Annotated in this window: 63 protein-coding genes, 4 tRNA genes and 1 pseudogene (1 of these 68 running past the window's edge); 18 read left to right on the top strand and 50 right to left on the bottom strand. The window is 39.8% G+C overall.

The window, feature by feature from the left end; genetic code table 11:
* Positions 1-192: 192 nt before the first annotated feature.
* The 3 genes from AC1M9B_RS12735 to AC1M9B_RS12725 are packed head-to-tail and all read right to left on the bottom strand — an operon-like array spanning position 193 to position 3,000.
* Positions 193-1,260, bottom strand: a complete 1,068-nt coding sequence (locus AC1M9B_RS12735; RefSeq protein ID WP_481609217.1) for a DUF6670 family protein — start codon at positions 1,258-1,260, stop codon at positions 193-195.
* A gap of 18 nt (positions 1,261-1,278) precedes the next feature.
* Entirely contained in the window at positions 1,279-2,103 is an 825-nt protein-coding gene (gene pssA, locus AC1M9B_RS12730) for a CDP-diacylglycerol--serine O-phosphatidyltransferase (protein WP_481609216.1), read from the bottom strand.
* 39 nt (positions 2,104-2,142) lie between these two features.
* A complete protein-coding gene (locus AC1M9B_RS12725; protein ID WP_035269897.1) occupies positions 2,143-3,000 on the bottom strand; it encodes a 23S rRNA (adenine(2030)-N(6))-methyltransferase RlmJ in 858 nt (285 codons plus the stop codon).
* Between the two features lie 117 nt (positions 3,001-3,117).
* Between AC1M9B_RS12725 and AC1M9B_RS12720 the strand changes: the two genes are divergently transcribed.
* Complete coding sequence (locus AC1M9B_RS12720) at positions 3,118-3,720, top strand: 2OG-Fe(II) oxygenase (protein ID WP_092768036.1); 603 nt, start codon at positions 3,118-3,120, stop codon at positions 3,718-3,720.
* 58 nt (positions 3,721-3,778) lie between these two features.
* Positions 3,779-4,306, top strand: coding sequence for a hypothetical protein (locus AC1M9B_RS12715; protein ID WP_035269895.1), 528 nt, complete (start codon positions 3,779-3,781; stop codon positions 4,304-4,306).
* 25 nt (positions 4,307-4,331) lie between these two features.
* Here the strand turns inward: AC1M9B_RS12715 and AC1M9B_RS12710 are convergent, their stop codons facing one another.
* From AC1M9B_RS12710 to AC1M9B_RS12690, 5 genes are all read right to left on the bottom strand, one after another.
* Complete coding sequence (locus tag AC1M9B_RS12710; RefSeq protein ID WP_035269894.1) at positions 4,332-4,583, bottom strand: DUF2789 family protein; 252 nt, start codon at positions 4,581-4,583, stop codon at positions 4,332-4,334.
* 119 nt (positions 4,584-4,702) lie between these two features.
* A complete protein-coding gene (locus tag AC1M9B_RS12705) occupies positions 4,703-4,942 on the bottom strand; it encodes a DUF2789 family protein (RefSeq protein WP_179999322.1) in 240 nt (79 codons plus the stop codon).
* 148 nt (positions 4,943-5,090) lie between these two features.
* Positions 5,091-6,077, bottom strand: coding sequence for a malate dehydrogenase (locus AC1M9B_RS12700; RefSeq protein ID WP_035269892.1), 987 nt, complete (start codon positions 6,075-6,077; stop codon positions 5,091-5,093).
* A gap of 173 nt (positions 6,078-6,250) precedes the next feature.
* A complete protein-coding gene (locus AC1M9B_RS12695) occupies positions 6,251-6,913 on the bottom strand; it encodes a ribonuclease T2 family protein (protein WP_481596487.1) in 663 nt (220 codons plus the stop codon).
* A 26-nt stretch (positions 6,914-6,939) separates the two neighbouring features.
* Positions 6,940-8,853, bottom strand: coding sequence for a lytic transglycosylase domain-containing protein (locus tag AC1M9B_RS12690; RefSeq protein ID WP_481609223.1), 1,914 nt, complete (start codon positions 8,851-8,853; stop codon positions 6,940-6,942).
* A gap of 360 nt (positions 8,854-9,213) precedes the next feature.
* On the opposite strand from AC1M9B_RS12690, the gene miaB reads away from it, so the two are divergent.
* The 7 genes from miaB to AC1M9B_RS12655 all read left to right on the top strand — a co-directional run bounded on the left by miaB (position 9,214) and on the right by AC1M9B_RS12655 (position 15,134).
* Positions 9,214-10,671: a tRNA (N6-isopentenyl adenosine(37)-C2)-methylthiotransferase MiaB gene (gene miaB / locus AC1M9B_RS12685; RefSeq protein WP_179999317.1), complete on the top strand. Its 1,458-nt coding sequence runs from the start codon at positions 9,214-9,216 to the stop codon at positions 10,669-10,671.
* A 38-nt stretch (positions 10,672-10,709) separates the two neighbouring features.
* Positions 10,710-11,795 carry a PhoH family protein gene (locus tag AC1M9B_RS12680; RefSeq protein ID WP_092768044.1) on the top strand — a complete coding sequence of 362 codons (1,086 nt, stop codon included), beginning with the start codon at positions 10,710-10,712 and terminating at the stop codon, positions 11,793-11,795.
* A 30-nt stretch (positions 11,796-11,825) separates the two neighbouring features.
* Entirely contained in the window at positions 11,826-12,314 is a 489-nt protein-coding gene (gene ybeY / locus AC1M9B_RS12675; protein ID WP_035269880.1) for an rRNA maturation RNase YbeY, read from the top strand.
* Positions 12,315-12,388: 74 nt separating this feature from the next.
* Positions 12,389-12,682, top strand: a complete 294-nt coding sequence (locus AC1M9B_RS12670; RefSeq protein WP_481596488.1) for an antibiotic biosynthesis monooxygenase family protein — start codon at positions 12,389-12,391, stop codon at positions 12,680-12,682.
* A gap of 258 nt (positions 12,683-12,940) precedes the next feature.
* On the top strand, positions 12,941-13,621 hold the full coding sequence (locus AC1M9B_RS12665) for a hypothetical protein (RefSeq protein WP_179999309.1): 681 nt from the start codon (positions 12,941-12,943) through the stop codon (positions 13,619-13,621).
* A 141-nt stretch (positions 13,622-13,762) separates the two neighbouring features.
* Positions 13,763-14,476: a DUF3108 domain-containing protein gene (locus AC1M9B_RS12660; RefSeq protein WP_035265223.1), complete on the top strand. Its 714-nt coding sequence runs from the start codon at positions 13,763-13,765 to the stop codon at positions 14,474-14,476.
* An 82-nt stretch (positions 14,477-14,558) separates the two neighbouring features.
* Positions 14,559-15,134: a xanthine phosphoribosyltransferase gene (locus AC1M9B_RS12655; protein WP_035265221.1), complete on the top strand. Its 576-nt coding sequence runs from the start codon at positions 14,559-14,561 to the stop codon at positions 15,132-15,134.
* Positions 15,135-15,170: 36 nt separating this feature from the next.
* Here the strand turns inward: AC1M9B_RS12655 and AC1M9B_RS12650 are convergent, their stop codons facing one another.
* The 3 genes from AC1M9B_RS12650 to AC1M9B_RS12640 all read right to left on the bottom strand — a co-directional run bounded on the left by AC1M9B_RS12650 (position 15,171) and on the right by AC1M9B_RS12640 (position 18,167).
* Positions 15,171-16,025 carry a MetQ/NlpA family ABC transporter substrate-binding protein gene (locus tag AC1M9B_RS12650; protein WP_481609215.1) on the bottom strand — a complete coding sequence of 285 codons (855 nt, stop codon included), beginning with the start codon at positions 16,023-16,025 and terminating at the stop codon, positions 15,171-15,173.
* Positions 16,022-17,071: an isopenicillin N synthase family dioxygenase gene (locus AC1M9B_RS12645; RefSeq protein ID WP_481586802.1), complete on the bottom strand. Its 1,050-nt coding sequence runs from the start codon at positions 17,069-17,071 to the stop codon at positions 16,022-16,024. The genes AC1M9B_RS12650 and AC1M9B_RS12645 overlap by 4 nt, the downstream gene beginning before the upstream one ends.
* 115 nt (positions 17,072-17,186) lie before the next feature.
* A complete protein-coding gene (locus tag AC1M9B_RS12640) occupies positions 17,187-18,167 on the bottom strand; it encodes an aliphatic sulfonate ABC transporter substrate-binding protein (protein WP_481609214.1) in 981 nt (326 codons plus the stop codon).
* Positions 18,168-18,437: 270 nt separating this feature from the next.
* Here AC1M9B_RS12640 and AC1M9B_RS12635 point away from each other — a divergent pair, with 270 nt between their 5' ends.
* Complete coding sequence (locus AC1M9B_RS12635; protein ID WP_035265212.1) at positions 18,438-18,812, top strand: hypothetical protein; 375 nt, start codon at positions 18,438-18,440, stop codon at positions 18,810-18,812.
* Positions 18,813-18,863: 51 nt separating this feature from the next.
* Here the strand turns inward: AC1M9B_RS12635 and wrbA are convergent, their stop codons facing one another.
* Entirely contained in the window at positions 18,864-19,460 is a 597-nt protein-coding gene (gene wrbA, locus AC1M9B_RS12630; protein ID WP_035265209.1) for an NAD(P)H:quinone oxidoreductase, read from the bottom strand.
* Between the two features lie 114 nt (positions 19,461-19,574).
* Here wrbA and AC1M9B_RS12625 point away from each other — a divergent pair, with 114 nt between their 5' ends.
* Positions 19,575-20,819 carry a YihY family inner membrane protein gene (locus tag AC1M9B_RS12625; RefSeq protein WP_481592029.1) on the top strand — a complete coding sequence of 415 codons (1,245 nt, stop codon included), beginning with the start codon at positions 19,575-19,577 and terminating at the stop codon, positions 20,817-20,819.
* 37 nt (positions 20,820-20,856) lie between these two features.
* On the opposite strand, the gene yddG is transcribed toward AC1M9B_RS12625, so the two are convergent.
* Together yddG and AC1M9B_RS12615 are read right to left on the bottom strand one after the other, a co-directional pair.
* A complete protein-coding gene (gene yddG / locus AC1M9B_RS12620; RefSeq protein ID WP_481609213.1) occupies positions 20,857-21,744 on the bottom strand; it encodes an aromatic amino acid DMT transporter YddG in 888 nt (295 codons plus the stop codon).
* Complete coding sequence (locus tag AC1M9B_RS12615; RefSeq protein ID WP_481592031.1) at positions 21,741-22,682, bottom strand: DMT family transporter; 942 nt, start codon at positions 22,680-22,682, stop codon at positions 21,741-21,743. The genes yddG and AC1M9B_RS12615 overlap by 4 nt, the downstream gene beginning before the upstream one ends.
* A gap of 102 nt (positions 22,683-22,784) precedes the next feature.
* Between AC1M9B_RS12615 and AC1M9B_RS12610 the strand changes: the two genes are divergently transcribed.
* The gene (locus AC1M9B_RS12610) at positions 22,785-23,588 is read left to right on the top strand and encodes an AraC family transcriptional regulator (RefSeq protein WP_481592032.1); all 804 of its coding nucleotides are present in this window, start codon (positions 22,785-22,787) and stop codon (positions 23,586-23,588) included.
* A 51-nt stretch (positions 23,589-23,639) separates the two neighbouring features.
* Here the strand turns inward: AC1M9B_RS12610 and AC1M9B_RS12605 are convergent, their stop codons facing one another.
* Both AC1M9B_RS12605 and AC1M9B_RS12600 read right to left on the bottom strand, forming a co-directional pair.
* Positions 23,640-24,278 (bottom strand): fumarylacetoacetate hydrolase family protein, encoded by a 639-nt coding sequence (locus tag AC1M9B_RS12605; RefSeq protein ID WP_481609212.1) that lies wholly within the window; start codon positions 24,276-24,278, stop codon positions 23,640-23,642.
* 45 nt (positions 24,279-24,323) lie between these two features.
* The gene (locus AC1M9B_RS12600) at positions 24,324-24,827 is read right to left on the bottom strand and encodes a YcxB family protein (protein ID WP_035265193.1); all 504 of its coding nucleotides are present in this window, start codon (positions 24,825-24,827) and stop codon (positions 24,324-24,326) included.
* Positions 24,828-24,998: 171 nt separating this feature from the next.
* On the opposite strand from AC1M9B_RS12600, the gene AC1M9B_RS12595 reads away from it, so the two are divergent.
* Positions 24,999-26,306, top strand: a complete 1,308-nt coding sequence (locus AC1M9B_RS12595) for an SRPBCC family protein (protein WP_481609211.1) — start codon at positions 24,999-25,001, stop codon at positions 26,304-26,306.
* Positions 26,307-26,381: 75 nt separating this feature from the next.
* Here the strand turns inward: AC1M9B_RS12595 and AC1M9B_RS12590 are convergent.
* From AC1M9B_RS12590 to AC1M9B_RS12575, 4 genes are all read right to left on the bottom strand, one after another.
* Positions 26,382-26,458: transfer RNA gene (locus tag AC1M9B_RS12590), tRNA-Arg, on the bottom strand.
* Between the two features lie 360 nt (positions 26,459-26,818).
* A tRNA-Arg gene (locus tag AC1M9B_RS12585) sits at positions 26,819-26,895 on the bottom strand.
* Positions 26,896-26,938: 43 nt separating this feature from the next.
* Positions 26,939-27,015: transfer RNA gene (locus tag AC1M9B_RS12580), tRNA-Arg, on the bottom strand.
* 16 nt (positions 27,016-27,031) lie between these two features.
* Positions 27,032-27,122, bottom strand: a tRNA-Ser gene (locus AC1M9B_RS12575).
* Positions 27,123-27,384: 262 nt separating this feature from the next.
* On the opposite strand from AC1M9B_RS12575, the gene rnr reads away from it, so the two are divergent.
* The 4 genes from rnr to AC1M9B_RS12555 all read left to right on the top strand — a co-directional run bounded on the left by rnr (position 27,385) and on the right by AC1M9B_RS12555 (position 32,806).
* A complete protein-coding gene (gene rnr / locus AC1M9B_RS12570) occupies positions 27,385-29,823 on the top strand; it encodes a ribonuclease R (RefSeq protein ID WP_481609222.1) in 2,439 nt (812 codons plus the stop codon).
* Between the two features lie 69 nt (positions 29,824-29,892).
* On the top strand, positions 29,893-30,450 hold the full coding sequence (locus AC1M9B_RS12565; protein WP_179999281.1) for a hypothetical protein: 558 nt from the start codon (positions 29,893-29,895) through the stop codon (positions 30,448-30,450).
* 66 nt (positions 30,451-30,516) lie between these two features.
* Positions 30,517-32,556: a M3 family metallopeptidase gene (locus tag AC1M9B_RS12560; RefSeq protein ID WP_481609210.1), complete on the top strand. Its 2,040-nt coding sequence runs from the start codon at positions 30,517-30,519 to the stop codon at positions 32,554-32,556.
* Between the two features lie 40 nt (positions 32,557-32,596).
* Positions 32,597-32,806 (top strand): YheV family putative zinc ribbon protein, encoded by a 210-nt coding sequence (locus AC1M9B_RS12555; protein WP_481609221.1) that lies wholly within the window; start codon positions 32,597-32,599, stop codon positions 32,804-32,806.
* 94 nt (positions 32,807-32,900) lie between these two features.
* On the opposite strand, the gene AC1M9B_RS12550 is transcribed toward AC1M9B_RS12555, so the two are convergent.
* The 5 genes from AC1M9B_RS12550 to AC1M9B_RS12530 form a co-directional block, all read right to left on the bottom strand.
* Entirely contained in the window at positions 32,901-34,286 is a 1,386-nt protein-coding gene (locus tag AC1M9B_RS12550; protein ID WP_481609220.1) for a TRAP transporter large permease subunit, read from the bottom strand.
* 1,173 nt (positions 34,287-35,459) lie between these two features.
* Positions 35,460-36,047 (bottom strand): rhombosortase, encoded by a 588-nt coding sequence (gene rrtA / locus AC1M9B_RS12545; protein WP_481586792.1) that lies wholly within the window; start codon positions 36,045-36,047, stop codon positions 35,460-35,462.
* A gap of 84 nt (positions 36,048-36,131) precedes the next feature.
* Positions 36,132-37,175 (bottom strand): hypothetical protein, encoded by a 1,044-nt coding sequence (locus tag AC1M9B_RS12540; protein WP_035265182.1) that lies wholly within the window; start codon positions 37,173-37,175, stop codon positions 36,132-36,134.
* A 537-nt stretch (positions 37,176-37,712) separates the two neighbouring features.
* On the bottom strand, positions 37,713-38,027 hold the full coding sequence (locus AC1M9B_RS12535; RefSeq protein WP_481596500.1) for a hypothetical protein: 315 nt from the start codon (positions 38,025-38,027) through the stop codon (positions 37,713-37,715).
* 61 nt (positions 38,028-38,088) lie between these two features.
* The gene (locus AC1M9B_RS12530) at positions 38,089-38,349 is read right to left on the bottom strand and encodes an FAD assembly factor SdhE (RefSeq protein ID WP_035265169.1); all 261 of its coding nucleotides are present in this window, start codon (positions 38,347-38,349) and stop codon (positions 38,089-38,091) included.
* 179 nt (positions 38,350-38,528) lie between these two features.
* Here AC1M9B_RS12530 and AC1M9B_RS12525 point away from each other — a divergent pair, with 179 nt between their 5' ends.
* Positions 38,529-39,701, top strand: a complete 1,173-nt coding sequence (locus AC1M9B_RS12525) for an acyl-CoA dehydrogenase family protein (protein WP_035265167.1) — start codon at positions 38,529-38,531, stop codon at positions 39,699-39,701.
* A gap of 48 nt (positions 39,702-39,749) precedes the next feature.
* On the opposite strand, the gene AC1M9B_RS12520 is transcribed toward AC1M9B_RS12525, so the two are convergent.
* The 25 genes and pseudogenes from AC1M9B_RS12520 to rplB all read right to left on the bottom strand — a co-directional run.
* Positions 39,750-41,240 (bottom strand): flavin-containing monooxygenase, encoded by a 1,491-nt coding sequence (locus AC1M9B_RS12520; protein WP_481592039.1) that lies wholly within the window; start codon positions 41,238-41,240, stop codon positions 39,750-39,752.
* A 188-nt stretch (positions 41,241-41,428) separates the two neighbouring features.
* Positions 41,429-41,794 carry a 50S ribosomal protein L17 gene (rplQ, locus tag AC1M9B_RS12515; protein ID WP_034587447.1) on the bottom strand — a complete coding sequence of 122 codons (366 nt, stop codon included), beginning with the start codon at positions 41,792-41,794 and terminating at the stop codon, positions 41,429-41,431.
* A gap of 18 nt (positions 41,795-41,812) precedes the next feature.
* Positions 41,813-42,820 (bottom strand): DNA-directed RNA polymerase subunit alpha, encoded by a 1,008-nt coding sequence (locus AC1M9B_RS12510; protein WP_035265161.1) that lies wholly within the window; start codon positions 42,818-42,820, stop codon positions 41,813-41,815.
* A gap of 17 nt (positions 42,821-42,837) precedes the next feature.
* On the bottom strand, positions 42,838-43,464 hold the full coding sequence (gene rpsD / locus AC1M9B_RS12505) for a 30S ribosomal protein S4 (RefSeq protein ID WP_035265160.1): 627 nt from the start codon (positions 43,462-43,464) through the stop codon (positions 42,838-42,840).
* 12 nt (positions 43,465-43,476) lie between these two features.
* A complete protein-coding gene (rpsK, locus tag AC1M9B_RS12500; protein WP_001040166.1) occupies positions 43,477-43,863 on the bottom strand; it encodes a 30S ribosomal protein S11 in 387 nt (128 codons plus the stop codon).
* A gap of 19 nt (positions 43,864-43,882) precedes the next feature.
* Positions 43,883-44,239: a 30S ribosomal protein S13 gene (rpsM, locus tag AC1M9B_RS12495; RefSeq protein ID WP_035265156.1), complete on the bottom strand. Its 357-nt coding sequence runs from the start codon at positions 44,237-44,239 to the stop codon at positions 43,883-43,885.
* 106 nt (positions 44,240-44,345) lie between these two features.
* Positions 44,346-44,462, bottom strand: coding sequence for a 50S ribosomal protein L36 (gene rpmJ / locus AC1M9B_RS12490; protein ID WP_000867907.1), 117 nt, complete (start codon positions 44,460-44,462; stop codon positions 44,346-44,348).
* 20 nt (positions 44,463-44,482) lie between these two features.
* Positions 44,483-45,802: a preprotein translocase subunit SecY gene (secY, locus tag AC1M9B_RS12485; protein ID WP_171076742.1), complete on the bottom strand. Its 1,320-nt coding sequence runs from the start codon at positions 45,800-45,802 to the stop codon at positions 44,483-44,485.
* 45 nt (positions 45,803-45,847) lie between these two features.
* Complete coding sequence (gene rplO, locus AC1M9B_RS12480; protein WP_035265144.1) at positions 45,848-46,288, bottom strand: 50S ribosomal protein L15; 441 nt, start codon at positions 46,286-46,288, stop codon at positions 45,848-45,850.
* Between the two features lie 3 nt (positions 46,289-46,291).
* Complete coding sequence (gene rpmD / locus AC1M9B_RS12475) at positions 46,292-46,468, bottom strand: 50S ribosomal protein L30 (protein ID WP_004786899.1); 177 nt, start codon at positions 46,466-46,468, stop codon at positions 46,292-46,294.
* Between the two features lie 6 nt (positions 46,469-46,474).
* Positions 46,475-46,972 (bottom strand): 30S ribosomal protein S5, encoded by a 498-nt coding sequence (gene rpsE / locus AC1M9B_RS12470; RefSeq protein ID WP_035265141.1) that lies wholly within the window; start codon positions 46,970-46,972, stop codon positions 46,475-46,477.
* A gap of 2 nt (positions 46,973-46,974) precedes the next feature.
* Entirely contained in the window at positions 46,975-47,325 is a 351-nt protein-coding gene (rplR, locus tag AC1M9B_RS12465; protein WP_035265138.1) for a 50S ribosomal protein L18, read from the bottom strand.
* 14 nt (positions 47,326-47,339) lie between these two features.
* Entirely contained in the window at positions 47,340-47,873 is a 534-nt protein-coding gene (rplF, locus tag AC1M9B_RS12460) for a 50S ribosomal protein L6 (protein WP_035265135.1), read from the bottom strand.
* Between the two features lie 13 nt (positions 47,874-47,886).
* Positions 47,887-48,282, bottom strand: a complete 396-nt coding sequence (gene rpsH, locus AC1M9B_RS12455; RefSeq protein WP_035265132.1) for a 30S ribosomal protein S8 — start codon at positions 48,280-48,282, stop codon at positions 47,887-47,889.
* Between the two features lie 12 nt (positions 48,283-48,294).
* Positions 48,295-48,600, bottom strand: a complete 306-nt coding sequence (gene rpsN / locus AC1M9B_RS12450) for a 30S ribosomal protein S14 (protein WP_067731180.1) — start codon at positions 48,598-48,600, stop codon at positions 48,295-48,297.
* 9 nt (positions 48,601-48,609) lie between these two features.
* On the bottom strand, positions 48,610-49,146 hold the full coding sequence (gene rplE, locus AC1M9B_RS12445; protein ID WP_004809796.1) for a 50S ribosomal protein L5: 537 nt from the start codon (positions 49,144-49,146) through the stop codon (positions 48,610-48,612).
* Positions 49,147-49,162: 16 nt separating this feature from the next.
* Positions 49,163-49,480 (bottom strand): 50S ribosomal protein L24, encoded by a 318-nt coding sequence (gene rplX / locus AC1M9B_RS12440; RefSeq protein WP_035265122.1) that lies wholly within the window; start codon positions 49,478-49,480, stop codon positions 49,163-49,165.
* Between the two features lie 11 nt (positions 49,481-49,491).
* Complete coding sequence (gene rplN / locus AC1M9B_RS12435; protein WP_035265119.1) at positions 49,492-49,860, bottom strand: 50S ribosomal protein L14; 369 nt, start codon at positions 49,858-49,860, stop codon at positions 49,492-49,494.
* Between the two features lie 91 nt (positions 49,861-49,951).
* Positions 49,952-50,209 (bottom strand): 30S ribosomal protein S17, encoded by a 258-nt coding sequence (rpsQ, locus tag AC1M9B_RS12430; RefSeq protein ID WP_004691314.1) that lies wholly within the window; start codon positions 50,207-50,209, stop codon positions 49,952-49,954.
* Complete coding sequence (rpmC, locus tag AC1M9B_RS12425) at positions 50,206-50,403, bottom strand: 50S ribosomal protein L29 (RefSeq protein ID WP_035265113.1); 198 nt, start codon at positions 50,401-50,403, stop codon at positions 50,206-50,208. The genes rpsQ and rpmC overlap by 4 nt, the downstream gene beginning before the upstream one ends.
* On the bottom strand, positions 50,403-50,816 hold the full coding sequence (rplP, locus tag AC1M9B_RS12420; RefSeq protein ID WP_035265110.1) for a 50S ribosomal protein L16: 414 nt from the start codon (positions 50,814-50,816) through the stop codon (positions 50,403-50,405). Before rplP ends, rpmC begins: the two co-directional genes overlap by 1 nt.
* A pseudogene (gene rpsC, locus AC1M9B_RS12415) lies at positions 50,756-51,572 on the bottom strand (30S ribosomal protein S3). Before rpsC ends, rplP begins: the two are co-directional and overlap by 61 nt.
* A gap of 1 nt (position 51,573) precedes the next feature.
* Entirely contained in the window at positions 51,574-51,903 is a 330-nt protein-coding gene (rplV, locus tag AC1M9B_RS12410) for a 50S ribosomal protein L22 (protein ID WP_035265103.1), read from the bottom strand.
* A gap of 11 nt (positions 51,904-51,914) precedes the next feature.
* Positions 51,915-52,190 carry a 30S ribosomal protein S19 gene (gene rpsS, locus AC1M9B_RS12405; RefSeq protein ID WP_004281508.1) on the bottom strand — a complete coding sequence of 92 codons (276 nt, stop codon included), beginning with the start codon at positions 52,188-52,190 and terminating at the stop codon, positions 51,915-51,917.
* Between the two features lie 19 nt (positions 52,191-52,209).
* Positions 52,210-52,891: the 3' portion of a 50S ribosomal protein L2 gene (rplB, locus tag AC1M9B_RS12400; protein ID WP_035265099.1), read on the bottom strand. The gene runs 143 nt beyond the window's last position; 682 of the gene's 825 nt are visible here — the last part of the coding sequence; its start codon lies beyond the right edge, outside the window — the gene reads right to left on this strand; the stop codon is at positions 52,210-52,212.

Here is a 52,891-nt window from a genome sequence, read left to right as displayed (position 1 = left end):
TTCTCAAAACTTAGATCCAACCTATTCAGCTAAACCCTTGTTTTTCAACAAGTTTTAATCAACATCACCGCCGATGGATGTGCATTCTACATTATTTCATATCCAATGCAACCATGTTTTTTAAATATTTAAAAAAAATATGATTAACTGAATATTTATTGTTCAATTTACGTGATTTTTATGCTTTTTTAGCTATTTTTTAAGCGTGCATGGCACAATACTTGCAAAATTATCCATTAATTTTTCATCTTTATTAATTTCTTGCCACTTTAAACTACGGCAATCTATATATTCACAATACCCAGATTGCCCCTCTTCTTGAATTCCGTCAATCTGCACCTCATAACTAAAACTACCGACATAACCTGCGGCAACACCGAATTTAAAATCTCCACGACTTTCACCTTTCACGATTATTTTTCTTTTTTTATTTTCAAATGACCATTCAAATACGCGCGCTAAATACATCTCATGCCCATTAGGGGTTTTTACTTTAGGGTATACACGATGGACTTTGAAATAAACATCATCAAACATTTCAGATGTCTGAGCTTTTAAATCTCTTAAATACATCCTTGATTGCACAATTTGATTTAAACCATTACGTATATGAGCAAGAAGTAACTGCCTTTGATCAATCAAATTAATAATCTGATAGGTAAAAAAGTGAAGTGGTAGATAAGGAATATTGATCGCTCTGGCAAATTCAAATGACCCTAACTGGTCAATTTTATATGTTTGTTCTTTATAGGTTACTGTTCCTTTGCATTGACACATTAATGACCAGTGATCAAATAAACCTAATTTTAGTTTAGTAAAGTGCGAAATAATTGGTTGAGCTTGAATATTCAGATCAACGGAAAGTTCATTGTCCTTTCTTATTAATTTGAAGTTTGGGATTGAGCCTTCTAGTTGTTCTCTTTGTCCAAATACAAATTTATTCTCTTTAATCTCGCAATCATTGATGATTGAATAACCATGAAAATGTCCAACCATATGTGGACTAATGCTCGTAATGAGTGAAACAGTATCCAAGGCTTTTGTTTTAATTGCATAATCATTACGCAGCATTGGAACATTCGGCTGTCCGATAATGGTTAAAAAATTAAAATAATGAAGTGGAGATGGTAATCCTGGAATCATCAATCCTTGATGGATAATTTTATAGATTCCTCGTGGACCGTGATAATCCAACCGAAGAGGAAAAGGAGCCTGATTCAGCTGTTTTGAATCGTCCGCTAAACTCATCAACAACTGCATATCAAACTCCTTTTTTATTTATCTTGTTTTTTCTCGAGCCAAAAATGTAGTGATGAAACCTGAAAGTGCATAAATAATCGAAAGCACTAAAATACCGACAGGAATATTGTACGTAATCGCAGCAAAGATAAACACAACAATAGGCAAGACTGCAAACGGCACACGTTTACGATCTACGGTTTTAAACGAATAGTATTTAATATTCGAAATCATCAGCAAGCCAACTGCAATAATAATGACTGCATTTATCGTCTGAATCATTGGATCAGATAGGACAAAAATTTCAGGGAAATCACGCCCCACCCAAACCAAAGAAATGATCATTACTGCGGCTAGAGGACTAGCTACACCAATAAAATAGCGTTTATCAACCACACCTATTTGCACATTGAAACGTGCCAATCGGAATGCAGCACAAGCAGTATAGACAAAACATGCAGCCAAACCGATTCGACCTAGATCATGGAGGCTCCAGCTATACATCAAAATTGCAGGCGCAACACCAAATGCCAACATATCTGATAATGAATCAAACTGCTCACCAAAAGGGCTTTGCGCTCCAATTGCTCGTGCGACCCGACCGTCTAAACCATCAAATAAAGCAGCGATAAAAATGGCATAAATGGCTTGTGTGAATTCGCCATTCATACTTGCAATAATTGAGTAAAACCCTGACAACAATGCCGCAGTAGTAATCAGATTTGGCCACAGATAAATCCCACGACGCTTAACCTTTTGCCCTTCTTGCGTATGTTCCTCTTCTTCAACTTCGAAAGTAATACCATCAAAGCCCGGAACATTTCTTGGAGAAGATTCAGTTTCAGGTTTATTTATATTTGTCATTGTCATTCGTCCTAACTGTAGCCTTATCTCTCAATATTCTTATTCGCCGACCAACCAACGAACGGCAGCATGACCACCATTTTCACTCATTCTTAAGTGCGGAAAAAGCCATTGCAATGCTTCATCTGCATCTTCAGAAAACTTCCAAGGTGGATTAATCACTAATAAACCACAACCGTTTAATCCTACAGGTGTATCGTCTGGCCATACACATACTTCACAAACCAATTGACGGCGAATACCAGTCTTAATCATTTTTTTCTCAAAACGATCAATCATTGCGCGGTCTTTAATTGGGTACCAAATTGCAAATATGCCTGTAGGCCATTTCTTATATGCCGTAGCGATGAGTTCAACCAACTGCGGAAAATCCTTTCGCTCCACCTCATATGGTGGATCAATCATGACCAATCCACGTTTTTCTTTAGGAGGAATCACACCGAGCAAACCTTCATAAGCATCACGCTCATGCAAACCTGCCCGACGATCACGCACATTCATGTAAAGTTGCTGAAATACATCTCGTTGCATCTCAAAAATTGTTGCTTTATCTGTTTCGCGCATTCCTTCCAAAGCGAACCATGGCGAACCCGGATAAGCGCCTTTTCCGGCACCTGCACGCATATCTTCTACAACTTTAAGATATTGCTTAACACCTTCAGGGGCATTACGCTTAATTGAGTCATCGAGTTTAACTAAACGGTGAATACCATTTAAAAACTCTCCCGACTTCTGTGCTGCAGACGTTGATAAATCGTATTTACCTGCACCACCATGTGTATCAATGTAACGATACGGCTTATCTTTTTGATTAAGACGTGACAAAATCTGAAGCAACAATACATGCTTCATGACATCGGCAAAGTTTCCAGCATGGAAATGGTGACGGTAATTCATGTTTCAATTATTCCTAAGATCAACAATCATTTTAACATGAAAAAGTGTTTCATTCAGAATCGATTATTACTCTAAAATAGCTGACCTTTTTTTTATACAGTAAATAGCGAGATAAATATGGAAGCAGTTGTCATCCCAGGGGATTGGAATGTTGATCAAATCCTTGATGATTTAGATCAACATGGCTTCAGTATCATCGATCATGCATACCCACCAAGCTATTTAAAAAACGTTGTAAATGAATGCCAAATCCATCTTGATGATTTTCGAAATGCAGCAATTCAAAATGGCATTGTCAGCACAATCCGCAGCGATCACATTTTGTGGTTAGATCCAAAACTATCAATTTCCCATCAACACATAAAAACCTTAGATTTACTCTCTCAGGAATTAAATCGTGCATTTTATTTAGGCATTCAAGAAGTCGAAGCCCACTTCGCTTGTTATAATCCTGGTGATTTCTATGCTTTACATCGAGACAACCCTCAAGGCAAAAATGGTCGTGTGATGTCGACAGTTTTTTATCTGCATGAGGAATGGCATCAGCATTGGGGTGGTCAACTAAAGCTACAAGATAAGAATAATCAGTGGCATATTATTGAACCCAAACCTAATCGCATCGCTCTATTTCAAAGCGATTTATTACATGAAGTTCTTGTTGCACACCACCAACGTCTTTCGATTACAGCTTGGTTAAGGACCGCACGAACTTTAATTTAGCGCTTTATTTTTTCGAAGTTGCCTCCATATAGGTTTTAAACCTGATGAGGACTCATCCATGCAATCAAATACCAAGCTAATTATTCAACGCATTGGTGAAACAGACCAACTTTACTTACAAAAAAATACGCCTGAGCTTGCCTTTGAACGTGCCGAATTGCGTTTAGAGCTGGTCAGTATGAGTAAGCTTCGTCAGGAACAAATTCATTTTCTTCAAGAAGCGATTGTTCTTCTTGAACAAGGTCGAGTAGATTTCGAAGAAATGCCAATGCGTTTGTATATTAATCTTACCCTGATGTTAGCTAGAGCCTACATGATGTATTTTGAGATTACTCAAGATGAAAAATTTGCGATCATCACTCAGCAAATTTTAAAATCATTAACATCGACCAATCATAGTGATGTTTATTTTAATCTGGCTTATGCTTGCGCTTCTCGTAAAGAGTCAGCACTTACACGCCATTGGCTAAATAAATATTTTAAAACTATTGATCATGATTTAGAGGTGATAAGAACTCACCCTGCTTTCAAACAATTTCATGACCAAGAGTGGTTTATCCAGTTAACCAAACCTAAGATGCATTAAAAAAAGCCCCATGAAAGGGGCTTTTTTAGGCCATTTTTAATTTATATGCATCCATATGTAACTGTTGATTAAGTTCATCTATCCATATTGCCCAATCATCATCTTGTACTAAATGACTAATTAAGAAGTCGCGCTGACCTTTATTCCAAAATGGTGCATCATGTAAATTTTGTTGAGCGGAAAGCTGATGTGTACGGATATAGAGTTCAATTGCCGCTGGACTATTTGCCAACCCCAATTGAGAAAACAATAACGCTAAGGAAGGTTTATGTTCCATCAAGAGACTCCCCTTATCAGATTTTAATAAAATTATTATTTAAATAACTTATAAGAAATCCATGAAAAAACCCAGCTTTTGGTCTGGGTTTATTGTTTCAATTTGTGATTATATTTTCATCACTTTGTATCGTTTGTGAGCTGCTCACTCAATTGGTCAATGACAATGGCCCATTCATTATCTTTTTTCCAATGACTAATAATAAAATCGCGTTGCGATGGGTTCCAAAAATCAGCTTCATGCATCGGCGTATTGGGATCAAGCCGATGTGTCTGTATAAATTGATCAATCCCTTCAGGTGAGCTATCTAAGCCCAATTGCTCAAAAAGTAATTCTTGATTTACTTCCATATCCAACATGGATTGCTCCTTGAATTTTCATGATTTTGTTCAAGATAACATGTCAATACAAAGTTCTATGTAGAAGGATTTCTTAAGCATTGTTAAGTTTTGTGCATTAAAAAAGCACTCCGAATGGAGTGCTTTTTTAATTTAGTTGAGAACTAAATTATTTAACCATGTCAGCAATCGCTGCACGTTCTTCTTCTAACTCATTAAGCGTGAAGTTGATACGCTCACGGCTGAATTCGTCAATTTCAAGACCTTGAACGATTTTGTACTCGCCATTTTCACAAGTTACAGGGAAACCGAACATTACGCCTTCAGGGATACCGTAAGAACCATCAGAAGGAATACCCATAGTTACCCATTCGCCGTTTGTGCCAAGAGCCCAATCGCGCATATGGTCGATTGCAGCGTTTGCAGCAGAAGCAGCAGAAGAAAGACCACGCGCTTCGATGATCGCAGCACCACGCTTACCAACAGTTGGAAGGAATACGTCTTTATTCCATGCAGCATCGTTGATTTTGTCTTTTAAGCTTTCGCCGTTTACGTTAGCAAAACGGTAGTCAGCATACATTGTTGGAGAGTGGTTACCCCAAACTGTCATGTTTTTGATGTCAGAAACTGCAACACCAGCTTTTTGAGCAAGTTGAGTTAACGCACGGTTGTGGTCAAGACGTAACATTGCTGTGAAGTTTTTCGCTGGAAGATCTGGAGCAGATTTCATTGCGATATAAGCATTCGTGTTAGCAGGGTTACCTACAACAAGAACTTTAACGTCACGGCTAGCAACTTCGTTAAGCGCTTGACCTTGACCGATGAAGATTTCACCGTTGACTTTAAGAAGGTCAGCACGTTCCATACCAGGACCACGTGGACGTGAACCAACAAGAAGCGCGTAGTCAGCATCTTTGAATGCAACTTTAGGATCATCAGTACCGATCATGCCAGCCAATAATGGGAAAGCACAGTCGTCAAGTTCCATCATCACGCCTTTAAGCGCTTGTTGAGCTTTCTCAACAGGAATTTCTAATAATTGAAGAATAACTGGTTGGTCTTTACCCAACATTTCACCGCTAGCGATACGGAATAAAAGGCTGTAACCAATTTGACCAGCAGCGCCAGTAACGGCAACGCGAACAGGTTGCTTCATGTAATTATCTCCAGTTGAGAGGATAGTCAATGCGATTAAATAGCTGTTCTATCTAATCTTAATAATCATAAACGGCGAAGATTGTACTCCAATACTTTGACAGATGCATTGAAAAGAGAATGAATTTCAACAAAAGTCTGATAGGAAATATAAATTAACTTCGCGGAAATAAATTAGTAGGCGCCCTCTATGTCAAATCTATTTGGGCAGGTCGAGACAATATCAGACGCACATGACTTGAATTGACCATTCGTGCGATAACAGATTTCAACCCCCGTTAACACTGGGCGACCATTTAAGCTTTGGCATTGAAATTCAATACCTTGGCTGGGTAATTTTGGGTTGAGTTTGATGAATTGTGATCGTAATGTCGCCATAGAGACTGTTTTACGATCCACTCCTGTTAAGGAATCAGGAACTTTTAATTGGTCTGCATGATTAATAATGGTACGAAAATACTGACTGGCATTCATTGGAACGCAACCACCATAGTTGGCCCATAACCTAATTCTAGCCTGCTCATCAGGCATCACCCTAGCAACAACCCTCTTCTGTAGCGGTGCCAAGGTGGCAGATGAACTCGTTTGGCAATCATGACGACTGGTTTCTGGGATAAGACCCTTTATCGTCAGTGAATATCCTTCTAGGCATTTACGGTGTTTCGCTTTTGTTCGATCTAATGCACAAATGGCAGGTGTCATCTGTACTTGAAGCACATATCCTTGTAAACCTTTCCCGGATGCCATCACATCTGCTGAACACAACAAAGCCCCTACGCTCAAACTACAGAGGAGGTAAGTGTGTTGACGACTAAACAGCAGTTTTGCGTGATTCATCCAAGCTCACAAAAGTAGTTGAAATGCTATTGCGTATTTCTTACTGGAATAGGCGGCATACGACTTTCGATCGCTTGCGGCCCCTGACCAAGCAAAACACCATAATGAGCAGCATTGGTCATAACTTTCTTCACATAGTCACGTGTTTCATGAAGTGGTATAGACTCTGTGTATTGATCCGCCGCAATACTTTTAAACTCTGGTTGCCAACGGCGTGCTCTAGTCAGCCCTGCATTATAGCCAGCCGTAGCTAGAACTGGACTGTTACTCAGCATACCTTGAATCATTGACAGGTAATATGTCCCATAACGAATATTGGTATTCGGATCTGATAATGCAGCAGGATTATACGTTTCACCCATTTTTCGTGCCACATCTTTTGCTGTTGCAGGCATAATTTGCATCAATCCACCAGCACCTACATGTGAACGGGCCGTGGTTACAAAGCGACTTTCTTGACGCATTAAACCATACGCCCACGAAGGATCAATCCCTGCATTTTTACTATGCGTCACCACTAGATTTTGATGTGGTGTCGCATAACGATATGCATAGTTATGACGTTTAAGTGTTCTTTCCGCCGCATAAATAGCACGGTCATACCACCCCATTTCTGTGGCACGTTTTGCCGCAGCCAGTAATAGACCATCATCTTGCTTAAGATAAGCTTGGCGGACAGCCCAATTCCATTCACGGTTTGTGTAAGTTGCTGAAGCATTGATATTGCGTAATGCAAAAGCACGTCTAAAGTGAATATCTTGATCTAAACGTTGAATATCCTGTGCGCTTGGTTGTGCTCGATCATGTGCTTCATTATAACGAATACCTAAATGATCTTTTGCCAACAGATTGTGATAATCATCGCCAGCGGCAGCTAATCGTTGATAAATACTTTTTGCAGCTTGCTTGGAAGCTTGATCTTTGCGATTTTCATACGCTCTCGCCATCCAATATTGCCAGCGATCTTCTTGTTTTTGCGTAACGCTCATACTATCTATGGCGCGCAACACACTTTCCCACTCACCAAATCGAATCGCTTGACGCGCGTAAATTTCAGCCTCTTCTGGTGTAAAAGGCACGCCATAACTGTAATCAAAGTTCTTCAGCACTTCAGGATTAAAATTATTTTTCATCACTGTCGTGCCTCCAATATACGCCACCGTGCGGTACATATACTTTTGAACATCTGCAGGAACACCTTGCACGACACGAGGAAGATTTTGAAGCGCCGTGTTCAAGTCAGCATCTGCAGCACGACCTAAAGCAAACACCAAATAAGCATAATCTACTGTTGTTCCTTTGGTCGCAGACCATAAATAATTCAAAGGATCTGCCTGAATTTGATTTAATTGTGCTAATGACAAGTTTAAACCCAGAGTTTGTGCTGTTGCGATCGCTGGACCAGACTGGCCCGCTCTAAGTTGCGCAAACAAGCGCTGTTGACGATCAGTGGTGGTGAGTAAGGGACTACTTAGCATTAAGCGACCTAAACCATTACACGATTCGGGCTGCGACTCTGTTGTAAGCCAGACATCTTTGTATTCCGCGTACGCCAATGTATCGCCATTTTTTGCTCGTACTTGCGCAGCCGCACAGCTTTCAGCTTGATCAGGATTGGTGACATAAGGTAAAACAGGTTGAGCTGTCTTGAAATCTGCTTGTTTTACCTTTTCTTCGACATAATCAGCAGCTAATTTTTCAGCCATTGCAGATTGAGGATAGCGCTGTGCAAAGCTGATAATATTCGTTGCAGGTTGGAAGCCTAAATTATTATTCAACATCCAATATTCTGGATAATATCCAAGCGCATCATTTTGCATTGCAGAACGATAATATTCGAGCTGAGCTGTATTACCCGAGTTCGCAAATTTAATCGCTTCATTAAATTGCTCTTCAGCCGCATGAGCAACGGGCAAACAACCTAGTGTTATCAGCCCCATTAAATATTTTTTTAACTGTTTTTGCTTCACTGCTTTTTTTGACACGCTTCTCTTCTCAACTTTAACTCGTCGCTACATTTGGACATGCTTTTTTGCATGATCAACTCTTTTGCAGCGCTTGGCAATTTTAAAATGTATTTTAAATACTCTAATGATCAAGTACTGTTCTGTTATGTAAAGCGCTGATTAACCACTATTATTTTAAAGTATTTTTACTGTAAATCCATAAACTTGATCTGATTTATATATTTGTTCAACCCGTAGTACAAATACTGTAAAATAGCTCGCTTTTATCGAGTGTGGGATTCCCCCATACTTCACCGGAACATATTTATCCCTTTTTATAGGATAGGAGCCTTCATGACGGTTCAAACCTTCATTCCGAATAGTGCCCCAGCTGCCTCAGAAAACACTGTTACCCAGCCACAGCACACCCCAGCCATCGATGGTGCAGTCAAAAAACTGTATATCGAAACGCAAGGGTGTCAGATGAATGAGTATGACAGTCATCGTATGGCCGACTTGCTAGGTGATTCACACGGTTATGTATTAACAACAGACCCTGCTGATGCAGATATTCTTTTAATGAATACCTGTTCAATTCGTGAAAAAGCGCAAGAAAAAGTATTTTCAGAATTAGGTCGCTGGCGCAAGCTGAAAGAAAAAAATCCTGATTTGGTGATTGGTGTAGGTGGATGTGTTGCATCTCAAGAAGGTGACAATATCCAAAAACGTGCACCTTATGTCGACATGGTATTTGGTCCACAAACACTTCACCGTTTGCCACAAATGCTTGATCAGCATACGGATCAAATTGAAAAGCCGAAAAAAGAGAAAATCAAACTGGTAGACATCTCATTTCCAGATATCGAAAAGTTCGACTTCTTACCTGAACCTCGCGTTGAAGGTTATAAAGCTTTCGTATCGATTATGGAAGGCTGTTCAAAATACTGTTCATTCTGCGTGGTGCCATACACTCGTGGTGAGGAAGTCTCTCGTCCCCTAGATGATGTACTTGCTGAAATTGCTGGTCTTGCGGAAAAGGGCGTACGTGAGGTTTCTTTACTCGGTCAAAACGTAAATGGTTACCGCGGAGAAACATTCGAAGGTGAAATCTGTACGTTTGCTGATCTTCTTCGTCTAGTGGCGGAAATTCCAGGCATTGGTCGTATTCGCTATACGACATCTCATCCATTAGAATTCAATGATGACCTTATCCAATGCTATCGTGACCTACCACAGATGGTTTCTCACCTTCATTTACCAGTTCAAAGTGGTTCAAATGATGTATTGAAGGCGATGAAGCGTAACCACACGATTGACGTTTATATCGATAAGATTGCTAAATTACGCCAGGTACGCCCTGATATGCATTTGTCTTCAGACTTTATTATTGGCTTCCCTGGTGAAACTGATGCTAACTTTGAAGAGACATATCAATTTATTCAAGACTTAGATTTTGATCATTCTTATAGTTTCATCTACTCGAAACGTCCTGGTACACCAGCATCAGAGCTGGAAGATTTAACACCTGAAGATGTTAAAAAAGAGCGCTTGGCTAAAGTTCAACAATGGATTAAGCAGTCAAGTATCCAAAAAACTGATGCTATGCTTGGTACTGTCCAACGTGTGCTCATTGAGAGCGTTTCAAAGCACGATCCAAACTTATTGGTAGGAACCGCAGACAATACACGTTTAGTAACATTTATTGGTGATGCCTCTTGGCTTGGACGCTTTGCAGAGATTGAGATTACAGAGATTAAAACCTTGAATTTAGTTTACGGTGAACTCTTGAATCTTGAACCTGACGTGGCGTAATGTAGAGGTATAGATTAATAGACTCTAAAGGAAATCTCTTGACTGCAGCGATTCGACGTACAGTGGCTTTTCCCGGTGTTTCAATGGACCGTTTACAAACCATGCTTGGCGCGTACAACGGTCATATGAAACAAATTGAACAACGTTTAGATGTAAAAATCAGTCAGCGTGGTGATAGTTTTTTTATTGACGGTGGAATTGATGAAGTCGAGAGAGTTGAAAGCTTACTTCAGCGCTTATACGCCGAAGCTGAAGTTTCTCAACAAATCAGCTCTGATTTGATTCATTTAATGATTCAAGGCAGCCAGACTGATCATGAATTACAATTGGATCCTAATCAAGAACACACAGGACTTGACGAAGTCTGGCTCCAAACTCGCAAGGGCCGCATTAATCCGCGGGGGGCCAACCAAAAACGCTATGTACAACGTATTCTTCAAAGTGATATTTCTTTCGGGATTGGTCCAGCGGGTACAGGTAAGACCTATTTGGCTGTAGCTGCTGCCGTTGATATGCTTGAACGCAATGAAATTCAACGCATTCTTTTAGTTCGCCCTGCTGTGGAAGCTGGTGAAAAACTTGGCTTCTTGCCAGGTGACTTATCACAAAAAATTGATCCTTATTTACGCCCACTCTATGATGCCCTGTATGAAATGCTTGGCTTTGAAAAAGTGGCAAAATTAATTGAGCGTCAAATTATTGAAGTAGCCCCACTTGCATATATGCGTGGTCGTACACTCAATCACTCCTTTGTCATTTTAGATGAAGCTCAAAATACAACGCCAGAACAGATGAAAATGTTCTTAACTCGTCTTGGTTTTGGTTCGCGTGCAGTCATTACCGGTGACATTACTCAAGTGGATTTACCACGTGGACAACAGTCTGGTTTGGCACATTCATTACGTGTGCTTGAAAAGATTAAAGAAATCCATATCACACGTTTTCACTCACGTGATGTTGTAAGACATCAGCTTGTACAAAAAATTGTAGAAGCATACGAAGGTTGGGACAGTGAACAACATCGTTTAACTGCTGAAGCACGTGCGGAACGTAAAGCGCGTCAAGAAGCACTCATATCAGAAAATGATTCTGCTGCTGATGCTCAGCATCAAGATGCAGAGTAATTTAAATCTAATCACGCTCAAGGCAAGATTTTGAAACTCAGTCTCTCATTACAACAATCGTTTGAAGCATCAAGCTTGGTGCTCAAACGTGCGTATGTTAAAAAAATTATTGAAACCACCCTTCGTCATATTGATACACAAAGCGATTGTGAAATTGGTATAGCTTGCGTAGATGTCGAAGAAAGTCACAAACTTAACCTTGAATATCGTGGTAAAGATAAGCCAACCAATGTTTTATCTTTTCCAAGCGACTTACCAGATGAAATGGCTGAAATTCTAGACAGTTTCCCTATCGGAGATCTGGTGATTTGTATTCCCGTTGTGCTTCGAGAAGCAGAAGAACAATTTAAAGCACCATTAACACATTTCACTCATATGTTGGTTCACGGTACTTTACATCTGATGGGCTATGATCATGAAACTTCTGAACAAGATGCTGAGGAAATGGAAGCAATTGAGATTGAGATTTTACAAAAACTAGGTTTTGAAAACCCTTACTTGCTTTTGGATGACGAATAACACTCCTCAATGACTTCGGTCTATGCTTCCCGTTATTCGGGAAGCAAATTAAAATAATAAATGAGTATTCAAAAATGAACTTCGTTGTCATCTTCAAAGCTAAAATAAAAAATATTGATGATGAATATGTAATATTGGCTAGCCAAATGCGGCATAAAGCGATGCATGATTACAATTGTACAAAGTTTGAAAGCTATCAAGAGAAGGATAATGAAGTCAGTCTTTCTTATTGGAGTCGGTTAGAAGATATTCAAGCTTGGCATCAAGACACCCAACATCTTTATGCCCAACAAAAAGGTCGCCTATCATGGTATGACACGTATTCGATTGAGGTCTGTCAGATTCAGCGCGCTTATCAATCTGAGTAAATCGAGTTGATCTTTATATTGATGACATATTTTAGACAAATGAGTTAAATATTGAGCAAGTTCTTCAGATAAAATAAGATAAAGTCATGCGAAACCAATAGATTAAACTTAAATAACGCCTGACCATCAAAACCATAATAAACGTCTTTGTAAACATTACATCGCAATTGGATAAGCTGTTATCCTTCGGCAGTAATCACCTACAAGATATACACTAGCTGACATCTCACAAGATTTAGAGGTAATGGAACTTCACTTATGCCAACGATTATTTCAAATATCGCGAACAAATTTCGTAAAGTCTATCAAAAGGCTGAAGGGTTTATTGAAGAAGAACGTGAATTTCCTGTCTCTCAAGTTTTTTTAAATGCGACTTTCAAGCGCTTTGTGACCGACAATGTCAGCATCCTTGAAGACTTACATGCTGATTTACACGACGATTGGCTTCGACTCTATGCCACTTTGAATGTGAAAGGGCTTTATACCATTCTCTCTGTAGATTTAAAGCTGATTCAAATGGAATTGAATAAAGATGTACAACTGATTGTATTTGAACAAATTAGTGAAACCGAAGTCATTGAAGCAAAATTTCAAACCTTTTGGATGAAAATTGCATTCCGCTCTGCCCTATTTTTCTATCAAAAAATTCTTCGTAAAGATCCACTTGGCATGATTTTAGAGCGGTTTAATGTCATTAAAGTCAAAGACGATCTCTTACATCTCGATTTAAATCAGTGGCTCGGAAAAAATCGCTCGATCATTGAAACATTGGGCAAAGTACACGTCAACCATGCAGAACTTCGTGAAACAGAATTGGTGGTGATTGGTAATGTAAATTTGATGGCTTTATTCAGCAAAATGAATACTGATCGATTCAAATCGAAATCTGATGAAGTGGAAAGTGATCACATTACACCAATTAAACAAAAGGACGACTAGAGCGCAGCGTTTTGATGTCGTCATAAAGCTTAAGCTACAGAAAAATACATTTTCACTGTGATTATTGATTATTTCTCCTTATTTATCAGAGATAATAAAACTTCAAGTGATCCTTCGATACGAAGGTAAAGGAAAATATTTATGGCATTTAAATCGTTTAAAACTTTGAGTGTGATTGCAAGTGTAGGTACAGCCGTGCTTTTCACAGGCTATTCAAGTCAAGCGCTTGCCATGACGCCCTTCCAAGCCTCTTATCAGTTTGCATACAATGGTAAAAACTTGGGGTCAGCAACACGAACCTTGAAAAAATCAGGTAACACATGGAATTACGTTTTTGCAGCTAAAGCAGGTGGTATTGCTTCAGCGACTGAAACCAGTAACTTCACATTCAACAATAATCAGATTCAATCATCCAATTTCAGTCGCACCAGTAAAATTTTGGTTCATAACAATACAATGAGCATTAAATTTAATCCAAGTGCCAAAACCATTAACACCACCAAAGATAAAGAGCAACGTTCATTTGCTTGGAAATCTGGTGTACTGGATGAGTTAAATGCAGAATTGCAAATTCGTGAAGACTTAAAAAATAACGGTTTAAAATCGCAATATTGGATTGCAGATGCTAAAGAAGTTGAATCACGTCGTTTCGTCAAACAAGGCACTGAAAAAGTAGAAACCAAGTACGGTACGTTTGATACCATCAAAGTAGTGATGAAACATGATAAACCAGGTCGTGAAACGATTTTTTGGCTGTCTCCGAAATTGGACTATCTACCAGTGAAAGTCACACACCAAGATAAGAAATCTTCATACGGGCTCTTACTGACAGGGTATAACGGTCCACAAAATTAAGGCATTTTTTACTTGCTTTTTTGCAGATGCTTTTTAAAATACGTCTTTGCTTAAAAAGGCACCTGCCCTAGAGGATTCTCCCGTGTACGCACTAGAACAGAAAATCTTAAACGAAGGTATCGTTCTATCTGATCAGGTTTTAAAAGTTGATTCTTTTCTAAACCACCAAATCGACCCAGTGATGATGCAACAAATTGGTCAAGAATTTGCTCGTCTATTCAAAGATGCAGGCATCACCAAAATCATCACAATTGAAGCTTCAGGTATCGCACCTGCTGTGATGGCTGGCTTGGAACTTGGTGTACCGGTAATTTTTGCACGTAAGTATCAATCTTTAACTTTAAAAGATGATTTATATCGTTCAAAAGTATTCTCTTTTACAAAGCAAGTAGAAAGCACAATTGCTATTTCTAAGAAGCACATTGCAGCAACAGATAAGGTTCTTGTGATCGATGACTTTCTTGCGAATGGACAAGCAGCTTTAGGTTTAGCTGATTTGATTCACCAAGCTGAAGCTGAGGTTGTCGGGATTGGTATCGTGATTGAAAAGTCGTTCCAACCTGGCCGTGATCTTTTACTTGAAAAAGGTTACCGAGTTGAATCACTTGCTCGTGTTGAATCACTTGCAAATGGGACAGTGACTTTTGTTCAAGAATAATGTTGAACAGTAAAAAAGCGCCTAACGGCGCTTTTTTTATTTTAATGTGGCAGGATCAAGTTGAATACCCAATTTTGTACCACCAAGATGCTTTTGAATATAATCATCAACGTAAGGCTGATGGTAAAGATTTGAAAGTTTTTGAAATTGTGGATCATTCAATCGATCTTTACGCACTGCCAGTATATTGACATTTTCTAAAGCTTTATCAGTAACCTCTTCTTTAAATATCGCATTTGTTATTACATTTAGTCCACTTTCTAGAGCAATAGTATTTCCAATTGCAGCTAAATCCACCTCAGACAAGACACGTGGGAGTTGCGCACCTTTGACCAATTTAAATTGGAGTGATTTCGGATTTGACTGGATACTTTCAAGAGTTCCAGAAATCGTATTAAAATCTGGCTTAAGTTGAATCAACTGAGCACGTTCTAATAGTCTTAATGCACGTGCTGTATTCGCCACATCATTTGGAATTGCAATTAAGGCCCGATCAGGCAAAGCAGTTAGTGACTTGTAGTTTTGAGAATATAAACCCATAGGCTCTAAATAAGTGGTCGCCAAGACAGCAAGCTTATGATGATTCAAGTCATTAAATTCTTTGAAATACGCCCAAGATTGAAATGCATTTACATCAATTTCACCATCGAGCAAAGCTTGATTCAAAGCCACACCGTCATTAATTTCTTTCACCTCAATGTCAACATTTGCTGCTTTCGCCTGATCAGAATCCGCGATATGTCTCCAAATATCAACATCCGATCCATGTGATCCAATCACGATTGTTTGTTGTGTTTGCTTTGTTTTTTGAGGTTCAGGTTGAGCACTACATGCACTGATAATGAGAATTGCAAAAATAATAAATAAAAATTGGGCGTATTTTGACTTCATGATTTACTCGATATTGTTGTTGATTGTTTGAGTTGTTTAAATTGCGCTGGATAATATTTTTCAGTAACGTCTAAATGAGATCTAAGTCGACCTTTGATACAGTTTTCTCCCACATTTCTCAGTAAAGGATTCAGTGGATCTGTCTCTGGTCCTTGTGCAAGTGCTTTTAAATCATTTGCAAGATTTAAAAGCGGAATTTCACCAGCAAATAAATTTGGAGAAAGAAAATAAGCAACCGAGTACCGTTCTGCATTGGTTGGAGATATGACTCGATGTTGATTCGCAATCAAATATCCATTTGTGGCAAGCTCTAAAACCTCACCGATATTGACGACAAATGCGTGTTCAACAAATGGTACTTCAATCCATTTGCCTTGACTTAAGACCTGAAGTCCTCCGATCTGGTCTTGTAAAAGTAAAGTTAAAATATTGGAGTCTTTATGAGGGCCTACACCCTGATGATTCATTTGATCAATTGGGGGATAATGAATCAGCTTGAGTAGTTCATGTGGACTGCCTGTAATCAATTGATCAAGTGCTGTGTCCTGCTGCCCCAATGAAAGCAACAAGGCTTTTAATAATTTAATTGCAACTTGTCTGAGATCTCGTTGCCATGCGGTGACTACGCGTTGAAACTCAGGCCAATTCGAAGGCCACTGATTTGGTCCCTGTAAACGTCTCCATGTCGGTCCAGTTTCAGGTTCTAATGCTGCCAGCTCAAAACCAATGTCTATTTGTTCTCTAAAATCAGGTTGCAGACGTGTAACTTCGGCATTTACTCGACTATACCCTCGAAAATGCGGGGAATGAATCATAGCGATTTCATCTTTTTGTTCTTGTGGCAGCGAAAAAAACTGTCGAGTAATACGCTGAATCTCCAAAATTTTTTCAGCTGAAATGCCATGACCTGTCAAATAAAAAAAACCAATATCCTTGGCGATATGTGCAAGTCGTTGCAGAAAATCTGCTTGCGTTGATGATTGATCAAATTGACTTAAATTTAGAATAGGAAGTGCTGTTAAGCTTTGTTGTAATGGTTGATTCATGATGCACTCATCTTTCTAATACTTCATTGTATTAATGACTGAAAGATGAATGCTTTTGAAATCATTTAAATTGGATACTTATGCGTCTATAAAAATATGATTCGCGTTCAATCACTTACTCTTGCCCAGTCCACACATGATCTTTTAAAAACACCGCATTCGGAATGAGTTTGAGTCGATAAAACAAATCTGCAATTTTTTGTTGCGCCGTGACTGTATCTGTATCGACCAGTTTGGCATAAGCAGGAATATTTCTTTTTTCTAAAACCAGTTTGGTAATATTTTCGTCCAAGCTTGTACTTTGCGCCAAAATTTTTGCGGCTTGATCTGGGTGTTGATTGATCCAATCATCTACTTGATTTAATGTTTGCACAAATCTTTGGGCTTCAACCGCATGTTGTTTTAAAAATTTTGGAGAAGACAAATAGAAGCTATACGCTAATGGCAAAGCTTTTGAATCAATAAGAACACGTGTATCACCTTTAAGCGAAGCAGCACTTGCATAAGGATCCCAAATCGCCCAAGCATCGAGTGATTTTTTATCAATAGCAGCTCGGGCATCTGCAGGCGTTAACCAGACGGGTTGAATATCAGACCAGCTCAATTGAGCTTGATCTAATATTTGTGAGAGAAAGTAATGCGCACTTGAACCTTGTGTAACACCAATGCGCTTACCTTTTAGATCCTTTAAGCTTTGAATCGTACTGTCTTTGGGTAAGAGCAAGCTATGTGAGTTTTTAGATCCATTTTCATAAGCTAAATATTGAATTGGTTTACCTGCAGAAAGTGCGAAAATTACAGGTGTATCCCCTGTATACCCCACATCAATAGCACCGACATTTAATGCTTCTAGTGTTTGAGGACCTGCCGGGAATTCTTTCCATTGAATTTTCACACCAGGGAATGCCTGCTCAAAAGTTTTATTTTGTTTTGCAACGATGAATTTAAGCGCCGCTTTTTGATAGCCAATATTCAAGGTTGTTAACTTTTCTTTTGATTCATCTTGCCCCTTAAGCTCAGTAGGCTTTTCTTTTGAGCATGCAATAAGGCTAAAACTCAATGTCACAATGGTGCTTAGTACAAATAATTTTTTCATTGTCTTGGTAATTTTTTGATTGGAATAAAAAAATAAGCCAAACTTCGAAAAAAATTAAATCACTATTTGCGCTTAGTTATTCAGTTCAAGATCTAAGCCATCCTGCTCATAAAATATGGTTTTATCCTTAAAAATTAAATTAATCTATTTTCAAATCAATTTTTTATTTTATCTGCCATTACAGTTTTTCTACATTCGGCCATGTTGCAACTTTAAGCGCAATGCTAGAATCTTTTAAATAAATGGATGTATAGATTAGAGCAATCCTAAATGACTGAAAACTTAGAAATACACTGCCCAAAATGCGGTTCAACTGATATTGAAAAACGCAACCATGAACAATTACTGCAAAAAACAGGTGGTGTTCTTCTTTCCGCAGCGGGTACAACTGCGGGTACTGTGGGTGGTGCTGCATCAGGTGCTTCTATTGGTGCTTCCATTGGTGCTGTTGCGGGGCCTTTAGGTGTAATCATGGGTGGCACAATTGGCACTTTTGTTGGTGCAATCAGTGTGGGTGTGACTGGTGGCTTTTTAGGTCATCGTTTTGGAAAAAAAGCGGGAGAAATCGTCGATAAGAATGTTTTCCTCGATTACCAATGCAAAAAGTGCAAACACCGGTTTGAACAAAAACATATTTCAAAATAAAAGTGAGCGAGAAGCTCACTTTTTTTATGCCTGATAAAATAATCTTTTAAATTATTTCTTTAACATTTGCAACGCCACTTCACCTAATCGTTTCCCTTGCTCGATACACAGTGATTTTTCATCTTGGCTTAGAGATTGATCGTGTCTAGGACCACTGACATGTGTAGCACCATAGGGTGTCCCACCTGATTTTGTATTCGATAAAGCTGGGTTGGCATTGGTTAAACCCAAAATCAACATTCCATGATGAAACAAAGGTGGCAACATAGTCAGTAATGTACTTTCCTGCCCGCCGTGCATAGAGCCCGATGAACCAAATACACAAGCAGGTTTATTATGCAATGCACCATTGAGCCATAAACTCGTTGTTTGATCCCAAAAATATTTCATTTCTGATGCCATATTGCCAAATCGAGTTGGTGATCCTAATGCAAGTCCCGAACAATGTTGAAGATCATCCAAAGTCGCATAAATATCGCCCTCCTCTGGAATACTTGGTGCTGCTTCGGTCACCACTGTTGCCAACTGTGGAACTGTTCTAATTTTCGCAAGCATTCCAGTAGATTCAATTCCTTGAGCAATTAAATGTGCCATTTCCTTGGTTGAACCATATTTGCTGTAATACAAAACTAGAACATATGCTTGCATAAAAAGATCATCCAATGAAAAAAGAAAACTATACGGTATTTTTTTTAAAATTTGGTTAAGCTGTGCAACGAACGTACAGAATTTTAACTAAAAAATACTCGAGACTCATTATTTATGGCGGAAATCTTAAAAAAGTTACCTTTCTACAATAAAACATGGTTTCAGTTTATTTTGTTTGTACTACGACGCTTTGAAGCTAACAATTGTCGTGAGCAAGCAGGCTCTTTAACTTACACCACACTTTTCGCTGTCGTGCCGATGTTGACCGTATTCTTGGTTATCATTTCATCGATTAAAGCATTAGAACCTGCTCGGCAACAATTACAACAATTGATCTACAGTAATTTTCTGCCTAAAACCAGTATCGCGTTTGATAAAGCATTGAATGCGTTTACTGACAATTCGAGCAACTTAACCATTATTGGTGTGCTGTTTTTATTCTTTACCACAGTAATGATGCTCACTAGCATTGAGACAGCATTCAATCGTATTTGGCGTGTGACAGAAACGCGTAATGGCATTATTGGTTTTATGCGCTATTGGACCATCATTTCACTGGGACCAATCCTGCTGGGTTCGGCTTTTGTGATTTCATCGACTTTAGCGTCTATGAACATCCTAAGCAATAATTTTGCAGGTTATGAATTGAATGGCACTTTTATTTTATGGGTCATCTCATTTGCACTCACCGCATTTGGTTTTTTTGCCTTGTATTGGACGATTCCAAACCGCTCTGTTCCAATAAAAGCAGCCATGATTGCTGCGATTTTTAGTGCTGTTACCTTCGAGTTACTGAAAAATTTATTCGGCTTCGTGATGACTAACTTTACCAGTTATCAGTTGGTTTACGGTGCTTTTGCAGCAGTTCCAATTTTCCTGTTGTGGATTTATCTCTCTTGGAACATCGTACTGCTTGGTGTTGAGATAAGTTATGCCCTCACAGCATTTCATACAGGTAAGACCCAAACGCGCCATCCAATTCTCATGCTTCTAGATATGCTTGAGTTATTCTATAAAAAACAAAAACAAGGTAAAACCGTAACCGATCTGGAGGCACTTGATATTTTAGGACGCGGTGAAATTGGCCGCTGGCCTAAATATGTTAATCTATTAGAACAGCAGAATATTATTAAACGTACAGATAATAATGAATATGTTTTGGTTAGAAATTTAGATCATCTTGATTTTTGGTCATTTTATAAATCATTGCCTTATACGCTGCCTGATAAAAATGATATCGGAAAAATTCATGAAGATGATGTATGGATGAACCGTATTGGTCCTGCACTGATTGAAGCTGATGATTATCTGGCTGCAAAGCTCTCCGTACCGCTATCGACCATACTTGAAGAAAAATAAACTCTTGCAATAAGAAAAGACCTCTATAGATCTTTTCTTATTTCGTAGACGGATTATATGGACGTGTAGATTGCCAACAAATAAGTGCGCCTAAGGTCACTAAGACACAACCGATCCAAAAGCTCATTAGAGGTTGCACATCTAGAATCAGCATCGACATCAGACTTGAAAAAATGGGCATAAAATACGTTGCCAAAATTAAAATTTTGAGATGTCCATATTGCATGCTTTGGTTCCAATTGCTGTAAGCCAAGCCAATTAAGCTGCCAATGACTACAACCATCAGCCATGTCATCAAATTCAGCTCAACAAACGGTTCTCGCATCACAAAATGTACAGCCCACAACCCAACTGCAGTCATTAGAAAAAGAAATGGAACAGCATTATGACCTTCTGCATATTTCTTGGTAAATATACTGTACAAAGGCCATAGTACGGCGCCGATGAAAGCAAATGAGTACGCCAATGGATTTTCAAGCACGGCCACCAATATGCTTTTCGGCTCGAGAATATCTGGATTAACAACCATCATTAACCCAAGAATGGCACATGCAAAGCCAGTAATCACCCAAATATTCGCGCTCAATTGCCGTGCAAGAATCGAAAATACAATCAGCAAAGGAGGCCAAAGATAATTAATCATTGATATGATTAATACCTGTTCTCGATGCGTTGAAAGTGCAATCGAAATTAAAAACAGGATCTCGTAGCCAACAAAAAGAGCACCACAGCCCCATAAGTATTTTTTAGGCATGAGTGAAAGCTTGGGAAAACCATTTTTCCATAACATGAACAATGCACTAAAACTATAGATCAGTGCCACCGCCTGTACCGGGCTTAATGATTCAGTTACAAGTTTCACCACCGCAACCAACGAGGCCCAAATCAAAATCGAGCTTAATCCCAGCCATGTGTACTGATTCAATGGAATGCTCCAATTCTTGCGCCGATTCGATCAAGATAAATTCTCAAACAGCGGTGTAAAGACACAATCATAATCCCTGCAAGAACCATACAAGAACCGACCAAGAAACTCGTTTCGATCTCCTCATCTAATAGCCAGACACCAAACAACATGCCGAACATGGGGGTCAAAAACGAAAACACACCTAAGCCATTTGCTAAATAAGTTCGTAACAACCAAAACCATAGCAGCAAACTTAAAAAAGACATGACAACCACATGAAATGTTAAGCTCAGAAACGCCAGTTGTGACCAGCGTACATCTGCTTGTCCAGTCCAAAAAGCTAAGGGTAATAAAAAAATAAAGCCCCCAAGCAATTGATAAAATAATGTTTGAGTGGGAGGCGCCTCAGAAAGCGTTGAAAATTTTAAAGAAATCGTAGTCAATGCCCACATCATCCCTGCCATTACAGCAAGAAAATCTCCCCATAAAATATGGTTGAGTTGACTTTGAGCTTGATCACGCACTAAAAAAGTATAAGCGATGCCAAAAAATGCGAACCAAATACCAAACCACTGGAAGTGATTCAATTTTTCAGCTTTGACTTTCCAATGTAAGCCTAAAGCCACAAAAATAGGCGCGGTATAGAGCAGAACAACAGTGTGCGCAGCACTGGTGTACCTGAGTGCCTCAGCAACCAAATAGAATTCTGCAGAAAATAAAAAGGCTAACCAAATTCCAGGAACAACATAACGGTAATGAAACAGTTGTCGCACTCGTTGTCGATACAATAATGGAACGACAAGCAAGGTTGCCAAACCACAGCGCAATGCGATTTGCATCAGAGGACTAATATCAGTAGCTGCAAGTTTCAAGATAATTTGCTGTAAACCCCAGACTAAACACAATACGATCATTAAGCTTGACGCCTGAAGGTCAAGACCTCTTCGCTCACCCATGAGTGGCACTCTTCACACAAACAAGTCGTCACTATACTGCTGACTGAATTAGAATATATAATTCGAAACAGACAACAAATACATTTATTCAGGCAATTTAATATGCCAAAACGCCATCCACATGAACTATTCGTTCAGTTAGATAATTATGATCATATCCAAGAGAATCTTTGGCTAACATTCCGCAATGATCCAGCCCATTCGGAATATCCTAAACACGGTCATGCATGGGGCGAATTTATCTATGCATTTGATGGTGTAATGGAAGTTCATATTGATCAAAATCAATATTTAACACCTCCGCCCTACGGAATTTGGCTACCGCCGCATCTGCATCACAGCAGTATTAATCTCACAGCTGTTTCTCATGCCACCTTATACGTGCATGAAAGCCTGTGTGATGCATTGCCCAAACAAGCAGGTATTTTACTAAGCTCCCCCTTAGTGACGGCGCTACTCAATGAACTCAGAAAAACTTATTTCAAACATGATCAACCCGAATATCAACGACTTTTAATGGTTTTACTGGATCAATTAAAAAGCTCACCCCTGCTCAAAAGCTACTTGCCCCATTCTGATCATCCTGCATTACAAACGATATTTACCTACATCCATGAGCATCTCAGTGATCAGCGTCCACTGAGAGATTATGCTCAAATGGTGAATATGAGTGAGCGCACTTTATCTCGCCTATGTGAAGCTGAAATTTCGATGTCGCTCAATGAATGGCGTCAACGCTTTAAAATTACACGAGCATTAAGCTTATTGTCTGAAAATAAAACCGTTGAACATATTGCTCTAGATTTGGGCTATGCCAACGCCTCAGCCTTTATCAATATGTTTAAACGCTGGATGCACATCACGCCCCAACAGTTTCGTAAAAACATCAACTCAGACAATCTCTAGCCATAAAAAAAGGATGAACCATCATCCTTTTTAATTGAGCTTGATGCATCATTAATGCACTTGCGTAGTCCACACAAAATCTTGTTTTAAGCCAGTCAAAGTCATTTTGAGCTGATCACCCGATTCCAATGGTCCCACACCTGCAGGCGTACCCGTCATGACAACATCACCAGACATTAAGCTAAAGTTTTGACTGATTTCTGCCAAAAGCGCTCCTAATTTAAAAATCAGTAAACCCGTATCACCATGTTGCCTAAGTTGATCATTAATTTCGAGCTTAAACTGGACTTGATCTAATGCTGGGACCTGATCAAGCGAAATCCAATCTGCCAAAATACAAGATCCATCAAATGCTTTCGCACGTTCCCAAGGTTGTCCTTTCTTTTTAAGCTGATCTTGTTGATCTCTTAAAGTCAAATCCAAACCAAGGGTGACTGCACCTACTGCTGCTAATGCCTCTTGAGGATCCGTAACGTTTTTGAGCGGTCGATCTATTCGTAATGAAAGTTCACATTCATGATGACACTGTCCCAATGCACGATTCCAATCAATCCCTTCTGCTAAGGACACCAAGCTACTCGGCGGCTTGATAAATAAGACAGGTTGATCAGGAATCGCATTACCTAATTCTTGAGCATGCGCAGCATAACTGCGACCGACACATACAATTTTTGATGGAACTGCACTCATGAAAATCTCTCTTATTTATAGTTTGAGTAATGAACTCATCAAAACTTAACGTTTTTGGAATGTATTTTCAAACAGTGTTCTGTCTACATCAGACTCAAATGCACGTTTTGGAATAATGACCACTGTATGATTTTTGAGTTCAAGCATATAGGTCAATTTACCCACTACAAATTTTTGTACTTCACTGTAGGCAAATGCTTGTTTAGGACGACCACTTGAAAAAAGCTCGGCAGAGTTTTGAAACAAATCGATACCTTGTTCAGTCTTACCAAATTGATATTTTTCAAACTGACGCTTGAACATCATAGGTAAGAACCAGTAACGCATAACGATTTGTAAAAAGATAAAGAACGTGCCTAAAGCCACGTAATAGCGTCCTACACCCTCTAATCCAAGATAAAGCCCCCAAATCACGATCGCAATACTGACAAGTGGCGTTAAAAAACGCGTAAATTGTTTTTTGCCAAAAGTAGCTAATGCAAAACCATCCTGAGACTCTTGTAAATTTAAGAAGTAACGGACAGATAAAACTGGTTGAGTATCAGACATAGGGGATTCAACAATCGATTTTCTTAAGCAAAGATATTACACCACTTTACCTGAAATCGAATTGTCGTTTTAATGAATACTGTTGATTACATCATCGCACTATTGATGAAAGCATCACACGATTTACAATGACACAAAATAAAAAGTCTAAATTCATAGTTCAGGATGAAAATGAAATACTTTAACTATCGAGCATTGTGCTTAAGCCTTATTTTTATACCCAGCTTGTCGTACAGCGCGATTATTGAATGGAAAGAAAATATACCCAGTGCGTTAAAACCATTTCAAAATAATAGTACCGAACTCGCCAGCATCGCCAAAGATCAGATTCTCATCTATGCGCACACAAATACCCAAACATCTATTCCGACACGCAAAAAACAACCCAATCCAAATGTGAAGTTCACATCATCTGCCATCGTATTGCCTGTTAATGAAGAAAAGGTCGCCAAAACGCTTTCACAGTTTGAAAATTTTGTTGGATTATTCCCGACATTGAAATCAGCTAAAATATTAAATCAAGAAAAAAATATCACTCAGGTTCAATATAAAATTTCCATTCCAACACCAATACCAGTGCTCAACTTTAATGAGACCATAGTGTTTCAGCATCATATTGAAGCCAATAGTATTTCAAGTTTGATTGTGGATGCACCTGTTCCTTATGGTCTAGGCAAATTTGAATGGTTCAAATTGGATCAAAATCATACTCTTCTGACCCTAACGCAATGGGGAGATTTGAACCAACCTAAAGGTTTTCTATTTAGCAAAGTTCTGAATGCAGTGCCTGAAGCAAAAATGGGAATTCCAAGTGGTACACATGCATTTTTACTTGAATCAATTCGAAAAAAATTAACAGCGCCTTCTTCGAGTGCGCTCAAACCAGGACAATTTCCATCCGACCAATTAACGACAAATCAAATAGCCAAAATCGCACAAATCAGTCGTATCACCGAACACCCTGTAAGTTTTGTCCATACACCGACAACCGTGCCTTATCAACACGGTGCAGAATCAATGCGTTTTGTGACGACGTATCAGTATTATTCCCAACCAGTGCAACAATTACAAAAATGGACACAGCCTGTACATTATAAAAAGCTGTTTCCCCGCCAACTCAAATCTATTGATATCGAAACCCTAAAAGACCAAACACAATTGGCAGATTTTAAAGTTGAACTCGGGTTAGGAGTTATTCAAATTCCATTCCGATTTAAACTAAATTTTAGCTTTCCTCATTCGAATCAGAATAGTTTTTATGCTCAAGGCGGTGATCTGAAATACATTAAAGGAAAAATGCAATTTGATAAGTTTCAACAAGGTACTTTATTGAAAATGACGAATGCTGGAAAAATAGATGAAAAAGCACCGTTCCTGATTCGTGCAGCACGGAGCTTGCCTTATCATGATGTGCTCCCTACAGTTGGGGCGAATGTCGTCTTTGCATTGAAAGTCAAAAACGAAGAGCAGAAGAAATAAGATAAAAAAATAGACACAAAAAAACCGCAATTAAGCGGTTTCTTCTCTTTTTTTACATCTTAGAGATGATCAAGTTGGTGCGCTCAGAGAGATTCGAACTCCCGACCCCTTAGTTCGTAGCCAAGTGCTCTATCCAGCTGAGCTATGAGCGCGACGTCTTGATGGAGTGCATTATATATGAATATTATTATTTGTTAAGTACTTTTTAATAAAATTTAAATCAAGCGAACAGTATTTATACGTAAATGTAAATTATGGCTAGATAATCAACAATTTAAGAGATGGTCAACAAGATCAATCCAAATTCCAAACAATCCTGAGTTGGATTGATGATGTTTTTATAAGAGCTAATATCTATTAATTAAAAATAATATGTGTAGAAATTTTAAAATTTATTTCTTTCTTAAGTAGCTAATAAAATATGATGATTTATAGCATCACTTCATTCTAGAAACAAAAAAACCGCAATTAAGCGGTTTCTTCTCTTTTTTACATCTTAGAGATGATCAAGTTGGTGCGCTCAGAGAGATTCGAACTCCCGACCCCTTAGTTCGTAGCCAAGTGCTCTATCCAGCTGAGCTATGAGCGCGTACTTGAGTGTCTTACGACTTCGTTACATCGATTAACTTGATTGGTGCGCTCAGAGAGATTCGAACTCCCGACCCCTTAGTTCGTAGCCAAGTGCTCTATCCAGCTGAGCTATGAGCGCATTTCAAGTTTATCGTTGGCGGTGAGAGAGGGATTCGAACCCTCGATACCAGTAATAGGTATGCTTCCTTAGCAGGGAAGTGATTTCAGCCACTCATCCACCTCACCGTAACGAGACGCCATAATACAAACTTCGTCCCTACTCTTCAAGTGAGAATTTAAAAAATTCTATGTTTTTTGTTCAATCATATATTTTTTAAACAATTTTCAGTTTTTTTGCCTTTAATCTGCATTAATTTCACTTTAATACTGTCTATTCTGCATCTCTTTTATAATTTATGAACTAAAAACACTTTATTGCAATCATTTACGTGCAGTATTTCTCATCATGTCTTATGCTAAACTTATCTTCTGATATGAAGCCAAAGACATTATGAAAAATTGGGTCGACCCTGAAGCCAAAGCGGAAGCTGAACGTTACGATAATCCTATTCCAAGCCGTGTTCTGATTCTAGAAACGATTGAGAATAAGAAAAAAGCATTGTCTCATGCAGACCTTGTGGAACACTTCGAAATTGCGGATCAAAAAAGTATTGAAGCACTTAGTCACCGTTTAAGTGCGATGGTTCGTGATGGTCAATTGACGAAAGAAGGTTATAAGTTCCAGCTTATGGCAGATCAACCTGTTCATGATGCGACCATCTATATCAATAGCAAAGGTTTAGGGGTTGCGAGTATAGATGGTAAGAAAGAAGAATATTTGTTACCTGAGCGTGAATTACGTCAAGTCTTCCATGGTGACCGAGTTAAAGTTCAACAGACCTCTGTTGACCGTAAAGGTAAACCATGGGGTTTCATTACTGAAATTACCCAACGACGCGTCAAACAAATCATTGGGAAACTCGCAGAATATGAAGGTGAATACTTCATTCAACCAGCAAATCCAAATGCGCATCAACCGATTACCTTAGAAAAAGAACTCATTGCGCATGCGAAAGCTAAAGTTGGTGATTCTCTTCGAGTTGAAATTGATGATTTTCCAAATCGTGAAGAGTTTGCTACAGGTCATATTATTCAATCTATGGCCGACAAATCTGATACTGAAATTATTATTCCTCAAACCATTTTAGAATATGGTTTACCTTACGAATTTCCAGAAGAAGTAGTTCAAGAAGCTGAAAGTTTTAAAGAACCGACAGCACGAGATCGTCAAGGACGCATTGATTTAAGAGATTTACCCTTAGTCACAATTGACGGTGAAGATGCGCGTGACTTCGACGATGCTGTCTATGCAGAAAAACGTCCTGGTGGCGGCTATCGCGTCGTGGTTGCAATTGCAGATGTCAGTCATTATGTTCGTATTGGTAAACCTTTAGATGATGAAGCACAAGAACGCGGTACATCTGTGTACTTCCCTCACTTTGTCTTACCGATGTTGCCTGAAGCACTTTCAAATGGCTTATGCTCACTCAACCCAAATGTCGATCGTCTATGTATGGTCTGTGATTTGAATTTAAGTCGCGCAGGTAAAGTCACAAAATTTGAATTCTATCCGTCGGTGATGCACTCTAAAGCACGACTCACCTATGACCAAGTTGCAAAATATTTTGAAGGTGATAGTCAAGCTGTACCTGAAGATCGTACAGTGCGTAAATCACTGAATACATTATTCCAACTTTACCTAGTATTAAAAGGTTTACGTGCAGAACGCCATGCAATGGAATTTGAAACCGTTGAAACGTACATGACCTTTGATGAACTTGGTGGAATTAAAGAAATTCTACCAAGATCACGTAACGATGCTCATAAACTCATTGAAGAATGTATGTTGTTAGCCAATGTCGCTGCTGCTGAATTTGCTTTAAAACACGAAATTCCAATGTTGTATCGTGTGCATGAGCCACCTGAATTCTCACGCATTCAAAAAGTTCGCGACTTTGTTAAGTTATTAGGTTTGAAATTCCCTGATCAACCTACGCAAGCGGACTACCAAGCGGTCATTGAAGCCACTAAAGACCGTATTGATGCGCCAAGTATTCATGCTGTGCTTCTTCGCTCCATGATGCAAGCTTATTATGGGCCAAATAACGCTGGTCACTATGGTTTGGCGTATGAGGCATACACTCATTTCACCTCTCCAATTCGTCGTTATCCAGATTTATTATTACATCGTGCTATCAAAGCACACCTGAAAAATAAACCTGCACCAGTCTCAGGTGGCGCACTAGAAGAAGCCGGTAATCATTTCTCGGCAACAGAACGTCGAGCTGATGAAGCTTCTCGCTCAGTAACCACTTGGTTAAAATGCCATTATATGCAACAGCATCTTGGTGAAGAGTTTGTTGGCGTCATTAGTGCTACGGCTGAGTTTGGTCTATTTGTCACTTTAAAAGATTTATATGTCGATGGTATGGTCCATGTAAGCCAGCTTGGCGATGACTTCTTTGTCTTCGATCAAGCGAGTCAAAGTTTAGTTGGGCAAAATCGTGGTCAGACCTTCGGTTTGGGTGATGAAGTACGCATCAAGGTTGCAGGTGTCAATTTAGAAGAACGTAAGATTGATTTTGAATTGATTCAACAACTCAGCCATGCAGGTCGCGCTATTCGTAGTCGAGCACCACGTGTCGTAAAGGAAAAACCGGTCACCAAGCAAGAAGCGTTAAATCGCATGTTGAATGAGCCTGTCGAACTCCTAAAAGATAAAGATGAAAACGGTGAACGCCCTGTTCGTAAGAAAAAGTCCAAGGCAAAACCAAGCTCTTATTCTAAAAAATCAGACAAAAAATCTGATGGAAAAGTAAAAGATAAAGCGAAAAAGAAAGCTAAAGTGAAAAAGAAAAAGTCGAATGCGAAAGCTAAATTAGACTAAATCTTTAAAGAGCGCTACGGCGCTCTTTTTTATTTATAATCAATATTATATTAACAAAAAGATATTGTTATGAACGTCACCGAAATCCTCACACTTATTATTTCTTTAACAGCCTTATTAGTGACATATTTAGTTTTTAAAACTAATCAAGCACCTCAAATTATAGCTTATGCAACTCCCCATTATGGAAAACAGAGTTTCATTCAATTACATATAAAAAATATAGGAAATGGTATCGCAGAAAATATAAAAATTACTAGTTCTCATCCAATACCTCGACGTGCATTTGGTATTACTCACTTGAATGATCCTGTCGAATATTTTGAGACAGGAATTTTTAAACATGGAATCAAAATAATGCATCCCAATCAGGATTATTTTTATGATTGGGGACAATATGGTGGACTAATAGAAGCATTAAATGACCAAGTACTAATTTTTGAAATCAGTTATCAATTTAGGTTTCCTTTGTCTCTTTGGAAATCAAGAATAAAAGATATTTCATCAATCAATATTAGAGAGCTAGAAGAACTACCTGCATCTACTGGTGATTTAAACAATCAACTAGAGAAAATTCACAAAGAATTAGAAAAGTTTAATAAAGAATTCTTAAAAAGACCTAAATAAACTTGATTTCTCTATCCGAGCCCCTTACATCTATACTTAACTCAAAATATTAATTGGCATGACATTATGACTTTAGAAAAGGCAACTTTGCCTGTACCCGATTTTTCTCAAATTACACTTGATCAACTTAAAGCACAGATTGAACAAGCGATTCAAAATGGTCAACACTTTATAAACCAACTCGAGAAAGTCCCAGACACGGTACAATTACAATTAAATGTGCTCGATCAAATCGATGAATTAGAAAACCAAATGAGCGAATCTTGGGGAATTTTGTCTCACTTAAATACTGTGATGAACAATCCTGAAACCCGCGAGATTTATCAGTCTCTTTTACCTAGCTTAAGTGAATACTACACACAATTAGGGCAACATACTGCGCTCTATCAAACCTACCAACATGTGCATGATGCACCTATTTTTTCGGATTTACCAGAAGCTCAACAGAGTGCGATTAAACTTGCACTTAGAGACTTTAAACTCTCAGGCGTGGCTCTAGAAGGCGATGCAAAAAAACGCTACGCAGAAATATCAGCTCGTTTATCGCAGCTTTCTTCAGATTTTTCTAACCACGTTCTTGATGCCACACAATCATATTTCAAACCATTAACTGAAGATGAACTTGCTGGTTTACCTGCGAGCAGTATCGAACTGCTAAAGCAATACGGTCAACAACGTGAACTCGATCAAGCCGTGGCGACATTGGATTTCCCTTCTTATCTTGCGATCATGACTTACGCAGATAATCGAGAGCTTCGCGAAGCCTTATATAAAGCATATACCACGCGAGCGTCGGATCAGTCAGATCACCCTGAATATGACAATACTGCGGTGATGGAAGAAATTCTCAAATTGCGCCAAGAAATGGCTCAACTTTTAGGTTTTGATCATTATGCAGCATATTCACTGGCAAGTAAGATGGCTCCAAGTGTTGAAGCTGTAGATCAATTCCTGATTGAGTTGGCAGAACATGCTCGTAAACCTGCCCTACAAGAAATTGAGGCATTAAAAGCAATTGCTCAATCTCATGGTGTAGATGAACTACAACCTTGGGACACGACGTATTTCTCGGAAAAACTCAAAGTTCAACAGTTTAATCTGTCTCAGGAAGCACTTAAGCCATACTTCCCTACCCCTGTCGTCGTTCAAGGTTTATTTAAAATTGTGGAGCGTTTATATGGTATTCAAGTCATTGAACGTGAAGCACCAGTATGGCATCCAGATGCACGATATTATGAGCTTGAAGATCAAGGCAGTGTCGTAGGTGGATTCTATTTTGACTTATACGCTAGAAGTGGGAAACGTGGTGGAGCATGGATGAGCGGATTCCGCTCACGTATGCAAACCAATAATGGTATGCAAAAACCGATTTGTTACATGGTCGGTAATTTTACACCACCGATTGGTCAACAACCTGCGCTTTTGACACATGATGAAGTCGTAACTCTTTTCCATGAGTTTGGACATGGCCTGCATCACATGCTCACAGAAGTAGATCATATCTCTGTTGCAGGTACACATGGTGTCGCTTGGGATGCCGTCGAGCTACCAAGTCAGTTTATGGAGTTCTGGACTTGGGATAATGAAAGCTTGGCTTTAATCAGCCAACACATTGAAACCAAAACACCGTTACCTGAAGAACTCCTTAAGTCGCTTTTGGATGCGAGATTTTTCCAATCAGGCATGCAAACCCTTCGTCAGCTTGAGTTTGCCATGTTTGATTTGAATATACATAAACAATCACCTGCTTTAGATGCAATAGGTATTCAACACACTCTAAACGAAATTCGTGAACAATATGCTGTTCTCCCTACAGCACCATACAACCGATTCCAAAATAGTTTTAGCCATATTTTCGCAGGGGGTTATGCCGCAGGCTACTACTCTTACAAATGGGCTGAAGTTTTAGCAAGTGATGCATTCGATCGCTTTGAACAAGAAGGCATCTTCAACCAAGAGACTGGACTTGCTTTCCGCAAAACAGTGCTTGCTGTAGGCGGTAAAGATACAGCGCTTGATGCCTTTGTTAAATTTAGAGGTCGTGAGCCTAAAATTGATGCATTATTACGCCATCAAGGTTGGACGAATGACACTAAAACTGCTTAAACTACGCTACTAATTTTTGAAGGTGAGTGTCATTATGTCGATCAAACGTCGTTTCATTGCAGGTGCAAAATGTCCGAAATGTGAAGCTATGGATCGTATTGTCATGCTCACTTCAGGTGATTCAGAATGGATCGAATGTATTGAATGTAACTATTCTGAAAATCGTCCGACACATATAGATGAACCTCCAATGCCTGAGGTTGCAGACGAAATTGGTGTTATTCAATTTAAGCCGCGCCCAAGAAATTAAGATGTTTTAAAAATCAACAAAGCCAGCTCGATGGAGCTGGCTTTGTTGTAAATTCATCAAAAAATAAGCACCCGAAGGTGCTTATTTTATTTAATTATTGATACCAACCGAATAACTTAAAGATATAAGGCACATAGGCGATAATCAACATTGCTGGAATCATCACAATCAGAGGTAGAATCCAACGTTCGTATTTGTAGTAGAACGTTTTATCTTTCACTTCTGCATCGGCAGCAGCCACCTCTTCATCTCCAATCGACTGCCTTGCGAGCAAGTGATTGAGTGCAACTGGAGGTGATATATAACCCAATTCGAAACCAATTAAAGCAATCATCCAGAAGTGAACAGGATCAATACCATAAGCGTAGGCGACAGGCGCAACTGTTGCTGAAATTAAGATGACAGCACCAAACGGATCCATAATCATACCGACAAATACCATGAGACATACGATCAAGGTAATCACGATATAGATATTTTCAATATCCGTTGGGAAGTGTTCCATCAACTCGATACGCTCTAAGTATCCACCAACGCTGACAGACAATGCCATTAAGATCACAAGCGCCCCGATATGTCCGACTGTTTCACTTGCAGATACATGAATTGACTTCCAGAAACTCACTTTACGCGCAGGATTGTCTGGACTATCTTGCGCTGCAATTTCAGATGCTGACACTCGCGCCTTAGCTGCTTCTTGTTCAACCGAAGTATGGCTTAATGTCGTATCCCAATGTCCTACTGGTGCGAGTGGTGCTGGTTCATGACGTAATTTTTCATAAAGCACCATGACAAGTAAGATGATTGGCATCATGACTGGTGCAGTGAACTCATTCAAATTGGTATTTAATGCATACTTGTAGAATGACCACACGATCAGGAACACGATCACATAAGGAACTACTGCCACTAATGCCTTAGCGGAATTCGGGAATGCAACTGATGGCGCTGCAATACGGAATTTTTGCTCAGCAAAGAACAGTGAAATTAATAGGAACAGTGTCGAAGTGATGAGGAAAACACCGATACCATATTGGTATAATAAATCAGTCGTTACTTCTTTGTTCAGTGATGCAACAACAACAATCAATAGACATGGACGGAGTACCACACCAAGCGAACCCGACATCGCTGCTGTAGCCAAAGCGAATTGACGGCGTCCGCCCGCATTCCAAACTTCTTTATAAATGATCGCACCTGCAGCGATTACAAAAATACCTGATGCACCTGTATAAGCTGTAGGTAATGCAGCAGCAAGTAAGATTAACCAGGTAAGCGTTTCAGGCGCTAGATTCCATGGACGTAAAATATTTAGGAATTTATCAACAATTAATGTCTGCTTTAACAGCATACCTGCCCAAATGAACAGTGATAAATTAAGGAAAATGGTAGAGAACTCAACCAGCTGCCCTAAATAAATCCCTTGACCCATTGGATAGTCCATCACAAAGGTAAAGTTAAATCCTGTTGTGATCGCCATATAGGCATAAAGTGGGACTGACAATAATGCCATGCCAATCGTACCACCTGGCTTCGCATTTTCTGGTACACGGAACAATTGGTACAAACTAATTAATGTCAGTGTACTGAACAAGATTATCCATAACCAATAGATGATTGTCATCTCACTGGTTGGCGGAACACCAGAGTTCAATACAGATCTATACTGACTGATCGCTGAACTGGTTAAGAAACTGTTCGCAAGTATCATTGCGACAGCGTAAACCCGATAATCTAAAACAGAACTTGGACCGCGTAGACCAATGTGGTGGATTTTAAGTGTTGCAGTGATCGCTGCAAGTACCACCATGATAATCAATAGAACTGCCTTATTTTCCGTACCAAATTGGAAAATACCAAAGAAAGTTGTTTCCATGGTTCGGTAAGTTCGTATTGAAGGATTATCTTCTAAATACTGAATTGACTTATCATAGAAGGCATATTTTTCTTCACATAACTGTTGACCAGCCAATACAGAGGCACGAACATCTTCTTCAGACGTTGTACCAAAGATATCTGCAAATTCATCTTTTGCATTAGCTTGCATTTGGTTTTGAACCAAAAGGTCAATATTTGGATTTCGATCACAGACTGGCTTTTCAGGTTCGGCACGCAAGAATGAATACTGCATACCAATTTTTTCGTCACCGTATAGACTTTCACCTATACGTAACATCTGCCCGTGAATCATTTCTCCTGTCCCGATGATGAGCGTCAGTAACAGTAGAAGCAAAATCGTAAACGCAGATATCCACTCAGTCCATATATAACTAAGTAGACCTAACCCAGATCTCTTTTTAGAAGGCTCTTGCATTGTTATTCCATTATTTAATACTGCTATACATTGCCTGTACAGCTCATCTTTTCTAATTCGGGCTTAGGCAAAATCCTTTACCTAATTTCCTTACCACTTTTATCACATGAATCTGACTGATTTTTTTTTAAAAAAGAATGACTGACTTTTCCATTTTTTTTAAATTTATGCCAATTTTCATCAATTCACCTCTTAAGAGCGAGATAAAAACCAACTAAATCAGTAGGCTATACCATACTGTATTTATTTTTTTAAACAAATATGACCTTAAAAAAATAAATGCAAAAGATTTGAATCTGATCACACATTAAAATAAGTGATAATTAAGCATCAGAGGAATTAAGAGATGTGTGTGTCCTTCACGGAGATGTGCTGATAAATTAAAAAGAACATGCTGAGTAATGCCCCCCATATTGCACCTGTTAAATGTGCTTCAACCAATACTGGGCTACCAATCATTTGCGCAGTATCGAGAGAACCAAAGATATTTTCCCACAAAATTTTGCCCGTGATTAAAGCTAATACAAGCAGCGAGAATTTACGTTCTTTTTCAAATTTTAAAAAATAAACTGCCAAAGCCATATACATACCATGTAGCACCCCTGATAGACCTGCATAAGCTTCAACGCGAGGATAAACATAAAAAAAACTTAAACTAATTAATGGCGGGAGTGCGATCAACAAGTACAACATGTACCTAATTTTGACATATGGGAAGATGAATGGTAGGCAGGCTAAACCCACCATATTCAATGCATAGTGTATCCATCCCACATGTACATAGTGAGCTGTCCATACTCGCCAAATTTCTTCATCCAATACAGGACGCCAATAGAAAAAATACTCCTGAAAAATCTGCAAACTAGCAGCAATACTGATACAGCATGCAATAAACAGTATTTTTCGAATCAGGATAGTATCTTTCATCTTTCGTATTCCTAAAAGAAAAAGAGCTTAAAGCTCTTTTTCTTGAATAACTCCATTTTTAATTTTGAACAAAATTAAAAAATCTTATTCGCCTAATGTGTTCTCGAAAAGATCATCGGCTTCATTGGTCGCTTGATCATCCCAGAAGCTCGACATTCCATCTGCTTCAGTTCGGACACCTGTATTCTCCGTCCAATAACGGTCTGAGATCGCTTGTATCATTTGTCCTGCCATATTATCCAATAACTTAAACTCTGGATTTACAGGAACTTCTTCAGCACGTGAAGCGGCATAAGAACGTAATGCATCACGTATTTTTGCATCGTCACCACTGGCTTGTGCTGCAACAGCATACAAGGCATGCGATAAGCGTACTCCTTTTTGCTCACCAATTTGCATAGATTGTTTAAGCGTTTGGTATGGATCTGGTTTGCCTGCATCAGCTCCAGGTAATAATGTCCAAATCACTGCTCGAGTAGCATTCGGTACGCCCCAGAACTTGTTGTTATCGAGGCAGACCATGCCACGTTCAACAATTGCTGCGATATCTTTAGGAACATGCACTTGACCACCAGAAGCAATATCATTGGTCATCGCTTGTAAGCCACTTAACATGCCTAACAGATATACTGTTTGGTCAAGATTACGACGCATAGTTGGACATGAGTCACCTAAATTATATTTATATTTAGACTGCCAACGCTCCGCAAACAATTGATAACCCGTATATTGACGTTCGGCAGCAACAGCAGCCCAGCGCTTTTGTTCAATACGCGCATCTTGTGCTTCTGTCACTTGACCTGCTTTTGATGCTCTTAGGTATCTTAATTCTGCATCTAAGGCACGATTTTCTGCGCACATCCCTGAAGCTGAATATAAAAGAACTGCCATACGGGTCGGATCAGCACCCATATCTTTAGTCGCCATAATCACAGGAGTCAAAGCTGTGCCCTGATTACACACCATATCCACATCACCCATTGAGAGTACTGGCGGTAAGATGTGTTTTTCACTAAACGCAAGTGATGCATTCGCACCAGTTTTGATTACGTATGAACATCCAGATAAAGTTGTAGCTGCTACAACCGCAATTGCCGTGAAAAGACCTTGAGTCTTTAATTTAGACATACTTCCTGTCCTCAATTTTATAATTTTGTCATCCTTGCGATTTAAAATATCAGATGCAATCGCTGAATAAAAGTGCAGCAATGCACTTCATTAACAATTAGTCTGTCATTGATCTGAATTGAAATAATTGACTTATTTTTTGAATTGTTAAAATTTTGGGCAAAAAAAAGTAGCATTGCGACGGTTCGGCACATGCTACTTATTAAATGGTAAACTCAAGAGAGTTTATTTTGTTCGTTGTTGTGGTGTTCAATTCGTTCCTTCAGCACAGTTCCTAGTCTTCCAATTATAATTGCCATAACAGCAGCAACCACTAGAAACAACCACATATGAATTTCGCTCATTTTGAAATTCCTCATTAGCTGTTGGTATATTTAATGTACTTTAGAAATTTAGATTTCATCGCATTTTTGTCTAACAATTTGATTTTCTTTCATTTTCGTCAAACAATTCATTTTTTGTTCATACTATACGTTTTTAAATAATTGTTTTTTATCATGTTTTAAATTGTAAAATAAAGCACTTTTTGTCTAACAATTAGCCAAAATTTGCATGAGTAATCAAGCTTTTCCATTGTTTTTCATCTATTTGATCTCTCCAAATCACCAAAGAATCTAATTTCTTTTCGTTAAAACTGAGTACAACGAAGTAATGAAAATGAAAAACTCGAGTCAGTTTTGCTTGGTATATTTTTGGATTTGAAGTCATTTGAATCGACCATAAATCTTTGTCTAGTTTTTGTAATTCACTTAATTGTGGTTTTTTTCTAAAACCCCACCAGATAATCAGTATAAATATAATACTGCTTAAAGCATAAATGAGCTCAATACTGATTAATAAAGTAATACTCATGATGAACATAAAGAAAGCGTGAAACACAGCTGAATAAAGGCTGTGTTTCAGTGAATAACGCTCATGGATTATGGACATAATCTTTTAATTTTTGAATAAATTGGCGCAATTCAGGTCGAGGTGGTTCAGAAACCTCCATAAACCAATCCAATAAATCAGGATCTTCTTGCTCAACCAATTCAGCAAACATTGCTTTCTCTTCAGGTTCAGCTTGCAAATAGTATTGCTTTACATAAGGATCAAAATACACGTCAATTTCTTTTAACCCACGACGTGCGCGATAGATAACTTTACGCTCTTCAAGCGTTAATTCATCGTACATTTTTATCCCCTAATCTGTGTTCATTCCATTTTAACTGAAGCCATGAGCTTTGTGTTTTAAAAATATCAATTGACCAAATTCATCAGCATTTCTTGTGTTTTGAGCATTCAACACATTGCACCAATGTTCAGACTCTCTTATGTTGTGGCTATTCTAATAACACTTATGGAAATATAAATATGCAATCAGGCGCAATTCGACCAATTCCTAATATGTTGCCTCGAAAATTATTCAATGCAGAACATGAAGCCTTTCGTGATACTGTCCGAAAATTCTATGAAAAAGAAGTCGTTCCAAATATTGCCAAATACGAAGAACAACAACATGTAGATCGTGACTTATGGAATAAAGCGGGTGAAATGGGTCTATTGTGCACCACAATGCCTGAAGAATATGGTGGATATGGTGTAGATCGACTCTACAGTATGATCCTCATTGAAGAACAAGCTTATGCAATGGATTCATCAACTGGTTTTTCATTGCATTCGGATATTGTTGCGAACTACCTGAATAATTTTGCCAACGAAGAGCAGAAGAAAAAATGGCTCCCTAAAATGGCTTCTGGCGAAGTTGTCACTGCCATTGCGATGACGGAGCCTGGTACAGGTTCAGACTTACAAGCTGTACGAACTTCTGCAGTTTTAGATGGCGATGAATATGTCATCAATGGTTCTAAAATTTTTATTACCAATGGTTATCTATGTGACATGGCGATTGTTGTGTGCAAGACAGGTAATAGTGATAAAGGTTCAGCCAACTTATCGCTTATCATTGTCGAAGCTGATCGAGCAGGATTCACCAAAGGTAAACCACTCAATAAAATTGGTATGAAAGGACAAGATACTTGCGAATTGTTCTTTGATAATGTTCGTGTACCAAAGGAAAATTTAATTGGTATGGAAGGCATGGGCTTCATCATGCTTATGAAAGAACTCGCATGGGAACGTATGCTTGTTGCGATTATCTGCCAAGCAGGTGCAGAAGCTGCCTTTGCGCACACAGTACAATATACAAAAGATCGTAAAGCATTTGGCAAGCCAATTGGTGCATTTCAAAATACACGTTTTAAGCTAGCAGAACTTCGAACTGAAATAGACTTCTGTCGTTCTTATTTAGATCGTTGTATGGAATTACAACTTGAGGGTACGTTAGGTGTAGATGCGGCCGCAGCTGCAAAATATAAAATTTCTGATATGTTCTCTAAAGTCGTCGATGAATGCTTGCAGTTACATGGTGGCTATGGCTTCATGCTTGAATACCCTATTGCACGCGCATATATTGATAACCGTGCAAATCGTATATATGCAGGCACCAATGAAATCATGAAAGAACTCATATCACGTTCTTTATAAATAGAAAAAGGAAGCTTTCGCTTCCTTTTTTATTTTAATAGCTATTCATTAAGATACTAATTTAGGCTTTTTTACAGACTGTGCGGGAGCCTTCGAAAATTTTAAAATACCATCGTTAAAAGTCGCATTTTTGAGATCTTTACGATCAGCTAAATAGTTATGCGTTGCCATCCAAGGTGCCTTAGTACCTTGTTTTGGAAGTTGATCAGCCGCTCGCGCGATATAACCTGATGACATTTCACCCATAACTGTTTCATCGAGCATTGCAGAATGGTCAGTTGGTGCGACAACTTCATCATAACCGTTCTGATCCATATATTTGAATAAACGGCAAATATAATCAGCAACGACATCTACTTTTAAGGTCCATGACGCGTTCACATAACCAATAACCATCGCCATATTTGGTACATCACTTACCATCACACCATTATAAAGCATATGTTCGCTAGTGTTGATCGGCTGACCATCAACAGTCGCTTTGATACCGCCCATAATTTGAATTTCTAGACCAGTTGCAGAAACAATGATATCTGCATCTAAGTGTTTACCAGATTTTAATTGAATACCATTTTCAGTGAAGGATTCAATATGATCTGTTTCAACACTTGCTTTACCACTACGTAAAATTTTGAATAAATCACCGTCTGGCACTACACATAAACGTTGATCCCAAGGATTGTAACTTGGGGTAAAGTGCTTCATATCCACTTTACCTTTCAACTGCATTTCAATAGATTTAAGAAGTAACTTGCGAACCAATTGAGGTTGTTTTTTTGACAAAGCAAAAATCGCACGTTGCATTCCGATATTACGAGCACGCGTGAACTTATATGCCATGTCCTCTGTCATAAATTTACGTGTTTTGTCATAAACAAAATCAATCGAAGGAATTGAAGCAATATACGTTGGTGAACGTTGTAACATTGTTACATGCCCAGCCCCACCTTTTGCCATTGCTGGTACTAAAGTGATTGCAGTTGCTCCACTACCAATGATAACTACTTTCTTACCGGTATAATCTAAATTTTCAGGCCAAAATTGTGGATGAATCAATTGACCTTTAAATTTATCTTGATTTGGAAAATCAGGTTGGAAACCTTGATCGTAGTTATAATAGCCTGTACATCCTAAGACGAAATTAGCTTGCCAAGTTTGTTTCTTTTCATTTTGATCTTGGATTTCTACAATCCATTTTTTAATTGAAGTATCGTAATTCGCTGAAAGTACACGATGTTCAAAATGAATTTTTTCTTTAATATTGTACTCACTAACAACTTCGCCCAAGTAACCTTTAATCGAAGCGCCATCTGCAAGCACATTCGCTTTACGCCACGGCTTAAAATTGTAGCCAAAAGTAGACATATCTGAGTCGGAGCGAATACCTGGGTATTTAAACAAATCCCAAGTTCCACCGAAACTTTTACGACGTTCGAGTATTTCAAATTTACGGTTCGGATTATTTTTAATTAAATGTGCTGCAATTCCAATTCCAGAGATACCAGCACCAACAATAAGAATATCGACTTGCTTATCCATTTCTTTTATTAACCTTTTTATAAGAACATTTTTATTAAAACATATTTTTGACAATACACAATGTCAAGTTTGACTAAAAGTTGCAAAAAACATATCAATTGAGGTCAAGTAATGCCAATTGTTAGACAAAAAAAGGCCGGTTTATTCAACCGACCTTTTTTGAACAACTTGCGATGTTCTACACGAAATTATTTAACTTCGCGATCTACTAGCTCAACGTAAGCCATCGGTGCAGCATCACCTGCACGGAAGCCCGCTTTAAGAACACGTAGATAACCGCCGTTACGTTCTTTGTAACGAGGGCCAAGAACGGTAAATAATTTACCAACAGTTGCTGCTGAACGAGTACGAGCAAACGCTAAACGACGGTTTGCTACTGTATCGACTTTAGCTAAAGTGATTAAAGGCTCAGCTACACGACGTAACTCTTTTGCTTTAGGCACAGTTGTTTTGATCAACTCGTGTTCAAACAAAGAATTAGCCATGTTTTGGAACATCGCTTTACGATGACTGCTTGTACGGCCTAATTTCACACCACTATTACGATGACGCATGGTGATAGTCCTACTTAATTAACGACTACGATAGGCAAAACGATCGTCCATACGTAAACTAGCTGGTGGCCAGTTTTCTAAACGCATGCCGAGTTGTAAGCCTTTTGAAGCCAGAACATCTTTGATCTCAGTCAACGATTTTTTACCTAAGTTAGGAGTTTTTAACAACTCAACCTCAGTACGTTGAACAAGATCACCAATGTAGTAAATATTTTCTGCTTTCAAACAGTTAGCAGAACGAACAGTAAGCTCTAGATCATCTACTGGACGAAGCAAGATTGGGTCAACTTCTTCACGAGGTTCTTGAGCAACTGGAGCTTGATCTTTCTGAAGATCAACAAAGATTGCAATTTGTTGTTGCAAGATTGTTGCCGCTTTACGGATCGCTTCTTCAGGATCAACAGTCCCGTTTGTTTCAAGATCAATGACCAACTTGTCAAGGTCTGTACGTTGTTCTACACGAGCATTTTCAACTGTGTAAGAAACACGTTTAATCGGGCTATAAGACGCATCTAATTGTAAACGTCCCACTGGGCGAGTTTCACCTTCTGGGAAGCGAGAATCAGAAGTCTCATAACCACGACCTTGAACAACTTTCAAGCGCATTTTCAATGAGCCTGAAGCACTTAACGTGCCGATCAAATGTTCAGGGTTAACCACTTCGACATTGTGAGGTAAACGAAGATCAGCGGCAGTTACATCGCCAGGTCCTTGTTTCTCTAATGTCAAATATGCTTCATTTTGATCGAACAGCTTAATAGACAATCCTTTAAGGTTCAGCAAGAGCTCGACGATGTCCTGCTGCAAGCCTTCTAAAGTACTGTACTCGTGCTCGACGCCTTCAATCTCAACTTCAACCACAGCAGCGCCAGGTAAAGATGATAAAAGAATGCGACGTAAAGCATTACCTAGAGTATGACCAAAGCCACGCTCTAAAGGTTCTAGAATCACTTTTGCCGAGGTCCCGCTTGCCGCTTCGACCTTGATCGCTTGCGGAGTTAGAAACTCGTTTGCAGTACGCGTCATTATTGCTACCTCAAGGATTATTTAGAATACAATTCAACAATCAAGCTTTCGTTGATTTCAGCAGGTAAATCAGAACGATCAGGTGCAGATTTGAATGTACCTTCTAATTTAGAATGGTCAACTTCCATCCAAGAAGGAGTTCCACGTTGAGCAGCCAATTCAATTGCGTTTTTAATACGTAATTGTTGTTTAGCGCCTTCGTGTACTGCAATCACGTCACCAGCTTTAACTTGGATTGACGCGATGTTAACACGACGACCATTTAAAGTGATTGAACGGTGAGATACAAGCTGACGAGCTTCTGCACGTGTAGAACCAAAGCCCATACGATAAACAACGTTATCTAAACGGCTTTCAAGCAATTTCAACAAGTTTTCACCTGTTGCGCCTTTAACACGAGCAGCTTCTTTATAGTAGTTACTAAATTGACGTTCTAAAACACCGTACATACGACGTACTTTTTGTTTTTCACGTAATTGTAGTGAGTACTCTGATTGTTTACCACCACGAGCTCCACCATGTTGGCCAGGAGCTTTAGCATGTTTTTTTGTCTTAACATCAAACGGTTTAACGCCTGATTTAAGTTGCAGGTCTGTCCCTTCGCGGCGAGAGAGTTTGCATTTTGGACCAATATAACGAGCCATGAATGTTTCTCCTTACACGCGACGTTTTTTAGGTGGACGGCAACCGTTGTGAGGAATTGGAGTCACATCGGTAATGCTATTAATTTTATAACCCACTGCACCTAAAGCACGAACCGCAGATTCACGACCTGGACCAGGACCTTTAACAAGGACGTCCAAGTTTTTCAAACCGTAATCCAAAGCAGCTTTACCAGCAACTTCAGCAGCTACCTGAGCAGCAAACGGAGTTGATTTACGTGATCCACGGAAGCCTTGTCCACCTGAAGTGGCCCAAGCCAGTGCATTACCTTGACGATCGGTAATAGTCACAATGGTGTTATTAAAAGAAGCGTGAATGTGTGCAACACCTTCAGAGACGGTACGAGTGACCTTCTTGCGTGTGCGAGTATCTTTAGCCATCTTTTAGCTTCCAGAAATCTTATTTCTTAATAGGTTTGCGCGGACCTTTACGGGTACGTGCGTTAGTTTTGGTGCGTTGTCCGCGGACAGGCAAGCTGCGACGATGACGAAGACCGCGGTAGCAGCCTAAATCCATTAAACGTTTAATGTTCATGGAAATTTCGCGACGTAAGTCACCTTCGGTCGGAACCTTAGCAACTTCTGCACGAATCGCATCAAGCTGAGCGTCATCTAATTCACGGATCTTAGTAGTTGGTGCAATACCAGTTGCAGCTAAGATTTGCTTAGCAGTATGGCGACCAATACCAAAGATATACGTAAGAGAGATAACAGCATGCTTGTTATCCGGAATGTTTACACCGGCAATACGAGCCATTCACTTTCTCCAAAAAGGCAGTAGAGATAATCAACCGCCCCACAAAATCTTTGAGGGGCGGATAATAACCTAATTAGCCTACTGAAATCAACAGGTCTTGATCAGATTAACCTTGACGCTGCTTATGACGAGGTTCAGCGCTACAAATCACGCGGATTACCCCATTACGACGGATAACTTTACAGCTACCACAAATTTTCTTTACAGAAGCTTGAACTTTCATGATGAAACCTCTAAGTGCGCTTATCCCTTAGGATGAGCAGTCGTTTTACTCATTAGTGTTTGATTATCATATTGGCGCGATGTGAGGTGTGCCTGTAGCTGAGCCATAAAGTCCATAACTACAACAACCACGATCAACAGCGATGTACCACCCAAATGGAATGGAATACCAAAAGAACTTTGAAGTACCATCGGCATTAAACATACAACAGTGATATAAATCGAACCGATAAATGTTAAACGACTAAGAATATGATCTAAATAACGAGCAGTTTGCTCACCTGGGCGGATACCAGGTACATAAGCTCCACTACGCTTTAAGTTTTCTGATACTTCTTTAGGACTGAAAACTAGTGCCGTATAAAAATAACAGAAGAAAATAATAAGCGCACCGAATAGCACCAAATATAATGGTTGTCCAGGCGATAAAACTAATGCCAAATCTTGTAGTGTACGCTTAACGATCCCTGCATTAGGATCAGAACTACCTAACCATTGACCTAAACTTGCAGGAAACAGCAATAACGAACTTGCGAAAATTGCTGGAATAACACCTGCCATGTTGATTTTTAATGGTAAGTGAGTCTGCTGTGCAGTAAATACTCGGCGACCTTGCTGCTTTTGAGCATAGTTAACAGGTATACGACGTTGTGCTTTTTCAATAAACACAATCGCAGCTAAAACAGCTAAAGACAATAAGCCAAATATAGCAATACCAATTAAGCTTGATTGACCATTTTCCACTAGGGTAAATGATTGCACAACCATACTTGGTAAACCAGCAACAATACCTGCAAAGATGATCATAGAGATCCCATTACCAACACCACGTTCGGTAATTTGCTCTCCCAACCACATTAAGAACATGGTACCTGCAACTAACGACGTTAATGCAGGAATATAGAATGCTAAACCTGAAGTAAAGGTAATCCCTTGACTGATCAGACCCGCACACATACCAATACCTTGTACAATTGCAAGGAATAATGTGCCGTAACGCGTATATTGGTTAATCTTACGCTTGCCCTGCTCGCCTTCTTTTTTCAATGCTTCCAGCGAAGGAACAACCGTTGACATTAACTGCACGATAATCGATGCAGAAATATACGGCATGATCCCCAACGCAAGAATGGACATTCGTTCCAATGCCCCGCCTGAGAACATATTAAACAAACCAAGGAAAGTACCCTGGTTTGCATTAAAGAAACGTTCTAAAGCGACATTATCAATACCTGGCAGCGGAATATGCGCTCCTAGTCGAAAGACCACCAAAGCACCAATTAAAAACATTAATCGGCGAATAATTTCACGATATTTCACGTGAAATGGTTGACCTTTCATCATGTGAACATGACCTGTAGAACTAGGAGACATAGACACTCGCGATTACTCCTCGACTTTACCGCCAGCAGCTTCAACAGCAGCTTTAGCGCCTTTAGTCAATGCAACACCTTGAACAGTGAATGCACGAGTGATTTCACCAGAAAGAACGATACGAGCACGAATCATATCTTTACGTACAACGTTCGCTGCTTTTAAAGTTTCAAGAGTAACGATATCGCCTTCAACTTTGTTAAGTTCAGACAAACGTACTTCAGCAGTTTTCAAAGCCAATTGGCTAGTGAAACCGAACTTAGGTAGACGACGATATAACGCAGTTTGACCACCCTCGAAACCTGGACGAGTACCACCGCTCTTACGTGAGTTTTGACCTTTGACACCACGGCCACCAGTCTTACCAACGCCAGAACCAATACCACGGCCTAAACGAAGGTTTTCACGCTTAGCACCTTCTGCAGGTGCAATTGTATTTAAACGCAGAGTCATGGCTTATTCCTCTACACTAACCATATAGTAAACTTGATTGATCATACCACGGTTAGAAGGAGTATCTTGAACTTCTACAGTGTGACCAATACGACGCAGACCTAAACCTTTAAGGCTAAGCTTGTGATTTTTCAAGCGATGCGATGCAGATTTAGTCTGGGTAACTTTAATCGTTTTCATGATTGATTACCCTTGAATTTGTGCTACTGAAAGACCACGTTTCGCAGCAACTTTCTCAGGAGAAGTCATATCACGCAGACCATTAAAAGTCGCGTTTACTACGTTCGCAGCGTTAGTAGAACCATAACATTTAGTTAATACGTTACGTACACCAACAGCTTCTAAAACAGCACGCATAGCGCCACCAGCAATTACACCAGTACCTTCAGAAGCAGGTTGCATGTAAACACGGCTAGCACCGTGACGAGCGTTGATAGGGTGCTGAACAGTACCATCAACAAGTTCAACAGTAATCATGTTGCGACGAGCAGCTTCAAGTGCTTTAGAAATAGCAGCTGGAACTTCACGAGCTTTACCACGACCAAAACCTACGCGACCATTACCATCACCCACAACAGTTAATGCTGTGAAAGAGAAGATACGACCACCCTTAACAACTTTGGCTACACGATCAACGGCAACCAGCTTTTCAACAAGACCTTCGTTTTGTTCAACTTTAGCCATGATTAGAACTCCAAGCCGTTTTCACGAGCAGCATCAGCCAAGGCTTTGATACGACCATGATATTTGAAACCAGAACGGTCAAATGCAACTTTAGTTACGCCAGCTGCTTTAGCACGTTCAGCGATTAAAGCACCAACTTTAGTAGCTGCTTCAACGTTACCTGTAGTACCACTACGTAACGTAGCATCTAAAGTAGAAGCTTGCGCTAATACTTTGCCACCATCTGCTGAGATTACTTGAGCATAGATGTGACGCGGAGTGCGGTTTACACACAAACGAGTCGCACCCAATGCACGGATGTGCAAGCGTGTGCTTTTCGCACGACGCAAACGGGTTTGTTTCTTTTCGTTCATAAGAACCTCGCGCCTTATTTCTTCTTAGCTTCTTTACGAAGTACAACTTCATCAGAATAACGAACACCTTTACCTTTATATGGCTCTGGTGGACGGTAACCACGGATATCTGCAGCAACTTGACCTAAAGCTGCTTTATCAGCAGATTTAAGCACGATTTCAGTAGCTGTAGGAGTTTCAGCAGTTACACCTTCAGGAAGGTTGTAATCGATCGGGTGAGAGAAACCTAGGTTAAGGTGAACTGTGTTCCCTTTAACCGCAGCTTTATAACCAACACCGATAAGTTGTAACTTACGTTCGAAACCTTCGCTAACACCTTTAACAAGGTTGTTAAGCACAGCGCGAGCAGTACCAGCTTGCATCCAAGCATCTTTAGATTCAGCTTTAGGAGCAACAGCTAGAATACCGTCTTCCTGTTTTAGCTCGACCAGCGCATGCAGGTTGAAAGACAAAGTACCTTTGCTGCCTTTCACTTCGACCTGCCGGCCGTTCTGAGTAACTGTTACACCGTTAGGTACAGTTACTGGGGCTTTAGCCACACGAGACATGAGGAATCACCTATTAAGAAACAAAAGCAATAACTTCACCACCGATACCTGCAGCACGTGCAGCGCGATCAGTCATGATGCCTTTGCTTGTAGAAACAATTGCAATACCTAAACCTTGCTTAACGCTTGGAAGGTTATCTTTACCGCGATATTGACGTAAACCTGGACGGCTAACGCGCTTCACAGTTTCAATAACTGGTTTGCCTTCGAAATATTTTAAAGTCAAAGTAAGTGTTGGTTTGCCTTCAGCATCCGCAACAGCTACGTCAGCGATATAACCTTCTTGTTGAAGAACGTTAGCAATCGCAACTTTTAACTTTGAGTTTGGCATAGAAACAGTTTGTTTCTTCGCCATTTGTGCGTTACGAACACGTGTTAACATGTCGGCAACGGTATCTTGCATACTCATTTATAGTGCTCCTTACCAGCTTGCCTTAACAACGCCCGGTACATCACCTTGCATTACTGTGTCACGTAATTTGTTACGGCTTAAACCGAACTTACGGAAGTAACCATGAGGACGACCAGTTAAACCACAACGGTTACGAAGACGTACTGGAGATGCATTACGTGGTAATGCTTGTAACTTCATCATCGCTTCGAAACGCTCTTCGTCGCTTGCATTTACGTTTGCAATAACAGCTTTTAATTCAGCACGTTTTGCAGCGTATTTAGCAACAGTAGCTTCGCGTTTCAATTCGCGATTAATCATACCTTTCTTAGCCATATCGACCTCTTATTTGAACGGGAAGCCGAATGCACGCATAAGCGCACGGCCTTCGTCATCGGTGCGAGCAGTCGTAGTGATGGTAATATCCATACCACGAATACGGTCAATCTTATCAAAATCGATCTCAGGGAACATGATCTGTTCTTTAAGACCCATAGAGTAGTTACCACGACCGTCAAATGATTTCGCAGAGAAACCACGGAAGTCACGGATACGAGGGATCGCGATAGAGATCAAACGGTCTAAGAATTCGTACATGCGTTCGCCGCGTAAAGTAACTTTACAACCAATCGGCCAACCATCACGGATTTTGAAACCAGCGATAGATTTACGAGCTAACGTAAGAACTGGTTTTTGACCAGCGATAGCTTGCATATCAGAAAGAGCACCATCAAGGAGTTTTTTGTCAGCAGCTGCTGCACCAACACCCATATTGATCGTGATTTTAGTGATGCGAGGGATCTCCATCACATTCTTAACGCCCAATTGTTCTTGTAATTGAGCTTTAAGTTCGTCGTTGTAACGCGCTTTAAGTCTGGCCATTGCCTATTTCAACCTATTACTTCGCTACCGCCACTGATTCACCATTTGATTTGTAAACGCGAGTTTTCACGCCATCAATCACTTGGTAACCAACACGGTCAGCCTTTTGGGTTGTAGCATTAAAAATTGCCACGTTAGAGATATGAAGCAAAGCTTCTTGTGTAACGATAGCGCCTTCAGCACCTGTTGCACGGTTAGGCTTTTGATGCTTCTTAACTAAGTTAAGACCTTCAACCTTAACTCGGTCATTAGAAACAGACAAAACAGTACCTTGTTTGCCTTTTTCTTTACCTGCGATCACGATTACTTGATCGCCTTTTTTAATCTTAGCCATGATTGCCTCTATTATAGAACTTCAGGAGCCAATGAAATGATTTTCATGAACTGTTCAGTACGAAGTTCACGAGTCACTGGTCCGAAAATACGAGTAGCAATCGGAGCTTTGTTGTTGTTCAAAATAACAGCAGCGTTATCATCGAAACGAATAACAGAACCATCTGGACGACGGATACCGAATTTTGTACGTACAACTACTGCATTCATTACGTCGCCTTTTTTAACACGGCCACGTGGAATTGCTTCTTTTACAGTAACTTTAATAATGTCGCCAACTGAAGCATAACGACGATGTGAACCACCAAGTACTTTAATACATTGTACGCGGCGAGCACCACTGTTGTCTGCTACGTCGAGCATAGTTTCGGTCTGAATCATTGCCCTACTCCAAAACCGAGCATCACCGGTCACAATTTCGAAAGGCTCAAAGAGTACTCGAAATTGACCGATGATGCAACAAGAACGTTATTTACTCAGCAGCTGCTTCAACAACTTCAACTAAAGTCCAAGACTTAGTTTTAGAAATTGGGCGGCTTTCTTTGATAGTTACAACATCGCCAGTTTTAGCAGTGTTGTTCTCATCATGAGCGTGTAATTTTGTTGAACGGCGGATTGATTTGCCATACAACGGGTGTTGAACGCGGCGTTCGATAAGAACAACGATAGACTTGTCCATCTTGTCGCTTACTACTTTGCCTGTTAACGTGCGAACTGTTTGCTCACTCATTGTGCGTTCCCCTGTTTTTCGGTAAGGAGGGTCTTGATGCGAGCAATAGTTTTACGAGTTAATTGCACTTCGTGCGATTTACCCAATTGACCAGTTGCTTTAGCCATGCGAAGACGGAATTGGTTCAACTGTTGCTCATCAAGCAAAGCTGTCAATTCTTCTACCGACTTTTCACGTAGATCTTTAGTTTTCATTACATTACCGTCCGAGTCACGATAGTGGTTTTAAACGGAAGTTTAGCAGCAGCAAGCGTAAATGCTTCACGCGCTAATTCTTCGTTCACACCTTCCATTTCGTACAGGATCTTACCTGGTTTGATTTCACAAACCCAATATTCCACAGAACCTTTACCTTTACCCATACGAACTTCTAATGGTTTTTCAGTAATTGGTTTGTCCGGGAATACACGGATAAAGATCTTACCACCACGTTTTACACGACGGCTGATTGTACGACGCGCTGCTTCAATTTGACGCGCAGTCATGCGACCACGTTCAACTGATTTAAGTGCGATAGTACCAAAAGATACTGTGCTACCGCGATGTGCTAGACCAGTGTTACGGCCTTTTTGCACTTTACGGAATTTAGTACGTTTAGGTTGCAACATGGATTATTCTCCTTTTTCAGCAGAACGATCATTGCGACGACCACGACGCTCTTGACCTTCACCACGACCGCGACCACGTTTAGCTGGACGTTCTTCAGCTGGAGCTGGGTTCATGACTTGTTTCATGCCGCCCAAGATCTCACCACGGAAGATCCAAACTTTAACGCCGATCGTACCGTAAGTAGTTTCTGCGCGAACCGCTGAATAGTCGATGTCAGCACGAAGAGTATGTAGAGGTACACGACCTTCACGATACCATTCAGTACGTGCAATCTCTGCACCGCCTAAACGACCAGAAACTTCAACTTTGATACCTTTCGCACCAGCACGCATAGTGTTTTGAACCGCACGCTTCATAGCACGACGGAACATTACACGTTTTTCTAATTGAGAAGCAATTGCTTCACCAACTAGACGAGCGTCTAAATCTGGACGATCAATTTCGTTGATGCTTACTTGCGCTGGAACACCCATAATATTGGTAAGTTCGCGCTGTAATTTTTCAATGTCTTCGCCTTTTTTACCGATCACGATACCAGGACGAGCAGTGCTAATTGTTACTTTAGCAGCGCCTGTTGGACGTTCGATAAGAATATTGCTCACCATCGCATTCTTAAGTTTTTTGTTTAAAAACTCACGAACTTGAAGATCTTTAAGCAAGTATTCAGCGTATTGTTTCGGATTCGCATACCAGTTAGCGTTATGACGTTTCACAACACCTAGGCGGATACCGATTGGATGAACCTTCTGACCCATATCAAACCCCTACCTTAACGGTGATGTGACAAGTACGCTTAGTAATACGATCTGCACGGCCTTTAGCACGTGGCAAAATACGTTTAAGGCTCATGCCTTCATCAACGTAGATCGTAGAAACTTTAAGATCGTCTACATCTAAACTGTTATTATGTTCAGCGTTTGCAATCGCAGATTCCAACGCTTTCTTAACTAAAACTGCAGCTTTTTTGTTGCTGAAGTTTAGGATGTTAAGAGCGTGCGCAACAGATTTGCCGCGAATCAAGTCTGCAACCAAACGAGCTTTTTGTGCCGAGATAGCGGCACCGCGTAATTTAGCAGTTACTTCCATCATAGCACCTATTAACGTTTAGATTTCTTGTCAACACCGTGACCACGGTAAGTACGAGTCGGTGCAAATTCACCAAGCTTGTGACCAACCATATGTTCAGATACGATTACCGGAACATGGTTACGACCATTGTGTACAGAAATTGTTAAACCAACAAAATCCGGGAGGATCATCGAACGACGCGACCAAGTTTTGATCGGCTTACGGTTATTAGCCGCGATAGCCGCTTCAACCTTAGCGAACAAGTGCGCATCGACGAATGGGCCTTTTTTCAGAGAACGAGGCATTGTCAGATTCCTTTACTTGTTACTTAACGCGACGGTCGCGAATGATCATCTTAGTCGTACGCTTATTGGTACGTGTCTTGTACCCTTTAGCTTTTTGACCCCATGGGCTTACAGGTTGAATACCTTTGTTACGCCCTTCACCACCACCATGTGGGTGATCTACCGGGTTCATCGCCATACCACGAACGGTAGGACGAACACCACGCCAGCGTGAAGCACCAGCTTTACCTAGTGAACGTAAGTTGCTTTCTTGGTTAGAAACTTCACCAAGAACTGCGCGACATTCAACGTGTACTTTACGCATTTCGCCAGAACGTAGACGAATAATTGCGTAAGAACCGTCACGACCCAATAACTGAGCAGAAGCACCAGCAGAACGCACTAATTGAGCGCCTTTACCGATTTTAAGCTCGATATTGTGAAGAGTAGAACCGATAGGCATGTTACGAAGTGGTAAGCAGTTACCTGGACGAATTGGAGCATCGTTACCAGATTGAACTTTATCACCAGCACGTAGACCTTTAGGCGCAATGATATAACGACGCTCACCATCAGCATACAAAACTAATGCAATGTGTGCAGTACGGTTAGGATCGTATTCGATACGCTCTACAGTCGCAGGAATGCCATCTTTGTTACGTTTAAAGTCAACAATACGGTAATGTTGCTTGTGACCACCACCAACGTGACGTGTAGTAATG

The organism is Acinetobacter sp. ANC_7513, assembly GCF_056779915.1.
Note: the sequence above shows the minus strand (reverse complement) of the source record. Positions and strands in the feature narration are given on the sequence as shown.

What these genes read in the sequence shown, in the direction of transcription:
- AC1M9B_RS12735 (WP_481609217.1), bottom strand. Translation starts at nt 1,260, where the DNA reads ATGCAGTTGTTGATGAGTTTAGCGGACGATTCAAAACAGCTGAATCAG.
- pssA (WP_481609216.1), bottom strand. Translation starts at nt 2,103, where the DNA reads ATGACAAATATAAATAAACCTGAAACTGAATCTTCTCCAAGAAATGTT.
- AC1M9B_RS12725 (WP_035269897.1), bottom strand. Translation starts at nt 3,000, where the DNA reads ATGAATTACCGTCACCATTTCCATGCTGGAAACTTTGCCGATGTCATG.
- AC1M9B_RS12720 (WP_092768036.1), top strand. Translation starts at nt 3,118, where the DNA reads ATGGAAGCAGTTGTCATCCCAGGGGATTGGAATGTTGATCAAATCCTT.
- AC1M9B_RS12715 (WP_035269895.1), top strand. Translation starts at nt 3,779, where the DNA reads ATGCAATCAAATACCAAGCTAATTATTCAACGCATTGGTGAAACAGAC.
- AC1M9B_RS12710 (WP_035269894.1), bottom strand. Translation starts at nt 4,583, where the DNA reads ATGGAACATAAACCTTCCTTAGCGTTATTGTTTTCTCAATTGGGGTTG.
- AC1M9B_RS12705 (WP_179999322.1), bottom strand. Translation starts at nt 4,942, where the DNA reads ATGTTGGATATGGAAGTAAATCAAGAATTACTTTTTGAGCAATTGGGC.
- AC1M9B_RS12700 (WP_035269892.1), bottom strand. Translation starts at nt 6,077, where the DNA reads ATGAAGCAACCTGTTCGCGTTGCCGTTACTGGCGCTGCTGGTCAAATT.
- AC1M9B_RS12695 (WP_481596487.1), bottom strand. Translation starts at nt 6,913, where the DNA reads ATGAATCACGCAAAACTGCTGTTTAGTCGTCAACACACTTACCTCCTC.
- AC1M9B_RS12690 (WP_481609223.1), bottom strand. Translation starts at nt 8,853, where the DNA reads ATGGGGCTGATAACACTAGGTTGTTTGCCCGTTGCTCATGCGGCTGAA.
- miaB (WP_179999317.1), top strand. Translation starts at nt 9,214, where the DNA reads ATGACGGTTCAAACCTTCATTCCGAATAGTGCCCCAGCTGCCTCAGAA.
- AC1M9B_RS12670 (WP_481596488.1), top strand. Translation starts at nt 12,389, where the DNA reads ATGAACTTCGTTGTCATCTTCAAAGCTAAAATAAAAAATATTGATGAT.
- AC1M9B_RS12665 (WP_179999309.1), top strand. Translation starts at nt 12,941, where the DNA reads ATGCCAACGATTATTTCAAATATCGCGAACAAATTTCGTAAAGTCTAT.
- AC1M9B_RS12660 (WP_035265223.1), top strand. Translation starts at nt 13,763, where the DNA reads ATGGCATTTAAATCGTTTAAAACTTTGAGTGTGATTGCAAGTGTAGGT.
- AC1M9B_RS12650 (WP_481609215.1), bottom strand. Translation starts at nt 16,025, where the DNA reads ATGAAGTCAAAATACGCCCAATTTTTATTTATTATTTTTGCAATTCTC.
- AC1M9B_RS12645 (WP_481586802.1), bottom strand. Translation starts at nt 17,071, where the DNA reads ATGAATCAACCATTACAACAAAGCTTAACAGCACTTCCTATTCTAAAT.
- AC1M9B_RS12640 (WP_481609214.1), bottom strand. Translation starts at nt 18,167, where the DNA reads ATGAAAAAATTATTTGTACTAAGCACCATTGTGACATTGAGTTTTAGC.
- AC1M9B_RS12635 (WP_035265212.1), top strand. Translation starts at nt 18,438, where the DNA reads ATGACTGAAAACTTAGAAATACACTGCCCAAAATGCGGTTCAACTGAT.
- wrbA (WP_035265209.1), bottom strand. Translation starts at nt 19,460, where the DNA reads ATGCAAGCATATGTTCTAGTTTTGTATTACAGCAAATATGGTTCAACC.
- AC1M9B_RS12625 (WP_481592029.1), top strand. Translation starts at nt 19,575, where the DNA reads ATGGCGGAAATCTTAAAAAAGTTACCTTTCTACAATAAAACATGGTTT.
- AC1M9B_RS12615 (WP_481592031.1), bottom strand. Translation starts at nt 22,682, where the DNA reads ATGGGTGAGCGAAGAGGTCTTGACCTTCAGGCGTCAAGCTTAATGATC.
- AC1M9B_RS12610 (WP_481592032.1), top strand. Translation starts at nt 22,785, where the DNA reads ATGCCAAAACGCCATCCACATGAACTATTCGTTCAGTTAGATAATTAT.
- AC1M9B_RS12605 (WP_481609212.1), bottom strand. Translation starts at nt 24,278, where the DNA reads ATGAGTGCAGTTCCATCAAAAATTGTATGTGTCGGTCGCAGTTATGCT.
- AC1M9B_RS12600 (WP_035265193.1), bottom strand. Translation starts at nt 24,827, where the DNA reads ATGTCTGATACTCAACCAGTTTTATCTGTCCGTTACTTCTTAAATTTA.
- AC1M9B_RS12595 (WP_481609211.1), top strand. Translation starts at nt 24,999, where the DNA reads ATGAAATACTTTAACTATCGAGCATTGTGCTTAAGCCTTATTTTTATA.
- AC1M9B_RS12565 (WP_179999281.1), top strand. Translation starts at nt 29,893, where the DNA reads ATGAACGTCACCGAAATCCTCACACTTATTATTTCTTTAACAGCCTTA.
- AC1M9B_RS12560 (WP_481609210.1), top strand. Translation starts at nt 30,517, where the DNA reads ATGACTTTAGAAAAGGCAACTTTGCCTGTACCCGATTTTTCTCAAATT.
- AC1M9B_RS12550 (WP_481609220.1), bottom strand. Translation starts at nt 34,286, where the DNA reads ATGGCGATCACAACAGGATTTAACTTTACCTTTGTGATGGACTATCCA.
- rrtA (WP_481586792.1), bottom strand. Translation starts at nt 36,047, where the DNA reads ATGAAAGATACTATCCTGATTCGAAAAATACTGTTTATTGCATGCTGT.
- AC1M9B_RS12540 (WP_035265182.1), bottom strand. Translation starts at nt 37,175, where the DNA reads ATGTCTAAATTAAAGACTCAAGGTCTTTTCACGGCAATTGCGGTTGTA.
- AC1M9B_RS12535 (WP_481596500.1), bottom strand. Translation starts at nt 38,027, where the DNA reads ATGAGTATTACTTTATTAATCAGTATTGAGCTCATTTATGCTTTAAGC.
- AC1M9B_RS12530 (WP_035265169.1), bottom strand. Translation starts at nt 38,349, where the DNA reads ATGTACGATGAATTAACGCTTGAAGAGCGTAAAGTTATCTATCGCGCA.
- AC1M9B_RS12525 (WP_035265167.1), top strand. Translation starts at nt 38,529, where the DNA reads ATGCAATCAGGCGCAATTCGACCAATTCCTAATATGTTGCCTCGAAAA.
- AC1M9B_RS12520 (WP_481592039.1), bottom strand. Translation starts at nt 41,240, where the DNA reads ATGGATAAGCAAGTCGATATTCTTATTGTTGGTGCTGGTATCTCTGGA.
- rplQ (WP_034587447.1), bottom strand. Translation starts at nt 41,794, where the DNA reads ATGCGTCATCGTAATAGTGGTGTGAAATTAGGCCGTACAAGCAGTCAT.
- AC1M9B_RS12510 (WP_035265161.1), bottom strand. Translation starts at nt 42,820, where the DNA reads ATGACGCGTACTGCAAACGAGTTTCTAACTCCGCAAGCGATCAAGGTC.
- rpsD (WP_035265160.1), bottom strand. Translation starts at nt 43,464, where the DNA reads ATGGCTCGTTATATTGGTCCAAAATGCAAACTCTCTCGCCGCGAAGGG.
- rpsK (WP_001040166.1), bottom strand. Translation starts at nt 43,863, where the DNA reads ATGGCTAAAGATACTCGCACACGCAAGAAGGTCACTCGTACCGTCTCT.
- rpsM (WP_035265156.1), bottom strand. Translation starts at nt 44,239, where the DNA reads ATGGCTCGTATTGCCGGTGTAAACATTCCGGATAACAAGCATGCTGTT.
- rpmJ (WP_000867907.1), bottom strand. Translation starts at nt 44,462, where the DNA reads ATGAAAGTTCAAGCTTCTGTAAAGAAAATTTGTGGTAGCTGTAAAGTT.
- secY (WP_171076742.1), bottom strand. Translation starts at nt 45,802, where the DNA reads ATGAAAGGTCAACCATTTCACGTGAAATATCGTGAAATTATTCGCCGA.
- rplO (WP_035265144.1), bottom strand. Translation starts at nt 46,288, where the DNA reads ATGACTCTGCGTTTAAATACAATTGCACCTGCAGAAGGTGCTAAGCGT.
- rpmD (WP_004786899.1), bottom strand. Translation starts at nt 46,468, where the DNA reads ATGAAAACGATTAAAGTTACCCAGACTAAATCTGCATCGCATCGCTTG.
- rpsE (WP_035265141.1), bottom strand. Translation starts at nt 46,972, where the DNA reads ATGGCTAAAGTTGAACAAAACGAAGGTCTTGTTGAAAAGCTGGTTGCC.
- rplR (WP_035265138.1), bottom strand. Translation starts at nt 47,325, where the DNA reads ATGAACGAAAAGAAACAAACCCGTTTGCGTCGTGCGAAAAGCACACGC.
- rplF (WP_035265135.1), bottom strand. Translation starts at nt 47,873, where the DNA reads ATGTCTCGTGTGGCTAAAGCCCCAGTAACTGTACCTAACGGTGTAACA.
- rpsH (WP_035265132.1), bottom strand. Translation starts at nt 48,282, where the DNA reads ATGAGTATGCAAGATACCGTTGCCGACATGTTAACACGTGTTCGTAAC.
- rpsN (WP_067731180.1), bottom strand. Translation starts at nt 48,600, where the DNA reads ATGGCTAAGAAAGGTATGATTAATCGCGAATTGAAACGCGAAGCTACT.
- rplE (WP_004809796.1), bottom strand. Translation starts at nt 49,146, where the DNA reads ATGGCCAGACTTAAAGCGCGTTACAACGACGAACTTAAAGCTCAATTA.
- rplX (WP_035265122.1), bottom strand. Translation starts at nt 49,480, where the DNA reads ATGGCTAAGATTAAAAAAGGCGATCAAGTAATCGTGATCGCAGGTAAA.
- rplN (WP_035265119.1), bottom strand. Translation starts at nt 49,860, where the DNA reads ATGATTCAGACCGAAACTATGCTCGACGTAGCAGACAACAGTGGTGCT.
- rpsQ (WP_004691314.1), bottom strand. Translation starts at nt 50,209, where the DNA reads ATGAGTGAGCAAACAGTTCGCACGTTAACAGGCAAAGTAGTAAGCGAC.
- rpmC (WP_035265113.1), bottom strand. Translation starts at nt 50,403, where the DNA reads ATGAAAACTAAAGATCTACGTGAAAAGTCGGTAGAAGAATTGACAGCT.
- rplP (WP_035265110.1), bottom strand. Translation starts at nt 50,816, where the DNA reads ATGTTGCAACCTAAACGTACTAAATTCCGTAAAGTGCAAAAAGGCCGT.
- rplV (WP_035265103.1), bottom strand. Translation starts at nt 51,903, where the DNA reads ATGGAAGTAACTGCTAAATTACGCGGTGCCGCTATCTCGGCACAAAAA.
- rpsS (WP_004281508.1), bottom strand. Translation starts at nt 52,190, where the DNA reads ATGCCTCGTTCTCTGAAAAAAGGCCCATTCGTCGATGCGCACTTGTTC.